Genomic DNA, 48,886 nt, shown 5'->3' with positions numbered 1-48,886 from the left:
CGCCCCGAGCCCGTCGGGGCGCACCCGCGACACGGCGTCGCTCGGCACGGAGCACGCCCGCCCGGCGCGCCTCCGGGCGGGCATGTGACGGGGGCCACGCGCAGGGCCGGGGCGCCGTGGGGGTGTGCCAGAATTCGGACCGTTCAGGGCGATGGCGGACGAGGAAGCCGGTGCGAGTCCGGCGCGGTCCCGCCACTGTGAACGGGCGGCGTCCTCACGGGTGCCGCCCGCGAAGTCAGAGACTCGCGCCATCGCCTCCTCACGCGCCCGGGGCGGATCTCCCCGAGAGAGGCTGGCCGCGTCATGGCCTTCTTCGTCACCCGCCGGCACCCGGCGCACCGCTCCCGTGGTGCGCTCCCGACGCCCGGGCGCGCCTCGTGACCGCCACGGTCACCGTCTGCCGGGGCTGCTGCTGCGGTACGGCCCGCAAGGTCCCCGGGGTCGACCACGACGAGCAGCTCGACACCCTGCGCGACCTGACCGCCGGGCACGCCAGGATCCGGGTCGTCACCGACTGCCTCGGCCCCTGCGAACGGGCGAACGTGTTCGTCGTGCAGCCGGCGCGGGCCGGGCGCGCGGCCGGGGCCCGGCCCGTGTGGCTCGGCGGCATCACCGAACCGGCGCACATCCGGGCCATCGCCGACTGGGTCAACTCCGGCGGCCCCGGTCTCAGCGAACCCGACCCCGTCCTGAAGGCCCGCCGGTTCCCGAAACCCGCGAACGCCAGCTGAGAGGCGCGGGTCCAGGCCGGGCACGCCCGACCGCTACCGGAGTCCGACGCCGCCGACGCCTGAGCGGGCACCGGTTCCCGGCCGGCCACGTGCCGTGCCGTCGGGAGGCCCGCACGCTCCGGTGCGCGCTGTCGGACGCGGGTGGTGTGGGCCCCCGGGGCCCCGTACCCGTCGAGGTCTGGTTCGAGGGGTCGAACAGGCGGGGGACCCGCAGCGCGGGCACGCTGCGGGTCCCTGGCTCACGATGTCAGCTCAGAGCGTGAGCGTCCACGTGTCGATCTTGCCGACGTCGTTGCTGGCGGCGTCCTGGACCCGGAGCTTCCAGGTCCCGGTGCGCGCCTCCGAGGACAGGTCCACGGTGAACGTCTGGTCGATGTTGTCGGCGCTGCCGCCGGCCCGGTTGTGCAGCACGTAGGCGGTGCCGTCCGGGGCGACGACGGAGACGACCAGGTCACCCTTGTAGGTGTGCACGATGTGCACCTCAACCTTGCTGGTCGCCGACGCGTTGCCGGTGCAGTTGGCGGGCGTGATCGGGCTCTCCACGGTGGCGTTGTCGACGATGGCGACGTCGGTGCCGTTGGTGCCGGAGCAGCCGGGCGGGACCCCGCCGGTCAGGGTCAGCGTCCACGTGTCGATCTTGCCGACGTCGTTGGAGGCGGTGTCCTGGACCCGGAGCTTCCAGGTGCCGTTGGCGACCTCGCCGCCGAGGTTGACGGTGTACGTCTGGTTGATGTTGTCCGCGCTGCCCCCGGTGCCGTTGTGCAGGATGTAGGCGCTGCCGTCCGGGGCGACCAGGTTGACGACCAGGTCGCCGATGTAGGTGTGCACGATGTTCACGGCGACGGTGCTGGTGGCCCCGGCGTTGCCCGAGCAGCCCGAGATCGTCACCGAGCTCTCGACGGTGGCGTTGTCGACGATGGTCACGTCGGTCGGGTTGGTCGCGGCGCACCCGGCCGGCCCGTTGACGGTCAGGGAGTACGAGGTGGTGCGGTCGGCCACCGTGCCGTCACCGGCGACCGTGACGGTGTAGGTGCCCGGGGCGGTGGCGGTCGTGGTGGCGATGCTCAGGGTCGACGAGCCGCCCGAGGTGACCGTGCCGGGGCTGAACGAGGCCGTGGCCCCCGCCGGCAGGCCGCTGGCGGACAGCGTGACGCTCTGCGCGGCCCCGTTGGTGACGGTCGTGTTCACCGTGGTCGTCGCGGTGCCGCCCGGGTCGACCGAGCCGGCCGACGGGGCGGTGGCCATCGAGTAGTCGTCGCCCTGGGGCGCGCCGACCGCGAGGGTCCACAGCGCGTGCGCGGCGGCGTCGCCGGCCCGGTTGATGACCGTGGTGTTGATGTTCGACGGGTACGTGTCGCACGCCCGGTGGTAGCAGGGGTCGTACGAGGCCCCGGCGGTGCCGCCCCACTTGGTGGCCTGCGCAGACGTCTTCGTGGCGCTGGCGCCGGCGGCGACCCCGCTGGTCTGGATGCCGCCGCTGTTGAAGGACGCGTCGTCGGAGCGGCCCGCGCCCTCGACGTTCTCCTCGGTCTGTACGCCGATGGAGTCGTAGTACGCCTTGAGGACCTGCCCGGTGGCGCTGGTGATCCGGTTGATGAAGTACCCGGCGTTGGTCGAGGCGACCATGTCGAAGTTGAAGTAGCCCTTGATCTTCGTCTTCTCCGCCGCCGGCAGGTTGGTGACGTAGAAGTCGGAGCCGTTGAGGCCCTGCTCCTCGTCGGTCCAGAACCCGAACCGGGCGTGCTTGAGCATCGTCGGGTTCGTCGCCGCGAGGGTCAGGGCGACCTCGAGGACGGTGGACGAGCCGCTGGCGTTGTCGTTGCTGCCCGGGCCGGCCGACACGCTGTCGAGGTGCGCGCCGAGCATGTACACCTGGCTGGTGTCGCCGCCCGGCCAGTCGGCGATCACGTTCGGGCCGGCGCCGCTGGTGCAACCGGAGGTGCAGGCCTGCTTGACGACGGTGAACCCGGCGGCGACGAGCTTGTCGTAGACGTAGTTCACCGAGGCGGTGTAGCCGGCCGAGGTGGAGCGCCGGTTGCCGCCGTTGTTGGTGGCGATCGTCTGGAACTGCTGCAGGTGCGCCTTGACGTTGTCGAGGGAGATGTCGGGCGCCGCGAGCGCGGCACGGACCGGGGCGGGCGCCGGGGTGGCGGCCGACGCGGAGGCGGGGACCATGACCGCGACAGCGGCGGCCAGGGCGAGGGTCGCGAAGCCGCGGAGGATCGGGGGTCTACTCACGCCGTACTCCTTGAGGGGGGAGTGGACGCGGTGAGGGTGCCCGCGTCCAGGGAAAGCCAGCATGGTCGATATCGACGGGTGTAACAACCCTTCGGCGCGGGGAAGGCACACCTGACATAACAGCGCCGGTTAAGCCAGGCTTATCTATCTCTCAATAGGACCTTTGCTTCCGATAACGATGTTTCCGGTGCTCTCCTCATTTCGCCCGAAGATCTCTACCGTCGACTCAGGTTCGTCGATGATTGGAGTTCCGATGCCCAGACGTCCCCTCGCCGCCGCGGTCGCGGCCGCTTCCCTGCTGGTGGCGACCCGGCCGGCGCCGACGTCGTGTACGCCCCCGGCGGCCCCCGCTTCGCCCGGCTGTCCGTCACCGGGGAGAAGCGCGTCTACACCGACGCGGTCACCGGCGCCCCGATCGCGTCGTTCGACGAGGTCAGCCACGACGTCGGCCGCGGCCACCACAACGGGCAGGTGGACCTGGCCACCACCGCGGGCACGCTGAAGGACCCGGGGCGCGACGGGCTGCTCTGCGGGCCGGAGACCACGAAACAGCCGTACACGAACACGACCACCACGTGGGGTACCGGCGACGCCCAGGACCTCGTGACGGCCTGCGTGGACGCCTACTACGGCGCGGCGAAGCAGTACGACATGCTGCGCGACTGGCTCGGCCGCAGCGGGATCGACGGCACCGGCAAGGCCTTCCCGCTGTACGTGGGCTGGGACGCCGCCAACGCCTACTGGTACACCGGCTCCGGGTACGCCCGGTTCGGCCACAACACGAAGAACACGAAGTGGCTCACCTCGCTCGACGTCGTCGGCCACGAACTCGGCCACGCGATCTTCCAGCACACCCCCGGCGGCTACGGAACCCCGAGCGAGAACTACCCGCTCAACGAGGCCACGGCCGACATCTTCGGCGTGCTCACCGAGTTCTACGCCGCCAACCCGAACGACCCGGGCGACTACGACATCGGCGAGGAGGTCGACTTCGCCGGCGACGGCAAGCCGATCCGGTACATGTACGACTCCGCGAAGGCCGGCCAGCGCAACTGCTACGAGGCCGGCATGCCCACCAACGACTACTACTCCGCCGGCGGCCCCCTGCGGCACTGGTTCTACCTGGCCGCCGAGGGCTCGCAGCCCACCAACGGCCGCCCGGCCAGCCCGACCTGCGACAACTCCACGGTCAAGGGCCTGAGCCTGCGCACCGCCGGGGAGATCTTCTACAACGCGCTGCTGCGCAAGACCTCCGCCTGGGACTACGCGGCGGTCCGCAGGGACACCCTCGCGGCGGCCCGCCAGCTGTTCCCGAACGGCTGCGCCGAGTTCACCGCCGTCCGCGACGCGTGGAACGCCGTCAGCGTGCCGGCCCAGCCGGGCGAGGCCACCTGCGCCGGCACCCCGAGCCCGACCGCCTCCCCGGCCGGTCGCACCTTCCGCGACGGCACCGCCCGGCCCATCGCCGACCTGGCCACCACCACCGGCTCCGTCACCACGAACCTCACCGGCGCGGCGGCCAGCCCCGTCACCCTGACCGTCACCATCGAGCACAGCTGCGCCGAGGACCTCACGGTCACCCTGCGCGGACCCGACAACAGGTCCTATCCGGTACTGGCCAGCAGGAGCGGCGCGTGCACCCGGTGGTCGGGGGCCCGCACGTTCACGGTGCCGTCGGTGACCTCGCCGGCCGGGGGCACCTGGAAACTCCTCGTCGCCGACAACTACCGGCAGGACACCGGCACCCTGACCGCGTGGACGGTGACGCTGTAGCGGGTACCCGTCGTGGGTGGGGCGCGGACCCGGCACCAGGTCCGCGCCCCCCCGACGTCTAGTAGGCGATGGTGCCGGTGATCACCTTGAAGTAGGAGTTGGGGTAGGCGAACTTCACCTTGAACGCCGAGCCGTTCGGGATGCCGGAGCCGCCCGACGGCACCTGCCAGCCGGTGCTCAGCTGCGTCGTCGGGTTGCAGTCGGTCTGGCCCTGGTAGACCCGGATCACGCACGCCTTGGCGGTGTAGCTGCTGGTGCGCCGCACGTTCACGTCGTTGCAGTGCGTGGAGCCGTAGAGCGTCCCCGTCACGGCGGAGTCACCGCTGGACTCGAGCTGGAACCCGAAGTCGTGGGTCACCGCGGTGTAACAGTCGCCGCCCGCCGAGGCCTGGGCGGTGCCGACCACGGTCAGGCTCGCCACGCCCAGGAGCGCGGCGGCGAAGATCTTCTTGATCACGTCTATCCCTTTCGGAGGGTGAACCGTTGGACGGACTCTCGCCGATCACGGTTCGCGGCCGGTATCCTGCGGGTATATCGCCAGCTCGGAACAGCTGGCCGCGCTCCGGGCGAGGTCCGGGGCCCCAACCCTGCGACCCGGAGGACGTGTGCGGTTTCGGATCCTGGGGCCACTGGAGACCGTCGACGGCGAACGGGACGCCACCCCCGGCGGACGCAACCTGCGGGTCCTGCTCGCCGTCCTGCTCACCCGGCCGAACCTGGCCGTGTCCGTCGACGCGCTGACCGAGGCGGTCTGGGCCGGCGCACCCCCGAGAACGGCGGCCAAGAACCTCCAGGTGTACGTGTACAAGCTCCGCAAGGCCCTCGGTGACGACCGGATCATCCGGCACCCGCACGGCTACGCCCTGACGGTCCGGCCCGGCGAACTCGACGCCGACGTGTTCGCGACCCTGGCCGACGAGGGCGCCACGGCCCTCGCCGCCGGGGACGTCCGGGGTGGACGGACCCGGCTCGCCGACGCGCTGGCGCTGTGGCGCGGCGAGGTCCTCGCCGACCTGGCCGACGTCGACGCCCTGCGCGAGACCGTCACCCGGCTCACCGGGCACCGGCTGAACACCCTGGAGTCCCGGATCGACGCCGACCTCCTGCTCGGCGCGCACCACGAGGTCGCCGCCGAACTGGAGTCCCTGCTGAGGGAACACCCCCTCCGCGAACGGCTGCGCGGCCAACGGATCGTCGCCCTGTACCGGTCCGCCCGGGTCGCCGACGCCCTCCGGGTCTACCAGGAGGGCCGCCAGCTCCTCGTCGACGAGCTGGGCGTCGAGCCCGGCCTCGCCCTGCAACGCATGCAGCTCGCCATCCTGCGGGGTGTGGACCCCGGACCCGAGGTCCGGACGCCCGCGCCCCGCGGCGTCCCCGCGCAGCTGCCGTCCGACATCGCGGGGTTCACCGGCCGCGCCGACCAGCTCGCGGCCCTCGACCAGCTGGTCGGCGACCGGGACGGGGGCCGCCGCCCGCACGCCATCGCCGCGATCGTCGGACCCGGCGGGGTGGGCAAGAGCGCCCTGGCCGTGCGCTGGGCCCACAGCCGGCTCGCCGACCACCCCGACGGGCAGCTGCACGTGGACCTGCGCGGCTCCGGCGCCGGGCCCGCGCTCACCCCGCTGGAGGTCCTCGGCAGGCTGCTGCGCGGGCTCGGCCAGCAGGACGCGGAGCTGGCCCCGGACCTGGACGAACGCGCCGGCCAGTACCGGTCCGCGCTCGCCGGTCGGCGGGTCCTCGTCGTCCTCGACAACGCCGCCTCCTCCGAGCAGGTGCGCCCGCTGCTGTCGGGCACCGGCCCGCAGACCACCCTGGTCACCAGCCGCCGCCGGCTCGACGGGCTCGTGGTCGCCGAGGGCGCGTACCAGCTGGAGCTCCTCCCGCTCCCCGAGGCCGACGCCGTCCGACTCGTCCGCGCCGCCACCGGGGTCGCCGACGGGCAGGACACCCGGATCGCGGCCCTCGTCGGCCTGTGCGACCGGCTGCCGCTGGCCCTGCGGATCGCCGCCGCCCGGCTGACCGGCGAGTCCCGCTGGACCCTCGCCGCGCTCGTGGCCGAACTCGGCGACGAACACCGCCGGCTGTCCGCGCTGGCCCTGCCGTCCGGCGACGCCGCCGTGCGGACCGTGTTCGCCGGCTCCTTCGCCGCCCTCACCCCCGCCGCCCGGGACCTGCTGGCCGCCATGGGCCTGCACCCCGGCCCCCAGCCCTCCCTCGACGCGTGCGCCGCGCTCGGCGACGTCCCCCGCGCCGTGGCCGCCGACCTGCTCGACGAACTGCACGCCCGGCACATGGTCGTCCGCACCGCCCCCGACCGCTACCAGCTGCACGACCTCGTCCGGCTGTACGCCCGCGAGCACGCCGCCGGGCGGTCGGCCCCGCTGGAACGGGTGCTGCGCTGGTACCTGTCCGTCGCCGACGGGGCCGACCTGACCCTCCGTCCGTACCGGACCCTGAACCTCGACCTGGCGGAGCCGCCCGTCTTCGGGTCCGACACCGAGGCGGTCGCCTGGTTCGACGGGGAGGCCGACAACCTGCTCCCCGCGGTCACGGCGGCCGAGCACACCCACCCGGAACTGTGCTGGCAACTGGCCGGCGTCCTGCACGGCTGGCTCGAACGCGGCCAGCGCCGCACCGACTGGCTGCACGTCTACCCCGTCGCGATCCGCGCCGCCCACGCCCTCGGCGACGTGTCGGCGGAGGCGTTCATGCGCCAGTCCCTGGGCGTCTGCTACTACTACCTCGGCCGCAAGGACCTGGCCATCGACCTGCTCGAACAGGTCCTCGACGCCCGGCGGCGCGGCGACGACCCCCAGCTGCTCACCACCGCCCTGATGAACCTCGGCAACCTGCGCGGCGACGCGGGCGACTACGAGGGCGGCATCGCGCTGCTCCGCGAGGCCCTGACCCTGTCGGAGTCCCTCCCCGACCACCGCTCGATCGCCGGCACCATGCTCAACTGCCTCGGCTGGGCGCACCAGACCGAACAACGCTGGCAACAGGCCGTCGACTGCTACGAACGCGCGGCGGACCTGGCCCGCGACCTCGACGACGCCCAGGCCCTGTCCTACGCGGAGGGCAACGTGGCCACCGTGTACGCCGCCCAGCGCGACCACGACCGGGCCCTGCGGTTCTGGGACCGGGCCGCCCGGTCCGGCCGCCGCGCCGCCGACCGCCGGCTGGAGGCCAACGGGCTGGCCGGGATGGGCCGGGCCCGGATCGCGATCGGGCGGCCCGAGGAGGCGCGGCGGGACCTGCGGCGGGCGCTGGCGGCGTACGAGGACATCGCGGACGCGTCGGCGGACGACGTACGCGCCCTCCTGGCCCAACTGGACCACCTGACGTAGCCCTCCGCGCGGGTTGTCGCCCGCCGCCCGCGCGGCTCAGTCCCGGGCGTCCCCGCCGCCCGCGCGCAGCCAGCCGTCGACGGCGGCGAAGTCGGCGTCCGTGAGGCCCCGGCGCGGATCGACCCGGTGCAGCAGCGCCCGCCCCGGGTGGTGCGCCGCCACCCAGGCCCGGTCGGCGGCCGTGATCTCGTCGTCCACCCAGACGAACGCGCGCCCCGCCGCGCGCCCGACCAGAGTACGGGTCTTCCAGTGCAGCCCGGCCCGCTCGTCGTCGCCGTCCGCGTCGGACGGCTCCGGCCAGGTCACCACCGGCAGTTCCGGCAGGCCGAGCCGGGGCGCGACGCACTCGTTCGCCTCGGCCATCCACGTCGTGGCCCAGACGAGTTCGCAGGGCAGCGCGGCCAGCCGGGGCCCGTGGGCGGGGTTGATCCGGGACAGCAGGGGATTGTGGTCCACGGGTCCGTAGGTCGGGTACGGCTGTGCCGCCCCGAAGGGGATGACCGGTCCGTCGACATCGAGGAAGAAGAGGGGCCGGGCCATGGCCGCACGATAGCGGACCACGGGCGGTCCGGTGAGGACGGCGCTTGACAGTACCCGTCGGCATAGCGATTATCGTTATATCGAATATCGATATGCCGGCGCCGTGTGGCCACCGGCGTCCGACCCGGAGGACCCACCGTGGAAGCCAGCCCCTCGCTCTATACCGTGATCCTCGTGGCCGCCGTCGCCTTCGCCTTCATCGCCGTGCGCGCGTCGAGACGCAGCAACGGCGGGAAGGGCTGGCTCGGCCCGATGCACGCCGTGCTCACCGCCCTGCTCGTGAGCGATGTCGTCGCGATCCTCCAGGTGGTGTTCGGGCAGGGGCAGTTCCCGCTCGGCGCGATCGACGCCGGCGAGCTGTTCCCCGGCGAACTCCTCCAACGCCGGGAGTACCACGACCTGTCCCCGGGCATGGTCACGGTGACCTCCGGCGACCCGTCGGTCCTGTGGCACGCGCTCTACGCCACCGGACACGGCCTCGCGACCGGCCTCGCCGTGATCCCGATGCTCCTCCTCGCCCGGCGGCTGGTCCGCCAGGCCCACGAGGCCGACCCGTTCACGCCGGACATGGTGCGCCGGCTGCGGATCCTGGGCTTCATGGTCCTGGGCGGCGGGGCGCTCTCGCACGCGGTGTCCTACGCCGCCAGCGTCGCCCTGATGCGTGTCGCGCTGCCGGCGGGGCTGGACCGGTTCGAGGTCCGGCCCGACGTGGGCGCCACCGCGTGGTGGGTGCTGCCGGGCCTGCTGGTGCTGGCGTTCTCCGAGATCGTGCGCCGGGGCTGCGCGCTGCGGGCCGAGCTGGACGAGGTGATCTGATGCCCCCGGAGGACGACCACCGGGTGGACGTGCACATCGACCGGCTGCTGGCCGAGCGCGGCATGACCCTCACGGAACTCGCGCACCGGATGAACATCAGCCTGCCGAACCTGTCCATCCTGAAGAACGGCCGGGCCCGGGCGGTGCGGTTCAGCACACTGACCGCGTTGTGCGAGGCCCTCGACTGCCAACCCGGAGACCTTTTCACGGTACGACCGGCCCCGGCGCCCCCGGACCGCTGACCGGTGCGCGGTCCGGTGCGCACAGCCGGCCGATCAGCTCGACGAGCAGGGCCGCCCGGTCCGGCAGCGACGCGACGTCGACCTGCTCGTCGCGCCCGTGCGGGTACGCGCCGACCGCGCCCAGCCCGCACAGCGTCGGCACCCCGAGCGCCCCGGTCAGGTTGGCGTCCGAACCCCCGCCGGAGCGCACCCCCTCGGGCACGGGCAGCCCGAGCGCCGTCGCGGCGGCCCGGAGCTCCGCGAGCAGCCCGGCGGTGGCCTCCGGCTCCAGCGGGTACCTGTTGACCCCGCCGACCACGGCCACCGCCGCCCCGGGCAGCACCGGGGTGAGGGCCCGCAGCGCGACGTCGACCCGGTCGAGTTCGGCGCGGCCCCAGGCGCGGACGTCCAACCGGACCGTGGCCGCCTCGGGCACCGTGTTGGACGTGGTCCCCGACGCGGCGACGGTCGGCGTGACCGTCGTGTCCCGCCCGGGGTCGGCGAGTTCTGTCACGGCGAGGATCTGGTGGGCCAGTTCGACGCTGGCGTTGACCCCGAGGTGCGGTTCGAGCCCGGCGTGCGCGGCCCGGCCGGTGACCTCGAGCGTGTAGCCGGCCAGGCCCTTGCGCGTACTCTTGGCGGCCCCGCTGTCGGCGCTCGGTTCGCACACCAGGACCGCCGCCGACCGGCGTGCCTGCTCCTCGATCAGGGTCCGGGAGGCGGGGGAGCCGATCTCCTCGTCGCTGGTCAGCAGCACACTGATCCGGCTCCGGTCCGGCAACGCCTCCAGGGCGGTGAGCATCAGCACGAGACCGGCCTTCATGTCGAACGAACCCGGGCCGCGCAGCACCCCGTCGACGATCGAGAACGGCAGCTCCGCCAGGGTGCCGACCGGCCACACGGTGTCGAAGTGCCCGAGCAGCAGGACCGCCGGGTCCTCCGCCGCCCACAGCAGCTGGGGCCGCCCGCCCAGGACGACGCGGTCGACCGGCCGGCCCAGGACCGGGTCGAACCACCCGACGAGCAGGTCGGCGCACCGGTCGAGCGCGTCCGGGTCGTGCGACGGGGATTCGCGCTCCACGAGCTGGCGGATCCGGTCCGTCATCCGCGCCGTGCGACTGGTGTCCACAGTGATCCCTCCGCCGAACCGGTACGCCACCACCGATCCTCGCGGGTGCCGGCACGAAGTTCAACGAGTCCGACATGGGTGATCGGTCACCGGAGGTCCGGCGCGTGGCCCGGGGCTGGGCTCGACCGGCGGTCGGACGGCGCCCGGGTCGGACGGCGCCCGGGTCGGACGGCGCCCGGGTCGGACCGCGCCCGGGTGGCGGCGCGCGGCCCGGGCGGCGTCCGTGCCGACGCCACCCGGGCCACGCGGGCTCAGCAGCCGTACCAGGGCCGCCTGCGCAGCGAACTGACCTCCCAGCCGAAGCCCGCGGTGTCCCCGTCGTACCCGGCCGTGAAGACCTGCACGTTCCCGTTGTACCCGGCGTCGGAGTACAGGCACCAGTTGCCGTCGGTGCTGTTGTTCGCCCAGTCCACGTTGTCGTTGAACACCCCGCCGGCCACCCCGCTGAGGTCGTACGCCCCGGTCTCCATGACCAGCCGGTTGCCGGCCGGGTTGAAGATGCAGAACCGCCCGCCCGGACAGTCGCTCTCCGGTGCCGCCGACGCCGGGGCGACCGTCGCCCAGAGCGCCGCCCCGACCAGGACCGCCACGGCCGCCACCGCGCGTGCTCGCTTCCCAGTACCCATCTCAAGCCTCCCCGTGGAATCCGCCAACTGCCCTCCAACGTAGGAGAAGAGCCGGGGCGCGGGGCCGTGGACCGCGAGATCAGCTATGCGCGTTGGTATGCCGCCCGGCTATGGATCAGGATGGGCGGCATGAGTGACGAGGCGCAGATGTGGATCACGGCCGTACCCGCGTTCGGGCCCGAGGACGTGGGCGTCCTGCTCGGCGTCGACATCGAGGCCGACGACCCGGGCCAGCGGATGGTCGCCGCGCTGCTCGACCGGGGCCACGAGGGCGAGGAGGGCGTGTTCTACCTGCTCCCCGACGACCTGACGGCCCACTACGACCGGCGGGGCGACCGGCTCGTGGTCCGGCTGCTGGCCTCCGTCGAGGTCATCGACCAGGTCAGGTCGGGGCGCGACGAGGCCTTCGCGTCGTCCGTGGCGGATCTGTGGCACGCGGAGCTGTTCCTCGACCGGGTCACGCTGGTCCGCCGGGAGCTGGCGTCGGACTTCGAACCCGGGGCCGGGCCGGACGGGAGGCAGGCGGTGCTGCTGGTCGACACCGCCGGCCCGGCGACGTTGCCGGCGGTGTTCGGGGCGTTCGAGGAGGGCGAGGCCGCCTTCACGGTCGTCAACGCCCTCTAGGAGCCTTCGACGGGTACGGGGTCCGCCGGGGCGACCAGGATCTCCCGAGGGCCCTGGAACGGCGCCCGCCCGTGCGCGGTGAGGATGTTGTCCACGAGCAGCAGGTCACCGACCCGCCACGCTACCCGCACCGTCACCGCGTCGTACGCGTCGAGGATGCTCTGCCACTCCGCGGCCGTCAGCTCCGTGCCGTCGCCGAGCGCCGTGTTGAACGGGATCCCGCCGGGCCCGAACGACGACAGCAGCACCTTGCGTTCGACCTCGTCGATGCTCCACTGGCTGAAGAACGCGGCGTCGTTGTACCAGCATTCCTCGCCCGTGACCGGGTGCGGGACGACGGCCGGCCGGTGCTGGGTGGTGTGCAGGGAACCGTCGGCGCGCCACGCGGCGGCCATCCGCTGGTCGGCGGCGTACGCGGCCAGGGACTCCGGGTCGGTGAACCCGAACGCGGTGCTCCACGGCAGGCCGATGTAGGGGCGGAAGTTGCGTTCGAGTCGCCAGCCGTGGGCGCGGAACCGGGCCAGCAGGTCGGCGGGGAGTGCGCCGAGCATGGCGCGGGTGTCGCCGAGGAGCGTCTCGCCGCCGGTGGTGGGCTCGGCGGCGCAGGACATCAGGAGGACGCGGGGGGCGCGTACCCCGAAGGACTGTTCGTGGTGCAGGCACATCTCGCGGTCGGCGCCCCACTCCGGCGCGGAGCTGACCCCGCCGCCCAGGTCGGTGGTGGGGGCGAACCGTTCCTGGCCGGTGGCCTCGGCCAGGCCGAGGGCGTCACGGACCAGAGCCAGATCGAGGGGGGTACGCACGTCCAGGCCCCGCACCAGCACCGCACCGGTCCGCGCCAGCGCCCCGGTGAGGGCCGGCCCGTGCTGCCGGAGCCAGGCGGCACGAGCCCCGCTGCGGTCCACTGAGGACCCCGCGAGCAGTGACCCTGTCGACCCGGAGCCGGAGGTCGGTTCCGCGCCGTCGAACCCGGTCGCCTCGAACGTCTGCACGGTCACAGCCCCGCCTCCTTGTCCACGATCGCCGCCAGCTCCCCGAGTACCGGGTGCGCCAGCAGCTGCGGCAGTGTGATCAGCCCGTCGAGTTCGGCCACCATCCGCAGCGCCGACAACGACGCCCCGCCGACCTCGAAGAAGTGCGCGTCCGCGCCGATCCGGTCGACCGGCACGTCGAGCGCGACCGCCCAGGCGGCGGCCAGGCGTTCCTCGGTGGCGGTGCGCGGGGCGGCCCCGGCGGTGGTGCCCGGGGCCGTCCCGGCGGCGGACGGGCCGGTCAGGGTCTGCGCGTGGGCGGTCAGCGCCCGCTTGTCGACCTTGCCGTTGGGGTTGAGGGGGAGCCGGTCGACGGCGACCAGCTGGTACGGGACCGAGGAGGCGGGTAGGGCCGCCCGCAGGTGGGCGCGCAGGTCGGTGTCGGTGAGGCCGTCGCCGGTCTCGTAGAAGGCGACCAGGCTCTTGCCGACGCCGGGCATGGGGGTGACGATGACGGCGGCGGCGAGTACCCGGGGATGGTCGAGGATCCGGGCCTCCACCTCGCCGAGTTCGATCCGGATCCCGTTGACCTTGACCTGTTCGTCGCGCCGGCCGTGGAACTCGACGGAGCCGGTGGGCAGCCAGCGGCCGAAGTCGCCGGTGCGGTAGATCCGCTCGCCGGGGCGGAACGGGTCCTCGCCGAACGCCAGGGCGGTGCGCTCCGGGTCGTTGACGTACCCGCGTCCGACGCACACCCCGGAGACGACGATCTCGCCCGGGGTGCCCAGGGGGACGAGGCGGTCGTCGGGGTCGAGGATGTAGAGGACGACGTTGGTGACGGGGCGGCCGACGGGGGTGAGTTCGCCGGCCGGTACCCCGGACATGATCTCGTGGTTGGTGTCGTCGGACGCCTCGGTGGCCCCGTACGCGTTGACGAGGCGGATGTCGGGGAACCGGGCGAACCAGCGGGTGACGAGGGTCCGGTTCAGGGCCTCGCCGGTCGCGCTGACGAACCGGACGCCGCCGAGGTCCACGTCGGGGGAGTCCTCGGCGATCCGGAGCAGGACGTCCAGATAGGACGGTACGACCTGCACGACGGTCGCGCCGCTGGCCGCCACCGTGGCCAGGAAGCCGCGCACGTCGAGGATCTCGTCGCGGGTGGCGATCAGGGTGCTGCCGCCCAGCATCAGGGGCGCGATCAGCTGCCACAGCGAGATGTCGAACGTCTGCTGCGCCTTCTGCACGACCCGGCTGTCGGCGTCCAGCTCGAAGTCCGCGATCTTCGCTACCAGGTGGTTGATCATGCCGTGGTGGGTGCACATCGCACCCTTGGGCCGCCCGGTGGACCCGGACGTGAAGTAGATGTACGCCAGCTGGTCGAGCCCGACCGCCACCCCCGGGTCGGTGGCGGGGTGCCCGGCGTCGAGGAGGTCGGCGATGGCCAGCGCCACGACGCCCGGCTCCGCGAGGGCTTCGGCGAGCCCGGCGTACTCCGGCGTCCCGGCCACGTCGGGTTCGGTCAGCACGATCCGGCACCCGCTCTGCTCGCGGACCGTGGTGACCCGGGGCGCCGGGTATCCAGGCTCGGTCGGCAGGTAGGCGCCGCCCGCCTTGAGGATGCCGATGATCGCGGCCAGCCAGTGCGGGGTGCGCTCGGTCGCCGTCATCACCACCTCCTCCCGCGCCAGGCCGTGCGCCAGGAGCGCGTGCGCGATCTGGTTGGCGGCGCCGTCCAGCCAGGCATAGGAGTAGGACACCCCGGAGTGCACGACCGCGACCCTTTCCGGGTGTACGGCGGCGCGCCGGGCGAACAGTTCGTGGAACCGTCCGGTGGGCAGTTCCCGGACCTCGCCGCCGCGTTCGTGCAGCTGGTGGTGCCGTTCGGCGGCCGAGAGCAGGTCGGTGTCCTCCACCGGGGCGTCCGGGGAGGCGACGAGGGCCGCGAGGGCCGTCGCGACGTAGCCGGCGATCCGTTCCGCGTGGGCCGGGTCGGCGATCCGCAGGTCGTGCCGGACCACCAGGCTGTCGCCGTCGAGGTCCACGGTGAGCGGCACGCCGGGCGCGGCCCCGAACGCGAGGTCGACGGCGCCCTCGTCACCCGACGGGGCGCGCACCTCGTCGACCAGGTGCCGCCAGGTCACCCCCCGGGTGGTGGCCGACACGGCGCCGCGGTCCCCGTACCCGATGAGGATGTCGGTTTCGGCGGCCAGCACCCCGGCGACCCGGGCCAGGGCGGCCAGTCCCAGCACGGACGCCGGCACCCCGAACCGTGCGGCGGCGGCCGACACCCCCTCGGGCGCCGGCACCCGCACCGTCCCGTGCCCGTCGGCGGGCGCGGCGGTCCAGGACGGGAGCCTGGTCAGGGCCTCGCTCATACCAGTGCCTTCTCTCGGGGGGCCGGCGCGGCGGTGTCGCGGGCGGCGAGCACCTGGGCGCCGATCAGGTCGTCGGGCAGCGAGTCGGGCATCTCGATGTCGAGCCGGGCGAGCCGCCGGACGGTCAGCCCGAGCAGCGCGTTGACCGTCATCAGGATGCCGAAGACCACGAACGCCAGTCCGATGCCCCGCCCGGGTCCGGTGCCGAGCACCTGCCCGAACGTGGACGCCAGGCTGCCGTCCGGGGCCATCAGCGGCTCCAGCAGGCCGGTGGCCGGCACCAGGACCAGGAATCCGACGGGCAGCGTGGACCAGGTCAGGGTCTGGTTGAGGGCCAGCACCCGGCCGTGGTACCGCTGCGGCATCTTGACCTGGATGACCGTCACGTAGATGCCGTTGGCGATGGCCAGGAACAGGCCGGTGCCGAACGCGCCGACCATGATCACGAGTAGGTTCCCGCTCAGGCCGGTCAGCGCCACGAACAGGCCGGACGCGGCGATCACCAGCAGGTTGCCGACCATCCGACGGGCCCGGGGGCCGCCCCAGATCGTCATGGCCAGGCTGCCGATCACGGCGCCGAGGCCCTCGGCGAACGCGGCCCGGCCGACGTCCCCGGCCGTGCCGTGCGCGAGCACCAGGGGCGGTACCAGCAGCACGGGGGCGGCGTAGAGCAGGTTGCTGAAGCCGTGCACCAGGATGGAGGCCCTGAAGCCCGGCGCGCCCCAGTACAGGCGCAGGCCGCCGAGGACCTGCTCGCCGAAGGTCTCCTTGCGGATCCGGCCCATCAGGTTCGGGAACTTGACGGCGGCGAGCACGCTGAGCGCGAAGACGTAGCTGACCACGTCGAGGATCAGGATGCCGCGCAGGCCGATCGCGGCGAGCAGGCCGGCCGCCATCAGGGGCACGAACAGCATCGCCGTGCCGTTGATCAGCTGGGCGACCCCGTTGGCGTGTCCGAGGAACCGCTTCGGGACCAGCTGCGGGATCGAGGCGGAGAACGCGATCCGCTGGAACGTGCCGGCGAAGGAGACCACCAGCACGACGGCGTACACGGCCGCGACCGGTGGATCGCCGCGCAGCAGCAGGACGGCGAAGAGGAACTCGACGGAACCGGCCGCGAGTCCGGCCGCCATCATCAGCTTCCGCCGGTCGTACCGGTCGGCCAGCGCCCCCGCGATCGGGGTGGCCAGCAGGATCGGCAGCACCACGGTCACGCCGGAGATGCCGATCGACAGCAGGGAACCGGTGGTGACATACAGCCAGATCGGGATCGCCCAGGCCGTCAACAGCGAACCCGTGACCGAGACCAGCTGGCCCAGGGAGACCATGGTGAACTTGCTCATCGTCGGCTCGACGGGCGCGCCCAGGTCGGCGGCCTGGCCGGCCCGGGACACCGCCGACAGCCACCAGCGCCGGGCCGGCGTACCCGGCTCGGACACCGGCGGGGTGAGCTGCGCGGACTCCGCCGGCAGGTCCAGGTGCGTCCGCGTGATGATCTCCACGACGTCCTCGGCCCGGTACCGCAGGAAGAAGTGCCCGGCCTCGTCCAGCACCACCACCGCGACGGTGTCGGTGAGGAACCGCCACTCGCGGTACCGCTCCTGGTAGTAGTCGGTGATCGGGTCGCGCTCGCCGACCACGGAGATGATCGGGGCCCTGAGCTTCACGGGGTCGGTGGCCATCAGGGCGGTGAAGTGCGCCTCGGCGTTCTTGCCGTCGCTGCGCATGTTGCTGATGATCCGGTCGGCCTGCACCGGGTCCAGCTCGTCCATGTCCACGCCCATGGACTTGAGCCAGTTCGTGTAGTTCCGGTTGCCGGCCAGGTCCTCCAGCCAGGTGTTGAACCTGGTCAGCAGGCCGGTCGGCTTCGCGAACGGGAACACCCCGCCGACGTAGACGGCCTCCACCTCGCGGCCGGCGGCCTCGATCAGGCGGGCCATCTCCACGATCAGCGCGCCGCCCACCCCGCAGTGGCCGTAGAGCACCAGCGGGCCGCGGACGCGTTCGAGCACCTCGTCGGCGCACCGGCGGGCCAGCTCGTCGAACGGCAGCGAGTCCTCGTCCAGGCCGACGTCGTGGCCGGGGATCGCCACGGACAGCAGCGCGTGGCCGGCGGGCAGGGCCGAGGCGACGGTCTGGTAGACCACCGCCGAGCCGCCGCCGTAGGGCACGCAGACGTACGTGCGCTCCGGGCTCGGGTTCGGCTTCGTCAGCTCGTACAGCAGCCGCCGGGGACCGGAGTCCGCCTCCCCGCTGAGCAGGGCCGCGAGCGCCCGGACCGTCGGGTTCTGGAACAGGTCCATCACGCCGACCCGGACGTCCGTGCCCTGGGTGAGCGGCCGGAGCCGGGCCGCGACCTGGGTGAGCAGCAGCGAGTGCCCGCCGAGCGCGAAGAAGTCGTCGTCGATGCCGACCCGTTCGACGCCGAGGACGTCGCACCAGATGCCGGCGACGGTGGTCTCGACCTCGGTGCGCGGCGCGACGAACTCCTTGTCGGAGACCGTGGCCACCTCGGGCAGCGGGAGCCGGGCCCGGTCGAGCTTGCCGTTGGGGGACAGCGGCAGTGCGGGCAGCCGGACGAACGCCGACGGCACCATGTAGTCGGGCAGCCGCAGCAGCAGGTCCGCGCGCAGGGCGGCGGCGTCGGGCTCGGCGTCGGTGACCAGGTACGCGACGATCCGCTTGTCGCCCGGGTGCACCTCGACCACGGCCACGGTGACGTCCCGGGTGTCGGCGCGCTCGCGGAGCACCATCTCGATCTCGCCGAGTTCGATCCGCAGGCCGCGCAGCTTGACCTGCCCGTCGGCCCGGCCGAGGAACTCGACCTGCCCGTCGGGCCGCCAGCGGGCCAGGTCGCCGGTCGCGTAGAGCCGGGTGCCGGGCGCCCCGAACGGGTCGGGGACGAACCGTTCGGCGGTCAGGGCCGGCCGGCGGTGGTAGCCGCGGGCGACCTGGACCCCGCCGATGTGCAGTTGGCCGACGGCCCCGACGGGTACCTCGCGCAGGTGCTCGTCGAGGATGTGCACCCGGGTGTTGGCGATCGGCGCGCCGATCGGTACCCGGGTCCGGCCGGCGAGAGCCCCGGGGGCGCAGTGCCAGGCGGTCACGTCGATCGCGGCCTCGGTCGGCCCGTACAGGTTGTGCAGGCTCACCCAGGGCAGCACCTCCGTGCACCGCCGGGCGAGCTCGACGGGCAGCTCCTCGCCGCTGCACACGATCCGGCGCAGGGCCGCGCACCGGGCGGCGGCGGCAGCGGGGTCCTCGGCCGCGTCGATGTCGGCGAGGAACGCGGTCAGCATCGACGGTACGAAGTGGACGGTCGTGACGCCGTGCTCGCCGACCGCCTCGCGCAGGTACGCCGGGTCGCGGTGCCCGCCCGGCGCGGCCATGGCCAGCCGCGCGCCGGTGGTCAGCGGCCAGAAGAACTCCCACACCGACACGTCGAAGCCGGCCGGGGTCTTCTGCAGCACGGTGTCGTCCGCGCCGAGCCCGAACTCCGCCTGCATCCAGTCGAGCCGGTTGAGCACGCCCCGGTGCGCGTTGACGACGCCCTTGGGCCGCCCGGTCGAGCCGGAGGTGTAGATCAGGTACGCGGCCGCGTCCGTGGGCACGACGACGTCCACGGCGTGCTCGGGCCCGTCGGTCTCCTCGTCGAGCCGCAGGTGGGTGACGCCGTCGCCGGCCACCCGGGCGGCGAGCGCGTCCCCGGCGAGCAGCAGTCCGCAGCCGGAGTCGGCGAGCATGTACCGCAGCCGGTCGTCCGGGTACTCCGGATCCAGCGGCAGGTACGCCGCCCCCGCCTTGAGGATGCCGAGCAGGCCGACGACGAGCCGCGCGCTGCGGTCCGCGCCGATCCCGACCAGGGTCTCCGGACCGGCTCCCAGGGCGACGAGCCGGTGCGCGACCCGGTTGGACGCCCGGTCCAGTTCCGCGTAGGTCAGGGATCCGCCCGCGTCGGTCACGGCCACCGCGTCGGGGGCGCGCCGGGCCTGCTCGGCGAACCGCGCCGGCAGCGAGGAGTCCGGCAGGGCCGGTACCTCCGTGGCGTTCCAGCCGCGCAGCAGGTCGCGCTCGCCCGCGTCGAGGAGTGCCAGCTCGGAGACCGGCGCGTCGGGCCGGGCCACCAAGTCGGCGAGCAGCGTGCCGAACGACCCGGCGAGCCGGGCCACCGTGTCGGCGCCGAACAGCGCGGTGTTGTAGACGAACCGGCACTGCAGGCCGCCGCCCTCGACCGGGTACGCGTGCAGCTCCAGGTCGAACCGGGTCGCGGGCAGCTCGACCGGCCGCCAGGACAGGTCGGGGGAGTCCGGGTCGGTCGGCGGGGTGTAGTTCTGGAGCACCAGCATGGCCTGGAACAGTGCCGAGCGGCTCACGTCGCGGACCAGGTGCAGCTCGCTGATGACCTGCTCGAACGGCACGTCCTGGTGCGCGAGCGCGTCGAGGACCCCGTCGCGGGTCCGGTCCAGCAGCGCGCCCACCGTGGGGTCGCCGCTGAGGTCCGCGCGCAGCGGCAGCATGTTGACGAACATGCCCACCACGTCGTCGAGGTCGGGGCGCGACCGGCCGGCCACGGGGGAGCCGATCGCGAAGTCGTGCTGACCGGAGTACCGGCCGAGCAGGGTCTGGTACCCGGCGAGCAGGGCCATGAACAGGGTCGCCCGGTGCGCCTGGCCCAACTCGGTCAGCGCCGTGACCAACGGGCCCTCGAGGCGGAAGTGGTGCGAGGCCCCGTCGAAGGACTGGGTCGGCGGCCGGGGCGCGTCGGTCGGCAGCTCCAGCGCGGGCACGGCGGCGAGTTGCTGCAGCCAGTAGTCGAGGTGGCGGCGGACCCCGGGCCCGGCCATCTGCTCGCGCTGCCAGGCCGCGAAGTCGCCGTAGCCGACCGGGGTGCGCCGGGTGGTGGGGACGCCGGACCGGAGCCCCTCGTAGGTACCCGACAGGTCGGCCAGCAGGGTGTCGTTGGACCAGCCGTCGGTGACGATGTGGTGCAGGTCGACCAGCAGCAGGTACTTCTCGCCCCCGGCCACCCGCCACACCGCGGCACGCATCAGCGGCCCGGTGGCCAGGTCGAACGGCCGCAGCGCGGCGAGCGCCATCTCGGCCTCGGCGGTGGCCACGTCGGCCACGTCGTGCACCGGCAGCTCCACGTCCGACGGCGGGTCCACGACCACGGTCGGCCTGCCGTCGGAGGTCGCGGGGAACCGCATCCGCAGGCTCTCGTGCCGGGCCCGGACCTGGGTCAGCGCGGCGGCGAGCAGCACCAGGTCCAGGTCGGACCCGAACCGCACCAGCAGCGGGGACCCGTAGGCCGCCGTGCCGGGCGCGAACTGCTCCATGAACCAGACCCGCTCCTGCGCGTACGACAGCGGCGGGGCGTCCCCGTCCGGCCGGCGCGGGATGCCCGACTCGGTCGGCGCGGCCCGGCGGCGCAGCCGGGCCTCCATCGCGGCCCGTTTCGGATCGGCCACGCTCTCCACGGCGGTCATGGCGTCCCCTCGGGTGCGTTCTCGGTGTCGTCCAGTTCCTGCAGCAGCACCTTCTCGACCTGCGCGGCGACTCCGGCCACGGTGGTGTCGACGAAGAACGCCTGGATCGGCAGGTCGATCTCGATCGCGGCGCTGATCCGCGCGATCACCCGCAGGGCGAGCAGCGAGTGCCCGCCGAGCGTGAAGAAGTTGTCCAGCGCGCTGATCCGGGGCACGCCCAGGACCTCGGACCAGACCTCGGCGACCAGTTCCTCGGCGGCGGTGCGGGGCGCGACGAACTCGGCCGCCACCTCGACGGCCTCCGCGCTCTCCGGCGCGGGAGCGGGCGCGACACCAGCATCGAATGTGGACAGTCGCGCCGTCGGGTCGGCGAGGACGGCGGACAGCACCCGCAGGTACCCGTCGACCATGGTCCGCGCGTCGGACTCGGTGAACACGTCCGTGCTGTACTCCAGCCGGCCCCGGTCCACGCAGATCTCCAGCAGCAGGTCGTCCTCCGCCGCCGTCGCCCGACCGCTGAAGCCCAGGTCGACGTAGTTGAAGCCGAGCTGGTAGACCGGCGGCACCCCGGGGAGGCGGTGCGCGCCGACCAGCTCGACCAGCTTCTGGAACGGCATGTCCTGGTGGTCCCAGACGCTGAGCTGCCGGTCGCGGACCCGCGACACCAGCTCCGTGAACGTCGGGTCGCCGGACACGTCGATCCGGGACACCGCCAGGTTGACGAACATGCCGATCAGCGCCCGGGTCTCGGGCATCTCCCGGCCCGCGACCAGCACGCCGACGACCACGTCGGTCGCGCGGGACAGCTGGTGCACCAGCGCCGCGTACCCGGCCAGCATCACCATGAACGGGGTCGCCCCGCACCGCTGCGCCAGCCCCGGCACGCCCTCGACGATGTCGTCGGTGAGCCCGAACCGGATCTCCGACCCGGCGTAGCTGCGCTCGGCCGGGCGGACCCGGCTCGCGGGCAGGGTGTGCACGGCGGGCAGGCCGGCGAGTTCCCGGCTCCAGAACGCGTTGAGTTCGGCGAGCCGGCCGGCCGCCATCCCGTCGCGCTGCCACACCGCGTGGTCGGCGTACTGGACCGCCAGCTCCGGCAGCACCGGCGCGCGGCCCTCGACCGCCGCCGCGCACAGCTCGAGCAGCTCGGCCTTCAGGTTCCGGATGGCCTCGAGGTCGAACAGCGTGTGGTGCGCGACGACCAGGAACACCCAGTCGGCGGCCCCGCGCCGGGCGAGCGTGCCCCGCCACAGCGGCGGGTCCACGAGGGACAGTTCCGCGCCGTCCATGCCGGCGAGCAGCGCCCGGATCCGGGCGTCGGCCTCGGCGGCCGGGAGCGCGGACAGGTCGAGCTGGTCCACGGGCAGGGCGATGTCCGGGTGCACGACCTGCATCAGGACGCCGTCGTCGATCCGGAACGAGGTGCGCATCGTCTCGTGCCGCTCGCACACCGCGCGCAGCACGTCGCCGAGCTGCTCGTACGACAAAGCGTAGGGCAGCTCGATCTCGCCGACCACGTGGTACAGCGGCACGTCCCGCGCGAGCTGGCTGGCGAACCAGACCCGCTCCTGCGCGTAGGACGCCGGCACCACGAAGACGTCAGTCACCGTCTCGGTCATCACGCACCCGCCATCGTCCGGCGCAGGCTGAGCGGACGCAGGTCGGTCCACTCCGCCTCGATCCGGGCCAGGCACTCCTCCCGGGTACCGGTGAACCCGGTCGCGTGCCAGCCGGCCGGCAGTTCCCTGCCCTCGGCCCACACGGAGTACTGCTCCTCGTCGTTGCGGACGACCGCGTAACGTGTCCCGCTCATCACTGCCCCCTCGCCGTTGTGGTGGTCGTGTTCTGGCCGGCGCGCGGCCTCGGTAGCCTCGGGATGCTCGTCTCGGCCGCCGGCGCCGCCGCCTGGGGCGCGTCGCGCAGGCCCTGGACGACGAGTGCCATCCCGGCCACGGTCGCCGTCTCGAACAGGCTGCGCATCGGCAGCTTGACGCCGACCGTCTTGCGGATCTGCGAGATGAGCTGCACCGCGACCAGGGAGTTCCCGCCGAGTTCGAAGAAGTCGTCGTCCGCGCCGACCGCGTCGATGCCGAGGACGTCGCGCCAGACCCCGGCCAGGGTGGTCTCCAGTTCGGTGCGCGGCGCGACGTACCCCTCGCGGTGGGTCGTGTCGAGCGCCACCGGTTCCAGGTCGCCGGCCACGGCCTCCTGGGTGAGGCCCGCGACGCCCGCGAAGACCTGGGCCAGCGGCTGTGCGGTGATCACCACCTGCCGACCGAGGTCCCGGCCGAGCAGCCTGCGGAACGCCTCGGTCCCGTCGGCCAGGCCGATCCCGGTCGCGGTGGAGGCCACCGGACCGGGGCGGTGGCCGGCGGCGTGCGCGCCCTGGCGCACGGTGTCGGTCATCGCCGCGGTGTCGATCCGGCGCAGCACGAAGTCGCTGATCGCCACGAGTTCGCGGCCGTCGGCGTCGTACAGCGACAGGTCGGCGGACACGATCTCCCCGCCGCCGCCGGGCCGGTACCGCAGGTGGCTGTAGAGCCCGGCCGGCAGGGCCGCGCGGACCACCAGCCGGCCGTAGCCCATCGGCAGGTACTGGCCCTCGGCCGTCAACCCGAACGAGGTGGCCTCGTCCAGCAGGGCCGGGTGCAGCACCCACCGGGCCAGGTCGGCCGCCGCCGCCCCGGGCAGCTCCAGCACCGCGAACTGCTCGTCCTGGCCCACCTCGACCCGGCGCAGGCTCCGCCAGTGCGCGCCGAACGTGAGCAGCCCGGAGCCGGAACGCTCGCCCCCGGCGCCGATGTCGTGCGCGGCGAGCTGGCAGCGGGCCCGGACGGCCGCGAGGTCCACGACCGGGGCCGGACCGGGATCGACCCAGCCGGCGGTCCCGCGCACGTGGGTCTCGCTGGCGCCGGCGCTCACGCTGGTCACCTCGAAGTCCCAGCCGTCGTCGCCGTCGGTGAACGCGACCCGCACCTCGGCCCCGCTGCCGTCGGCGACCGCCATCGGCCGGACGAAGACGACGTCGCGCAGCTCGACGGCCTGGCCGGGCTCGCCGGGGCGGGCCGCCGCGAAGGCCGCGCGGACGTTCTCCAGGTGGCCGGTGCCCGGCATCACCGGTACCCCGGAGATGCGGTGTTCGTCGAGCACCCAGTGCGTGTCGGGCGCGACCACGCCGCCGCACCACGGCAGCGCCGCGCCGTCGGAGGCGTGCCGGGCGGTGATCACCGGGTGGTCGACCATGGCGACCCGGTCGCCGCGTTGCAGGGCCCGGAACCCGGCGGGCGCGGCCACCTCGGCGGCCATCCCGACCTCGAGCCAGCCGCCCCAGTTGAGCGCGGTGACCCGGGCGTCCCAGCCGTGCGCGCCCCGGGCGTAGGAGTCCAGGAAGCTGTTGGCCGCGCAGTAGTCGACCTGACCGAAGCCGCCGGTCACCGCCGTGACGGAGGAGAACAGGGCGACGAAGTCCAGGGTCAGGTCGCCGAACGCGCCGTGCAGGGCGAGTGTGCCCCGCACCTTGGGGGCCAGCACCGCCTCCGCTGCGGCCCGCTCCTTGACCTCGGCCATGCCCCCGCCGGGGACGCCGGCCGCGTGCACGATCCCGTCGAGCCGCCCGTACGCGGCCAGGGTCTTCTCCCGCACCGCCCGCAGGTCGGCCACGTCGGTCACGTCGGCGGCGAGCACCAGCACCTCCGCGCCGGCCTGCCGCATCCGGCGCACCGCCGCGATGGCCCGGCCGGACCGGTCGGAGACGCCGTGCACGGCCAGGTGCCGGTCCCACTCCTCCTCCGGGGGCAGCGGCGAGCGGGCCAGCAGCACCAGCCGGGCCCGGACCCGCTGGGCGAGGTCCTCGGCGAGGGTGATGCCGAGGCCGCCGAGCCCGCCGGTGACCAGGTAGACGCCCTCCTCGCGGAGTCCGGTGCCGCCGGCCGGCACGGTGACCGGCCGGTAGTCCGGGGTCCAGCGGTGCCCGCCGCGCAGCGCGACCGCCCCGGCCAGCTCGCGGAGCAGTTCGGCCACCAGGTCGGCCGGCCGGGTGGATCCGGCGATGTCGAGGTGGCGCACCGTCACGGCCGGGTACTCCAGCGGCACGACCTTCGCGATGCCCGCCACGGTGGCGTGCTCCGGCCGGGTGGCGTCCTCGCCGGTCACGTCCTGCGTTCCGGTGGTCACGATGTCCAGGTGCGCGGTGAGCTGGGCGGCGGCCACGGACTGCACCAGGTGCAGCAGGCTGAAGAAGCCCAGGTCCTGGGCCCGCCAGGCGCTGTCGGGGTCCCCGCCGGACGGCTCGCCGGCCAGTGCCCAGGCGTGCACCACCCGGGACGGGAGGCCGCCGGAACCGGCGAGGTCGGCGAGCAGCAGGTCGTAGTCGTGCGGCTCGGCCGGGCGGAGCGCGTACCCGTCGGACTCGTGGGTGAAGGTGTCTCCCGGGCGGACCCGGACGACGTCCACCCCGGCGGCGCGCAGCCCGTCCGCGACGGTGGTGCCCTCGTCGAACACCAGGCACCGTTCGAACACCGCACCCGGCTCCGTCGGTGGTTCCTGCCGCCACACCGGGACCGTGAACCACTCGTCCACGGGGCGCGGACCGGACGCCGCGGTCGCGGTCGCGGTGAGGTCGGCCACGGTCGGCTCGATCCAGTGCCGCTTGCGCTCGTACGGGTACGGCACCAGCGGCACCCGCCGGCCGCGGTCCCCGAACGTCTCCCCGTCCAGCGCGACCCCGCACGCCCACAGCTGGCCGGCCGTCGCGTACAGCGTCTCCAGGTCGCTCTTCGGCTCCCCGGGCGCGGGCAGGCTCGCCAGCGGCGCGACGGCGCCCCGGGCCAGGTGCATCCGGGCGAGCCCGGCCAGCTGGCGGCCCGGCCCGCACTCCACGAGCAGCCAGTCCCCGTCGGACAGCAGCCGCTGGACGCAGTCGCCGAACCGGACGGCTTCGCGCAGGTGCCGGGCCCAGTACGACGGGTCGGTCGCGTCCCCGGGGCTGATCCAGTCCCCGGTCAGGTTGGACAGGAACGCGCCCTGCGGGGCCCGGCGCTCCACGGCCTCCACCAGCTGGTGGAACTCGGCCAGGATCGGCTCCATCATGGGCGAGTGGAAGGCGTGCGAGGTACGCAGCGCCTTGTGCCCGACCCCGTCGGCGTCGAGCCGGGCCGCGAACTCCTCGACCAGCGGCGTCGGGCCGGCCACCACGCAGGCCGCCGGCCCGTTGACCGTGGCCACGGACAGCCCCTCGGGCAGCCGGCCGACCAGCTCGGCCTCGTCGAGGCGCACCGCGAGCATCGCGCCGGCCGGCATCGACTGCATCAGCCGGCCCCGCGCGGCGACCAGGCGCAGCGCGTCGGCGAGGTGGAACACCCCGGCGAGCGTCGCGGCCACGTACTCGCCGATCGAGTGGCCGATCATGCCGGCCGGGGTCACGCCCCACGACGCCCAGAGCCGGGCCAGCGAGTACTCCACGACGAACAGCGCCGGCTGGGTCACCTCGGTCTCGTTCAGCCGCGCGGCGTCCCCGTCCCCGGACAGCAGCAGGTCCCGCAGTTCACGGCCGAGATCCCCGCCGAGGACCTGGAGGCACTCGTCCACGGAGCGGCGGAACACCGGCTCGGTCCGGTACAGCTGCGCGCCCATCCCCACGTACTGCGCGCCCTGGCCGGAGAACAGGAACGCCACCCGGTGCGCCTGCACCGGCCCGGTCGTGGTCAGCCGGCGCTTGCGGTCCCCGAGTGCCTTCGCCGCGTCGGCGGTGTCGGCGGCGGTCACGGCGAGCCGGTGCGGCAGGTCGCGGCGGCCGACCCGCAGGGTGTGCGCCACGTCGGCCAGGTCCAGCTCCGGGTGCGCCGCCAGGTGCTCGGCGAGCCGCTCGGTGAGCGTCGTGAGCGCGGTGGCGGTCCGCGCCGACACCTGCACCAGCTGGGTCGGCCGGGCGGACCGGTCGCGCTCCTCGGCCGCGGGGGCCTCCTCCAGGACCGCGTGCGCGTTGGTCCCGCCGATCCCGAACGAGCTGACCCCGGCCCGGCGCGGGCCGTCCGGCTGCCACCGGGCGAGCGCCGCGTTGACGTAGAACGGGCTGGTGTCCAGGGCGAGCTTCGGGTTGGGCCGCTCGAAGTGCAGGCTCGGCGGGATCATGCCGTGCTCGATGGACAGCACCGTCTTGATGATCCCGGCGATGCCGGCGACCGGACCCAGGTGGCCGATGTTCGTCTTCACCGAGCCCAGCCCGCACCAGCCGATGTCGTCGGTGTCCTGGGAGAACACGCTCGACAGGGCGCTGACCTCGATCGGGTCGCCCAGCGCGGTGGCCGTGCCGTGCGCCTCGACGTAGGTGATGGTGCGCGGGTCCACGCCCGCGACCCCGAGCGCCTGGGCGACGACGACGGCCTGGCCCTCCATGCTGGGCGCGGAGAAGCTGACCTTGTGCGCGCCGTCGTTGTTGACCGCGCTGCCCCGCACGACGGCCCGGATGTGGTCGCCGTCGGCCAGCGCGTCGGACAGCCGCTTGAGGAGGACCGCGCCGCCGCCGCTGCCCCACAGGGTGCCGGTGGCCGAGGCGTCGAACGTCCGGGTCCGGCCGTCGGCGGAGATGATGCCGCCCTCGGAGTGCTGGAAGCCGATCCCGTGCGGCAGTTCGATGGACGCGCCGCCGGTCAGCGCCATGTCGCACTCGCCGTTGCGCAGCGCCTCGGAGGCGATGTGGAACGCGACCAGGGTGGTCGAGCACGCCGTGTGCAGGGTCAGGCTCGGGCCGCGCAGGCCCAGGTTGTGCGACACGTGGGTGGCGAGGTAGTCGGGGTGGGTGCCGGTCAGGATCGACAGGCTGCCGGCCGAGCCCATCACGGCCGGGTTGCGGCGGATGTTGCGCCACTGGTACTCGTCGGCGCCGACGCCGCCGTACACGCCGATCTCGCCCGGGTAGCGGGCCGGGTCGTAGCCGGCGTCCTCCAGCGCGGCGTGCGCGAGCTCCAGGAACAGCCGGTGCTGCGGGTCACGCAGTTCCGCCTCGCGCCGGGAGATCCCGAACAGCTGGGCGTCGAAGCTCTCCATCTCGTCGAGGACCAGGGCGGCGGGCACGAAGCCGGGGTCGCTGACCTCGTCCTCGGGCGCGCCCATGGCCCGCTGCTCGTCGAGGGTGTAGTCCCGGGTGGAGTCGACGCCCTCCACGAGGTTGCGCCAGAACTGCGCGAGGGAGCCGGCCCCGGGGAGGCGGCAGGCCATCCCGATCACGGCGATGGGTTCCACTACTGCTTCGTCGTCGTTCATGCGTCACGGCCCTTCTCGTCCGCGGCCGCTCGGACCGTGGTTGTGCGGCGGGTACGGTCACGGCGCGCGGCCACACGGTGTGCGGCGCGGTCGAGTCCCGGGGTGCGGGTGGTGCCGTCCAGGTGGGCGCCCAGCGCCCGGATGTTGGGGTGCCGGAACAGGTCGAGGATGTCCACGTCGCGTTCCAGCAGCGCGGACAGCCGGGCCTGCACGGCGGCGATGGCCAGCGAGTGGCCGCCGATCTCGAAGAAGTTGTCGCCGGTACCGACCCGGGGCAGCCCCAGCACCTCGCACCACGTACCGGCGATCAGCCGTTCGGTGTCCGTGGCCGGGGTGTCGGCCCCGCCGCCCGTGGGCCGGGTGCTGGGCCGGGGGAGCGCGGCGCGGTCCACCTTGCCGTTCGGGGTGAGCGGCAGGGCGGGCAGCAGGGTCAGGGTGGCCGGGACCGCGTGCCCGGGCAGCAGGGTGCCCAGGTGGGCGCGCAGGCCCTCGACGGTCAGGCCCGCGGCGGGCACCGCGTACCCGCGCAGGACCGTCTCGCCCTGGTCGGTCTCGGCGAACACGGTGGCGGTGCGCACGTCCGGGTGGGCCAGCAGGGCGGCCTCGACCTCGCCGAGTTCGAGCCGGAAGCCCCGGATCTTGACCTGGTCGTCGCCGCGCCCGGCGAGCAGCACGTCGCCGTCGGGCAGGTAGCGGCCCAGGTCCCCGGTGCGGTACTCCGCCCCGTCGGCCGAGAACCGGTCCCGGCTCCGGGCGACGTCCAGGACGCCGTCGGTCGCGTAGCCCTCGGCGAGGTACCGGCTGCGGATCACGACCTCGCCGAGTTCCCCGACGCCGGCCGGTTGCCCGGCGGGGCCGAGGACCAGCAGCTGCGCGCCGTCGACGCCCCGGCCGACCGGTACCGGTCCGGTGGCCGGGTGGTCCGTGCCGACCGGGTGGTGCGCCTGGGCCTGCGGGGTCTCCGTGGTGCCGTACAGGTTCACGATCCGCGCGCCGGGGGCGAACCGGCGCAGCCGGGCCACGTCGGCGTACCCGAGCTGGTCGCCGCCGCACGCCACGAGGCGCAGCGCCGGGGCCGACCCGCCGGGGACGGCCGCCAGGACCCGGGCCAGCGGCGGGGTCAGGTGCGCCACGGTGACGCCCTCGGCCGCGAGCCACCCGGCGAGGCGCACCGGGTCGCGGGGCAGGTCCCCGGGCGGCACGTGCAGGGTGGCGCCCAGCGCCAGCGGCACGAACACGTCGCGGAGCAGCGGGTCGTGCGCCACCCCGGCGAGGAGCGCGAACCGGTCGTCGGGACCCAGACCGAACTGCGACGGGTACCAGTCGAGGAAGTGCGCCAGGGGCCGCTCGCCGGCCAGGACGGCCTTCGGTTCGCCGGTGGTGCCGGAGGTGAAGGAGAGGTAGCCGCGTCCGGAGGCGGTGTCCTCCGTGGCCGCGGGCACCCCGGCGGGCACGGTCAGCACCGGCAGCCCGCCCAGCTCGGCCGGCACGGCCGCCCCCGGGCACACCAGCAGCGCCCCGCACCCGGCCGCCCGGACCTGGGCGGCCAGCCGGGCCGGCGGCAGGGTGGCGTCGAGCACGGCCCACCGGGCGCCGCTGGCCAGTACCCCGAGCAGGAGTCCTGGAAGTTCGACGTGTCTGCGGGCCAGCACGCCGACCGCCCGCCCGGCCCCGATCCCGGCGCCCGCGACGGCGGCGGTGGTCCGGTGGCGCAGGTCGACGAGCTGGCCGTAGGTGAGGGTGCCGCCCTCGCCGGTGACCGCGGTCGCGTCCGGTCGCGCGGCGGCGACGGCCTCGATCCGCTCGACCACCCCGGGGCCGTCCCAGTCCCCGAGGGGCTCGGCGGGGTCGGGCAGGACCGATCCGGGGGTACGCAGCGACGCCGCCCCCACCGCTGCCCCCGGCGCGCCGACCAGGTCCCCGACCAGCCGGGTGTACCCGTCGAGCAGCGCCCCGATCCGCTCCGGGCGGTACAGGTCGGGGTTGTACACGGCCTGCAGGTCCCAGCCGTCGGCGTTCTCCGACAGGTACAGGGTCAGGTCGAACAGCGAGCCGGGCAGCCCGGCGGGCACCGGCTCGGCGGCGATCCCGGGCAGCTCCAGCCGGGGCTGGGCGAAGTTGTACATGTTGAACAGGACCTGCACGAGCGGGTTGCGGGTCAGGTCGCGCTCGACGCCCAGCGTGGTGACGACCCGTTCGAGGGGGGTCGCCGACCGGGCCAGCGCGGCGGTCAGGGCCTCGGCGCAGGTCCGCACGTGCTCGGCGAAGTCGGCGGTGTCGTCCACGGCGAGCCGGAGCGGCACGGTGTCGACACAGAAGCCGATCATCGGTTCGAAGGCCGGGTGGCCACGGTCGGCGACCGGTACCCCGATGATCAGGTCCTTCTGCCCGGTGAGGCGGCGCAGCAGCTGGGCGAAGCCGGCCAGCAGCACCACGTACGGGGTGGTGCCGAGCCGGGCGGCCAGGTCCCGGACCGCCCCGGCGGCGTCGAGGCCGGCCCGCGCGCTCGCGCCCCGGAACGTCTGCACGGCCGGCCGGGGCTTGTCGCGGGGCAGGTCGAGGACCGTGGGCGCGCCGCGCAGCCGGTCCGTCCACCAGGCGAGTTCGTCGTCGGAGCGTTCGCGTTCGGCCTGCCAGGCCACGTAGTCGGCGAAGGTGGCCGGCAACGCGGGGAGGCCGGGGGAGGTTCCGGCGAGCTCGGCGGCGTACGCGGTGGCCAGGTCCCGGTACAGCAGGTCCTGGGACCAGCCGTCGAACACCGTGTGGTGCACGGTGAGCGCGAGCAGGTACTCGTCGGCGGCGAGCCGGAGCAGCCGGACCCGCCACAGCGCGTCCCCGGCCAGGTCGAACCGCCGCTGGGCCTGCCGTTGCAGCCACCGTTCGGGGTCCTGGTCCTCGTCGACCGGCACGGTCACGGGGAGCCCCGCGGGGTCCACCACGACATAGGGCGCCCCGGCCGTGTCGGGGAACCGCCAGCGCAGCACCTCGTGCCGGGCGGCGACGGCACCCAGGGCCCGGCCCAACGCGGCGGGGTCCACCGGCCCGCGCAGCCGCTCGGCGAACGCGATGTTGTACGCGGGGGTGTCCCCGGCGAGCCTCTCCACGAACCACACCCGGCGCTGGGCGCCCGACATGGCCGGCACCTGGCCGGGTCGCACCGGCAGCTCCACGTGCCCGGCGGCCTTCTCGGCCCGGTCCGCGAGCCCGCCGAGGGTGCGGCCGAGGAAGACGTCCTCCACGGTGACGGCCCGGCCCGGGTCGGCGCGGACCGCCTCGACCAGGCGCATCGCCAGCAGCGAGTGCCCGCCGTGGGCGAAGAAGTCGTCGTCGAGGCCGGGGGAGGAGACGCCGAGGACCCGGGACCAGGCACGGGAGACGGCGTGTTCGAGGGGGGTGGCGGGGGCGCGGCGTCCGGCGTCCGGAGCGGCCTGGTGCAGCCCCCGCAGCGAGGCCATGTCCACCTTGCCGGAACTGTTCAACGGCAGCGCCCCGAGCCGCACCACCCGGGTGGGCACCATGTACCCCGGCAGCAGGTCGGCGCAGTACTCCCGCAGCGCGCCCAGATCCGGCGCGCCGTCCGGCGTCAGGTACGCCACCAGCTCCGGCAGCCCCGATACCCCGACCGCCACATCGGTGACCGCCTGCGCGACGTCGGCGTGCCCGCGCAGCACGGCCTCGATCTCGCCGAGTTCGACCCGCTGGCCGGCGACCTTGACCTGCCGGTCGAGGCGTCCCAGGTGGACGATGCCGTGTTCGGGGGTGCGGACCACCCGGTCACCGGTCCGGTACAGCCGGGCCCCGGGGACGTCCCCGAACGGGTCGGGCACGAACTTCTCCGCGGTCAGCCCGGGGCGGCCGAGGTAGCCGCGCACCACGTGCGGGCCGCCGATGACCAGCTCGCCGGGTACGCCGTCGGCGCAGGGCACCAGATCCTCGTCGAGCACGTACGCGGCGCACTCGGGCAGCGGGTACCCGATCGGTGGGGTGGTCTCCCACACCCCGGTCACCTCGGTGCCGACGACGATGCAGGAACACTCGGTCGGCCCGTACCAGTTGAAGAACCGCCTGCCGGGCGGAGCGGACCACCGGGCCACCTGGTCGGGCCCGGGGGACTCGCCGGCCGTCAGGGCGTCGCGCAGGTCGGGCAGCCGCTCCGGGTGCAGCAGCGGCAGCAGGGCCGGGGGCAGCACGCCCCAGGTCACCCGGTGCTCCTCCAGGAACCGCTGCAACCGGGTCGCGTCGATCCGGTCCGCCTCGGGCACGAACGCGATGGAGCCGCCGCGCGACAGCGGCGGGTAGAAGTCGAGCACGGAGACGTCGAAGCCGAGCGCGGCGAACCCGACGCTGCGGCAGTCGGCGTCCAGGGCGAATTTCTCCGCCGTCGAGGTGGCGAACCGCACGGCGTTGCGGTGCTCGACCACGACGCCCTTCGGCTGCCCGCTGGACCCCGAGGTGTACATGACGTAGGCCGCGTTGTCGGGGCCCGCCGGGCAGGCCGGCACCTCGGCGAGCGCGTCGGGCACCCGCAGCAGCGTCAGCCCGCTGTCGGCGAGCGCGGCGGCCCCGGCGTCGTCGACCACCGCGACGGTCACGCCCGCGTCGGAGATCATCAGGGCGCGCCGCTCCGCCGGGTGCGCCGGATCGAGCGGCACGTACGCCCCGCCCGCGAGCTGCACGCCGAGGACGGCGCTGAGCACGCCGGGTACCCGCCGGCCGCACACGCCGACCCGGACCTCGGGGCCGACGCCGTGTTCCCGCAGGACCGCGGCGAGCGCGGCGGCCCGCCCGACCAGTTCCCGGTAGGTCACGACCGCGTCCCACTGCCGGACGGCCACCGCGTCGGGGGTCCGGGCCGCCTGGTCGGTGACCAGGTCGCACAGCAGGCCGGTCACAGGAACCGCCCGGTGGCGGCGGGCTCCGGGTCGCACACCTGGACCCGGATCTCGGAGAAGTACCGCTGGCCGGCGGCGTCGGGTACCCACGCCTCGCCGGGGGTGGGCAGCATCTCGGTGATCGTCACCCGCACGTCGTCGCCGTCGCTGAGCCGGGCGGCGCGGAGCATCGAGCAGAAGATGGTCGCGTACACCGGGCTGCCCAGGTCCACGTAGCACGGCTTGGTCTCGGTGGCGATGGAGACGAACACGGTCTCCGGCAGCCCGGCCGCGGCCCGCCAGCGCCGGACGGCCAGGAACTGGGCCTGTTCGCCCTTCACGTCGGCCAGGCCGGTGCCGCCGATCGTGGTCCGCCAGGTCTCGCGGGCCAGCACCATCCGGTCCACGGTGATCCGGGGCGTGTGCCCGGTGGCCGCGACCAGCTTGAACGCGCCCTGGGTGTGGATGCCGATCAGCTCGGCGAACATCTCGATCAGCGGCCAGCTCTCGCCCCGGCCGTGCACGACCAGCTCGCCGTCCTCGTCGGACACGGTCAGCGCCGTGACGGGGATCAGCCGGTCGGGGTCCGCGCCCGGGCCGGGCAGGATGCCCAGCTGGAAGTCGGTGTCGTTGTCCAGGCCGCCGGCCAGCCGGGCCGTGTAGCGGGGCCAGTCCAGCGGGTACAGCGGCAGCACCCGGCCGGGGCCGACGTCGGCGAGGGTGGCGGCGCGCAGCTCCTCGACCTCGTCCGAGCCGACCAGGAACAGGCCGGCGTCCAGGGTCGCCCACGCGGCGTGCAGCTCGCCCAGGACCAGGCTGAACTCGCCCCGGGCCAGGGCCTCGACGCTGGTGGCGCACAGGTGCAGGTCGGGGCTGTGCACCCGGGCGGCGGCCCAGGCGGGGCGGTCGGCGGGGAACACCTCGGCGACCGGTCCGGCCAGGTCCGCGCTGGTCAGGGCCACGGTCCGGGTGTCGTCGCCGAACCGGTCCAGCCGGAACAGCTCCGACCAGCGCCGGGTGAACTCCGCGGCGACATCGTCCACGGGGCGCTCGCCCCGGCCGAAGAAGATGCCCTGCGCCAGGTACCAGAGCTGGCCGAACGGCACGTCCGGGGTGCCCAGGTCGCGGGCCAGCTCGTCGTAGAAGTCGCGCAGCACGGCCAGGTACGCCTCCGCCGTCGCCACGGTCAGCCAGCGCGCGGCCTGCAACAGCACCCCGAACGGGCCGGCCATCGCCTCCAGCACGGCCCCGCCGATCCCGGCCTCCAGGTCGCGCACGCACTCCTCGACCACGAGGGTCCGGCCGGCGTACATCTGCCCGGCCCGGCGCTCGGCCTCCTGGCCGGTCAGCTCGACGAAGATCTCATTCAGCGCGGCCAGCGCCGCCTGCACCGCGTGCGGGTCGCCGCCGGCCGCCTCGATGGCGTCGCGGCCGGCCCGCAGCCGGGCCAGCCCGTCCAGTGCATTGTCCCGCAGGTCCGGTTCGCCGATCCCCGCGAGGCGTTCGGCCAGCACGTCCTCGGCGTTCATCCGCATCGGCAGGTCGACGTCCCACCGCACCAGGCCGCGCTCCGCGAGCAGACCGAGCAGGATCAGAGCGTCTTCCGGGGTACGCAACGGCGAGCCCTCCGCCGCGACGGCCGCCCGGGCCACCTCGATCGCGGGCCGCCACCCGTCGCACGCCGCCAGCAGCACCGCCTCGGCGGGGGACAGCGGCAGCGGCGCCTGGGCGACCCGGACCAGCTGGCGCCCGTCCAGCGTCAACTGGGGCGAGACGGACGGCGCCAGCCACCGCCGGGCGCGCGGGTCGGCGGTGACGGCCTCGGCGAACGCGGACAGGGCCCAGTGCTCGAAGAACACCCGGCGCGCGCGGACCAGCCCGGGGCCGGGGGTCGCGGTCACGTTCGGGCCCTGCGGGTCGAGGTCGATCCACGAGGTCGGGCCGAAGAAGCCGACGGTCTCGTTCTTGGAGCAGTACCGCTGCCAGTACTGGGCGACCATCTCCTCGCGCTGGCGGCGCTTGGAGTTGCGCGGCGCGACCGGGCCCTGGTTCGCGATGCCGTCGAGGGCGTACAGGGCGTTGCGGTTCTGCCAGGTCACCGCCTCGCGGAACAGCGGGTCGGTGGCGATGGCCCAGATCTCGGCGCTGACCTGGGCGGCGGCGGACTCGTACGCCTTGGCGTACCCGTCGGCGTCGAGCAGGCCGTCGAGGTGCGCGTCGGCGGCCTGGGCCAGGTCGGCGGCGGTGAGCCGGTTGAGGCCGTCGGCGGGGAAGCCGGTGGTGCGCAGCAGCGCCTGCCGCCAGACGGTCCAGTCGGTGCCGGGCAGGGGGACGTGGTGCGGGGCGGGACCGGGGCGAGGGGGAGCGGCCCGGCGGGTCGGGGACTTCGCCGCCGAGCCGTCGACCGCCCCGAGCAGGTCCGCGCTGATCAGCTCGACGACCCGGGCCATGTCCGCGTTGAGGAAGAAGTGGTCGCCGGGCAGGGTGTGCAGCCGGAACCCCGCACCGGTGTGCCGGTCCCAGCCGGCCATCAGCTCCGGCGGGACCGAGCGGTCGGCACCGCCGGCGAACCCGACGACGGGCACCGCCAACGGCTCCTCGTCCTCGTACCGGTACCCGTCGATCCAGGCGAAGTCGGCACGCAGGACGGGGAGCAGCATCTCGCGCAGTTCGGGCACGTCGAGCACGCCGACGGGGGTGCCGCCGAGCTCCTCCAGCCCCCGGACGAACGCGTCGTCGGGCAGGTCGGCGATCCGCGCGATCGGCTCGACGAGGTCCGGCGGCCGGGACGCGCCCACGTAGAACCGCTCCGGGAGGCGCGCGCCGGTCCGGCGCAGGCACCGGATGACCTCGAAGCCGAGCCGGGCGCCCATGCTGTGCCCGTAGATCGCGTACGGCCGGTCGGCGCGGCCCGCGATGGCTGCGGCGACCAGCTCGGGGGCGAACTCCGCGGGCTCGGCGAGCCGGCTCTCGCGCCCCGGCAGCTGGACGGGCTGCACGTCGACGGCGGCGGGGAACGCCCCGCGCCAGGCCCGGAACGCCCCCGCCCCGCCCCCCGCGTACGGCAGGCAGAACAGCAGCACGTCGGCGTCGGGGCGGGTGGCCGCGACGAAGGTTCCGCCGGCGTTCCCGGTGGGGGACACGGTCATCGCGTGCTCCCCGGGACGTGACAGGACGGTGACGAAATACGGCCGGATCCGGCCGTGGACTGCCTAGGGCGCATGGGTGAGCATTCCAAATTGTCACTCGGGGGAATCCGGTAGACGGGTCGCGACATCGACCGGAAAGGGCGGGTGGCAGGAAGGCTATTTGAGTCGAGTCGATTGTGGAATGGCCCGGGTGGCCTGAGACGTCTCAGGCGAAGTGTGGATAGCGCAGTGTGAGAACGGATCGATCACGTATAGCTCCGGTCAAAATCGACGCATCCGTCGGGTGACGTAAACGGCCTAATAGGAGTAACACTGGCGAGTTATGAAGATCGATCACTACGTTCGGTCATCGCGTCTGTCATATAGATGACACTAGAAATGGTGTTGTTCCCGCCTTTGCCCAGCATCGATGTCTTCGACGGGCACGATGGGTGACCGAAGCCTCGCCTGATGGGGGAATTGCGCAGGCCGTGCGGCGCGTCGTCCATTCCGGATACGGGTGGAATGCAGACACGCCCAAATACGCATTTAGATCGGTAGTGGTACCCGGTGCGGCCGGGAAGCGCGCGAGTATCCGCGCCGGGGGCTTCCGTTGAAACGGATTCCCGGTCCTATGATCACAGTGGACTCCCTCCCCCATGGCCGCGCACGGGAAGGTTGACCGACCGCCTCCGCACGCCCGCCCGTCGGCGTCGCGAAAGGCGGCGATACCCGCGCCACAGGGAGGCTGAGCTCGCGATGATCTACCAGAGTGCCCACGACATCGTCTTCGAGGACGTCTTTCTCGACATGGGTGGACTGGTCCCCGACGTGCGCCTGCTCGTGAAACTCGAAGGGCTCAACCCGGCCGGCTCCATCAAGCTCAAACCGGCCGTCGCCCTCGTGGAGAGCCTGGAGGCCCGGGGGCTCCGGCCGGGACAGCGCCTGATCGAGTCCTCGTCCGGCAATCTGGGCATCGCGCTCAGCGCGGTGTGCGCCGCGAAGGGCTACGAACTCACCGTCGTCACCGACCCCAACGCCACCCCCGCCGCGGTGCGCACCATGAAGGCGCTCGGCGCGCGGGTCGTGGTGATCTCCGAACGGGACGGCAACGGCGGGTACCTGGCCAGCCGGATCGCCCACATCATGGCCGCCATCGCCCGGGACCCGGACCTGATGTGGCCCAACCAGTACGCCAACCCGGCCAACTGCGCGGCCCACCACCAGCGCACCGCCCGGGGCATCCACCGCGAGGTGCCGCACGCCGACGTCCTCGTCATCGGGGTGGGCACCACGGGCACCCTGATGGGCTGCCTGTCCTACTACCGCGAGCACAGCCCGGCGACCCGGGTGGTGGCCGTGGACGCCGAGGGCTCCGTCCTGTTCGGCGGCCCGAGCGGGAAGCGGCACATCCCGGGCCTCGGGGTCAGCCGGGTCCCGGAACTGTTCGTCGACACCGGCGGCTTCGAGAAGGTCGTCGTGCCGGAGACGGAGACGATCGAGATGTGCCGGCTGGTGGCGCGCCGGCACGGCCTGCTCGTCGGCGGCTCGACCGGTACCGTGCTGGCCGGGGTGCGCCGGATCGCCCCGACCCTCCCGGTCGGCGCCACGGTGGTCGCGGTGTCCCCGGACCTCGGTGAGCGCTACCTGGACTCGGTCTACTCGGACTCCTGGGTGGCCGAGCGCTACCCGGACGCCAACGTCGTACCCAAGGAAAGGTGGGCCATTGTCTGAGTTCCATGTGGTGCCGGGGGTCGTCGCCGACGACATCCTCGCCGCCGCCCAGGACCGGTTCGTGCGCGTGGTCGCGGAGGCGTACCTGCTGCACGACGCCGGGCGCACCATCAACCCGGACAGCTACTTCCTCCGGTTCCCCGACAAGCCGGACAGCCGGATCATCGCCCTGCCCGCCTACCTGGGCGGCGAGGTCGACACGGCCGGCATCAAGTGGATCAGCAGCTTCCCCGGCAACCACGACCGGGGGATCCCGCGCGCCTCGGCGGTCCTGATCCTCAACGACTACGCCACCGGCCGGCCGACCGCCTGCCTGGAGGCCGCCGGGATCAGCGCCGCCCGCACCGCCGCCTCCGCCGCCATCGCGGCCGCCGCGCTCGGCGGCACCTGGCCGCCCGACGGCACCCCCGCGGCCCCCCGGAGCGTCGCCTTCGTCGGTACCGGCCCGATCGCGGACACCATCGCCCGGTACCTGCGCCAGGTCGGCGTCCCGCTCGACGACGTGGTCTGCCACGACCTGGAGGAGTCCCGCGCGGCCCGGTTCGCCGCCGGCCTCGGCGGGGCGGCCCGGACCGGCACCCTGGCCGACGCGCTCGACCGCGACCTCGTCGTGTTCGCCACCACCGCAGGCACGCCCTACGTCCCGGCGGACACCCCGCTGCGACCGGGCCAACTCGTCCTCAACGTGTCCCTGCGCGACCTCGCGCCCGAACTGCTCCTGCGGGCCAACAACATCGTGGACGACGTCGACCACTGCCTGAAGGCGCAGACGTCCCCGCACCTGGCCGAGCAGCTGACCGGCTCCCGGGACTTCGTGACCGGCACCCTCGGCGGCGTACTGCGCGGCGAGGTGGAGCTCGACCCGGCGCTGCCGACGATCTTCTCGCCGTTCGGGCTCGGGGTGCTCGACCTCGCGGTGGGCAGCGTCGTCCTGGCGGAGGCGCGGGCGGCCGGCCGGGCGATCGACATCCCGGGCTTCTTCCCGGGCTGACCCGAGGGTGCCCGCCGGTTCCCGGGCTGACCCGAGGGTGCCCGCCGGGCGGCACGACACCGGCCGGCCCGACGGCCGTGACCGGCGCGGCGGTCGGGGCGCCCCCGTCGGACCGGGAGCCACCGACCGCGGTCAGTGCTTCGGATCGGTGTGCCCGGCGACCGGCGGCTGCCCGTCGTCCCGGCGCAGCTGCCCGTCCCGTTTGGCCTGTTCGTCCTGGGCGTGCCGTTCCGCTTCCTCCCGTTCGCGCTCCGCCTCGGCGTCCGGCCCGATACCCAGCGGATCGTTCCCGGACGGCTCGGGGGCCGTTCCCGTGGTGCCCGGCTGCGTCATCGCGATCCCCCCTCGGTCCGTCGGCCACCCTCGGCGGCCGGTGGGGGATCTACCCCGAACGGCCGCGGATCATGCGCGCGCCCGTAGAGTGGCGGGGGTGCTGTCCAGGTTGTTCGCCATGACCGAGGTCCAGCTCCGCACCGTCGAGGTCGCCGACCTCGAACACTTCTTCCGCTTCGAGTCCGAGCCCGAGGCCAGCCGCCGCGCCCGCTTCCCGTCCCGCGGGCGCGCGGCGTTCATGACCCACTGGGAGACCCGGATCCTCGGCGACCCTTCGGTGGTCTCCCGCACGGTCCTCGCCGACGGCGCCGTCGCCGGGAATCTGGGCGCCTGGCAGCAGGACGGCCGGTGGCAGGTCGGCTACTGGCTCGGCCAGCGGTTCTGGGGCAGGGGCGTCGGCACCCGGGCGCTGCTCCTGTTCGTCGAGGAGGTCACCGTCCGCCCGCTGTACGCGGACGCGGCCGTCACGAACACCGGCTCGATCCGGCTCCTCGAGAAGTGCGGCTTCACCCGCGCCGAGGACGTCGAGGAGGGGTACGCGACCTACGTGCTCACCGCCTGACCAGCCCACGGGTAGGGTGCGGGCGTGCTGCATCTTCGTATCATCGCGCCGGCGGCCAGCACGCCGGCGGTCCTCGACGTCCTCCGCAACAGCCCGGCCGTGACGCACCTGATCGTCCTCGACGGGGCCGCCCGGGTCCCGGAGGGCGACGTGCTGCTGTGCGACGTCGTCCGGGAGGGCAGCAGTGCCGTCCTGGAGGAGCTGCGCGATCTCGGCATCGAGCACTCCGGCTCCATCGCGATCGAGAACGTGGACGTGTCGCTGTCCGCGTCCGCGGAACGCGCCGCCGAGGCCGCCCCGGGGCTGAGCGCCGACGCCGTGGTCTGGGAGGAGGTCGAGCAGCGGACGGACGAGGAGACCCGGCTGTCGTTCACCTACCTGGCGTTCTTCGTCGTCGCCACGATCATCGCCGCCATCGGGGTACTCCTGGACCAGCCCATCCTCATCGTCGGCGCGATGGTCGTCGGGCCGGAGTTCGGCCCCCTGGCGGCCCTGTGCGTCGGCCTGGTCCGGGGCCGGCTCGGCGTCGTCGGCCGGTCCGCGTCCGCCCTGGTGGTCGGGTTCGCGGTCTCGATGGTCGCCACGGTGTTCGCCACCTGGGGCATGACGGCGCTCGGCCTGGTGAACCGGTCGATGCTGCTCGCCGACCGTCCCTTGACGGACTTCATCTGGCGGCCGGACGCGCTGTCGTGGATCGTCGGTTTCCTCGCCGGGATCGCGGGCATGCTGTCGCTGACCTCGGCCAAGTCGGGGGCGCTCGTCGGCGTGCTGATCTCGGTCACCACGGTCCCGGCGGCGGCCAACGCGGCCGTGGCCCTCGCGTACGGGGTCGGGCACGAGGCGGTCGGGTCGGCCGTGCAGCTCCTGATCAACCTGGCCGCGATCGTCACGGCGGGGGTGCTGACCCTCGGGGTGCAGCGGCTCTGGTGGCGGCACCGCAACGCGCACCCCGCGCGCCGGAACCCGTTCCGGCGCCCGGCCCGCTGACGCCCCAGGCCCGTCGGCCCCGGCCCGATCCGCCCCGGGACCCGTCGCTCAGGACGACGCCCGCACCGTCAACCGGGTCGGCAGTGTCAGCTCCCGGGGCCCGTCGCCCACCCCGTTGATCCGGTCCACGAGCAGCGCGACCATCTCCCGGCCCATCGCCTCCACCGGCTGGTGCACGCTGGTCAGCGCCGGATCGGTGTGCCGGGCGATGGCCGAGTCGTCGAAGCCGACGACCGCGACGTCCTCGGGCACCCGGCGACCGGACTCCTTGAGGACCCGCAGCGCGCCGGCCGCCATCGGGTCGGAGGCCGCGAACACGGCGTCGAGGTCGGGGGCCCGGTCGAGGAGCCGGCGCATGGCCGCCGCGCCGCTGTCCTCGGAGAAGTCGCCGTACTCGATCAGGTCGCCGCCGGCCACCTCCCGGAAGCCCTCGACCCGGGCGACGCCCACGGCCATGTCCTGCGGCCCGCCGATGGTGGCCAGCCGGCGGCGGCCCCGGCCGGCGAGGTGCTCGGCGGCCAGCCGCGCCCCGCCGAGGTTGTCGGCGTCCACCCAGTGGTCGGACCGTTCCCGGGTGGGCCGCCCGGCCCGTACGGTCGGGACGCCCCTGGCCTCCAGTTGGACCGGCAGCGGGTCGTCGCCGTGCAGGGACAGCAGGAGCGCGCCGTCGACGTGCTGGCGGGTCAGGTAGTGGTCGAGCCGGCCGCGTTCCTCGGCGGACTGCGCGATGGTGAGCAGCAGCTGGAACCGGGTGCCGGCGAGCGCCGCGCTGACCCCCTGCACGATCCGGCCGAAGAACGGCTCGGCGAAGAACCGTTCCCCGGATTCGGACACGACGAGGGCGATCGAGTCGGTGCGCCGGGTGACGAGCGAGCGGGCGGCCCGGTTGGGCACGTAGCCGAGCTCGACGATGGCGCGTTCGACGGCCTCCTTGGCCTGCGGGCTGACGTGCGCCTCGCCGTTGACGACCCGCGACACCGTGCCGCGGCCGACCCCGGCGAGCGCCGCCACCTGCTCCAGCGTCGGCCGGCCTGTGTGGTTCCCCGTCATCGCGCACCCCCTCGTGCCCCAGTCTGCCTGGCCCGGGCTCCCGGGCCGCCGCCGGACCCTGCCGTCGCGGCGGCCCGCGGTCCGTCACGGCGCGGCGTCGGCGCCCCGTGCCCGCCGGGCGGCGGCGATCAGGTCGCGGTACCAGGCGCCGCTGGACTTCACCGTGCGCCGCTGGGTGGCGTAGTCGACGTGCACGAGACCGAACCGGCGCGAGTACCCCCAGGACCATTCGAAGTTGTCGAACAGCGACCAGGCGAAGTACCCCCGCAGCGGCACGCCCTTCTGCACCGCCTCGGCGCACGCCCGCAGGTGCGCGTCGAGGTAGCCGACCCGCTCGGGGTCGCGCACGGTCCCGTCCGGGGCGACCGCGTCGTGGAAGGCGGCCCCGTTCTCGGTGACGAACAACGGCAGCGACGGGTACTCCGTGTGCACGCGGTGCAGCACCTCCACCAGCCCGGGCGCGTCGACCTCCCAGCCCATCGCGGTCGTCGGCAGCCCCCGCTGCGTGAACAGCACGTGCTCGCTCCCGGGCCACGGCGAGCCGACGTCGAGCCCGGGCGCCCCGTGCCCGTCGCCCCGGGCCGGCCCGGCACCGTCGCGCTGGTCCGGGTCGGCCGCCCGCCCGACGTCCGGGCCGGCCACATCGTCGCGATCGCGGCCGGCCGCCCCGCCCACGACGTTGCGGGTGTAGTAGTTGACGCCCAGGAAGTCCAGGGGAGCGGAGATGGTCGCCAGGTCCCCGTCGTGGACGTGCGCGAAGTCGGTGACCCCGGCCAGGTCCGCGACGACATCGGCCGGGTACCCGCCGAGCAGCACCGGGTCGAGGAAGAACCGGTTCTGGAGTCCGTCGATCCGCCGTACCGCGTCCTCGTCGCCGGGCCCGGCGGGGCTCATCGCGTACAGGTTCAGGGTGATGCCCACCTCGGTCCCGCCCGCCGGCGCCGCGCGCAGCCTCTCCACCGCCAGCCCGTGCCCCAGCATCAGATGGTGCGCCGCCCGGACCGCCGCGGCCCCGTCGCGCCGGCCGGGCGCGTGCACGCCGGACCCGTAGCCGAGGAACGCCGAGCACCACGGTTCGTTGAGCGTGGTCCACCGGGTCACCCGGTCGCCGAGCGCGGCGTGCACGACCTCGGCGTAGTCGGCGAACCGGTACGCGGTGTCCCGGGCCGGCCAGCCGCCCGCGTCCTCCAGCGCCTGGGGCAGGTCCCAGTGGTACAGGGTCAGCCACGGCTCGATCCCGGCCCCGAGCAGCGCGTCCACCAGCCGGGAGTAGAGGTCCAGCCCGGCCTGGTTCACGGCTCCCCGGCCCTCGGGCTGGATCCGGCTCCAGGCGACGGAGAACCGGTACGCGTCGAGCCCCAGCCCGGCCATCACGGCCACGTCGGCGTCGAGGTGCCGGACGTGGTCGATGGCCACGTCCCCGGTGTCGCCGCCGAGGATCCGGCCGGGCGTGTGCGAGAACGTGTCCCAGATGGACGGTCCCCGGCCGTCGGCGTGCACGGCCCCCTCGATCTGGTAGGCGGCGGTGGCGGCGCCGAGGACGAAGTCGGCGGGCAGGCCCAGGGTCTCTGTCATTGCTTCACGGCACCTTCCATGATTCCGCCGATGATCTGGCGGCCGAACACGACGAAGACGAGGAGCAGGGGGACGGTGGCGATGGCGGTGCCGGCGAACACCTGCGAGTAGTCGGTGTAGTACGCGGTGGCCAGCGCCTTGAGGGACATCTGCACCGTGGGCGTGTCGGGGTCGAGCACGACGAACGACCAGAGGAACTCGTTCCACGTCTGCATGAACTGGAGGAGGAACAGCACGGCGGCGGCGGGGCGCAGTGCGGGCAGTACCACGTTCCAGTAGATCCGGATCGTGGAGCAGCCGTCGACCCGCGCGGCCTCGATGAGCTGGTCGGGGACCGCCGCGTCGGCGTACTGGCGCATCATGAACACCCCGAACCCGGTGACCAGGAACGGCACGATCACCGCCTGGAGGGTGCCCTGCCAGCCGAGCTCGACCATCAGCATGTACAGCGGGATCAGTCCGAGCTGGGTGGGCACCATCATGGTGGCGACGATGACCATCAGCAGCGCGTCGCGTCCCCGGAACCGCAGTTTGGCGAACGCGAACCCGGCGAGCGTGGAGAACAGCACGACGGAGAACGCGACGACGAGCGAGACGATCAGCGAGTTGGCCAGGCCGTACAGGAACAGGGCGTCGTCGTTGGCGAGCAGCCGGGACGCGTTGTCCGCCAGGTGCCCGCCCGGCAGCAGCGGCGGGGGCACGTCGTTGATGGCGTCGTTGCTGCGGCTGGCGACGATGAACGTCCAGTAGATCGGGAACGCGCTGAGCACCACGGCGAGGACCAGCGCGAGGTACGTGAGCGGACTGGCCTGCCACAGCCGGGTGGCCGCCCCGACCCCGCGCCGGCCATCGACCCGGGCCGGCTTCTCGTTCCCCACCCAGCGGCTCATCGCGACCCCCGGCGGACGAGCCCGAAGTTGACGAGCGACGCGACCAGGATCAGCAGGAACAGCACCCAGGCCATGGCCGATCCGTACCCGTAGTCGAAGTCGCGGCTGAACGCCCGTTCGTAGATGTACATGGACAGGGTCTGGAACTGCCGCAGGCTGCCGCCCTCGATCCGCCCGGAGGCCAGCAGCAGCGGCTCGGCGAACAGCTGCATCCCGCCGATGGTGGCGATGATGGCCGTGAACAGGATCGTGGGCCGCAGCAGCGGGACCGTGATCCGCCAGAACTGCTTCCACGCGGAGGCGCCCTCGATCGCCGCCGCCTCGTACAGGTCGGCCGGGATGGTCTGCATCGCCGCGAGGTAGATCAGCGCGTTCCAGCCGGTCCACCGCCAGTCGACCATGACGGCGATCGCGGACCAGGAGGACCACTTCTCCGCGGTCCAGTTGACCGGGTCGACGCCGACCAGGCCCAGTACCCAGTTGGCGAGTCCGAAGTTGTTCGCGAACAGCAGCGAGAACACGATCCCCACGGCCGCCACGGACGTGATGTTCGGCAGCAGGATGCCCAACCGGACGGCGGTGCGGGCGCGCATCCGCTTGTGCAGGGCGTTGGCGATGCCCAGGGCCAGCAGGAGCTGCGGCACGGTGGACAGCACGAACATGCCCACGGTGTTGCCGGTGGCGTTCCAGAAGTGCGGGTCGGCGAACAGCGCCCCGTAGTTGTCGAGGCCGACGAAGGTGTGCCCGCCCAGCAGGTTCCAGTCGTGCAGGGACACCCAGGCGGTGTAGAGCAGGGGGAACAGTCCGAAGACCGCGAACAGCAGGAAGAACGGGGCGACGTACAGGTATGGCGACAGGGTGGTGTCGAGTCGGGAGAGGCGCTGCCTCATGGTGCGTTCCTTTCGGGGTGGAGGGTGGCACCCCCTCGGATGCCACCCGGTCTCTCGGGTCAGCCCACCCGGGTGCGCGCCTCGGCGTTCGCGGCCTTCCACGCCTCCTCGGACGAGCTCTTCCCCTGCTCCACCGCCTGCAACTGCGGCATGAACACGCTCTCCCAGATCTCCTGGTGCTTGGCCCCGAGGAACACGGGCCGCATGGTCCGCACGCTGTCGGCGAAGATCCGCCCGGTGGGCGCGTTGCCGAAGTACTCGTTGCGGGAGTCGCGGAACGCCGGGTCCTCCAGCGCCTGCGGGGACGAGGGCATCGCGCCGACCTCCTTGTACGCGGCCAGCTGCCCGTCCTTGCCGGTCAGGTACTTCGCCAGCTCGTACGCCTCCTTCGGGTGCTTGGACTGCTTGGGCACGGCGAAGTACGAGCCGCCCCAGTTGCCGGTGCCGCCGGGGATCGTGGCCACGTCCCACTTGCCGGCGCCCTCGTCGCCCGCGTTGGCCTTGATCACGCCGGTCATCCACGCCGGACAGGGCATGGTCGCGAACGCCGCCTTCTTGAACCCTGCCTCCCAGTCCTTGCTCCACGTGGTCAACTTGGCGGTCAGGCCGTCGCTGATCAGGGAGTTCGCGTAGTCCCAGGTCCGGCGCACGTTCGGGTTGCTGTCGGCGATCAGCTTGTTGTCCTGGCCGAAGAAGATCGTGTCGCCGCCCTGCATCGCGTACGGCTGCACGACGCCCGTGGCGCTGTCCGTCCACGCGGCCCCGGTGTTCTTCGCCTTGAACGCGTTGCCCGCCGCCCGGTACGCGTCCCAGGTCGGCCACAGCTTGGCCACCTCGGCCCGGTCGGTGGGCATGCCGGCCCTGGCGAGCAGGTCGGTGCGGTAGCACATCGCCAGGCCGCCGACGTCGGTGCCGAGCCCGACGAGCTTCTTCCCGTCGGGGGTCAGCCCGCGCTGGTACTTCCAGGACAGGTAGTTGTCCTTCAGGGCGCCGCCGCCGTGGTCGAGCAGGTTGGCGAAGTTGTCGGGCTGCTGCAGGTAGCCGAGCAGCACGCCCTCCTCGAGCATCACCACGTCGCCCGCGCCCTTGCCCGCGCCGAGCCACTGGACGAGTTTGGGCTGGAAGTCGCGCAGCTCGCCGAGCTTCTGGTGGTCCACGACGATGTCCGGGTGCGCGGCCTGGAACGCGGCGACGGCCTGGTCGATGCCGGGCTTGCCGAAGGTCTGGATGACGAGCTTGGTCTTGCCGTCGGCGGTGGCCTCGTCCTTCCTGCTGCACGCCGCGGTCATGCCCAGGGCGGTGACCGCGACGAGCGCGAGCACCGCCGCTCTGCGCGACGGCCCGTTGCGGAGGCTCATGGAAACCCTCATCTCACGTGTTCGGGGGGAGAGCGCGCCTGTTGCTGGGAGCGCTCCCAAGATGGTGCGCCGACGATGGACCCTTGTCAATCACCCGCTCGCCAAACCCGCAGAAACCACCGTTTAGTACGCTCGACCAGCGCCGATTCTTCTCGATGTTCATCGATGCCTCCTTGTTCCGGGAGCGCTCCCATGCAATGATGGCGATCACTTCCCGCAATGTCCCGGAAACACGCCTGGCGCCCCCGTTTGGGAGCGCTCCCAATCCCCTCGGGAGTACCTGATGAGACCTCGATCCCTCCGCAGACCCGTCGCCGTCGCGGCGGCCCTCGCACTCAGCACGGCCGGTGCCGTCGCGGCCCTGACCAGCCCCTCGCTCGCCGCGGCCCAGGGCTGCGCCGTCGCCTACTCGGTCACGAACCAGTGGCCGGGCGGCTTCGGCGGCACCGTCGCCGTCACCAACCTCGGCGACCCCGTGGCGACCTGGCGGCTGGAGTTCGACTTCCCGGTCGAGGGCCAGGCCGTCACCCAGCTGTGGAACGGCGTCGTCACCCAGTCCGGCCGGCACGTCACTGTCACGAACGCCGGCTGGAACGGCCCGCTCGGCACGAACGCCACCGCCACCCCCGGCTTCAACGGGGCGTGGACCACGGCGAACCCGGCACCGACGGCGTTCACCCTCAACGGGGTGCCGTGCGACGGCGCGACCCCCACGCCGGGCCCCACGGCGACCCCCACGCCGACTGCGTCCCCGAGCCCGAGCCCGTCCCCGACCGCCGGCCCGGGCCCGGACCCCGGCCACGTCGACAACGCCTTCGCCGGCGCCACCGGCTACGTCAACCCCGACTGGCGCGCCAAGGCCCTCGCCGAACCCGGCGGCGGCCGGATCGCGAACACCCCCACCGGCGTGTGGCTGGACCGGATCGCCGCCATCGCGGGCACCCCGAACGCCATGGGCCTCCGCGCGCACCTGGAAGCCGCCCTCACCCAGGACGCGGCCAACGGCGCGGCCCCGCTGACCATCGAGTTCGTCATCTACAACCTGCCGAACCGGGACTGCTCGGCGCTCGCCTCCAACGGCGAACTCCTGATCGCGCAGAACGGCCTGCACCGCTACCGGACCGAGTACGTCGACCCGATCGCCGCGATCCTGGCCGAGCCCCGGTACCGGAACCTGCGGATCGTCACCGTCATCGAGATCGACTCGCTGCCGAACCTGGTCACGAACCTCACCGTGCCGGCCTGCCAGGAGGCCCAGTCCAGCGGCGCGTACGTCCAGGGGGTCCGCTACGCCCTCGACAAGCTGCACGCGATCGGCAACGTGTACACCTACGTGGACGCCGCGCACCACGGCTGGCTCGGCTGGGACACCAACTTCGGCCCGGCCGCGAACCTGTTCGCCTCGACGGTCGCGGGGACGGCGGCCGGCTTCGCCAGCGTCGACGGCTTCATCACCAACACGGCGAACTACTCCGCCCTCACCGAGCCGCACTTCGCCATCACCACGACCGTCAACGGCGCCACGGTGCGCCAGTCGAGATGGGTGGACTGGAACTTCTACGTCGACGAGCAGTCCTACGCCACCGCGTTCCGGGCGAAACTCGTCTCGGTCGGCTTCCGGCCCGGGATCGGCATGCTGATCGACACGTCCCGCAACGGCTGGGGCGGCGCGGCCCGGCCGGCGGGTCCGAGCACGTCGGCGGTGCTGGACACGTTCGTGAACGACTCGCGGACGGATCGGCGGATCCACGCCGGCAACTGGTGCAACCAGTCCGGGGCCGGCCTGGGCGAGCGGCCGAGGGCCAACCCCGCGCCGGGGATCGACGCCTACGTCTGGATCAAGCCGCCGGGGGAGTCCGACGGGTCGAGCACCGCGATCCCGAACAACGAGGGCAAGGGCTTCGACCGGATGTGCGACCCGACCTACACCGGCAACGAGCGCAACGGGCACAGCATGTCGGGCGCGCTGCCGGACTCCCCGCTCGCGGGCGCCTGGTTCTCCGCGCAGTTCCAGCAGCTGATGGCCAACGCGCACCCGGCACTGTAGAGAAAGGACACCCCCTCATGTGGTACTCCACGACACGGCTCCTCCGGGCCGGCGCGCTCGCCGGGACCCTGGTGCTGGGCGCCGCACTCCTGACCCAGGCCGCCCAGGCCGCCCCGGCCGCCGCGCGCCCCGCCCCGGTCCGGGTTCCGGGGGCGACACCGGCCCCGGGTCCGGCGCTGCCCCAGGGCCTGGCACCGGATCCGCGGCTCCCGGGTCTGCCCCTGGACCCGGCGGCCCCGGCTGGGACCGCGGGGCCGGCTTCCACCCCGGCGGTCTCCGCTCCCGGCTACTGGCACACCTCCGGACGGACGGTCCTCGACGCCGCCGGCCAAC

31 protein-coding genes and 1 riboswitch (1 of these 32 only partly in view) are annotated in these 48,886 nt (G+C 73.7%); of the genes, 12 read left to right on the top strand and 19 right to left on the bottom strand.

Going from position 1 to position 48,886, the window contains the following annotated elements:
• The first annotated feature begins 124 nt into the window (after positions 1 to 124).
• A riboswitch (cobalamin riboswitch) is annotated at positions 125 to 247 on the top strand.
• Between the two features lie 130 nt (positions 248 to 377).
• Positions 378 to 731, top strand: coding sequence for a hypothetical protein (locus tag PT931_RS09445; RefSeq protein ID WP_456245322.1), 354 nt, complete (start codon positions 378 to 380; stop codon positions 729 to 731).
• Between the two features lie 252 nt (positions 732 to 983).
• Here the strand turns inward: PT931_RS09445 and PT931_RS09440 are convergent, their stop codons facing one another.
• A complete protein-coding gene (locus PT931_RS09440) occupies positions 984 to 2,969 on the bottom strand; it encodes a proprotein convertase P-domain-containing protein (protein ID WP_456245321.1) in 1,986 nt (661 codons plus the stop codon).
• A 327-nt stretch (positions 2,970 to 3,296) separates the two neighbouring features.
• On the opposite strand from PT931_RS09440, the gene PT931_RS09435 reads away from it, so the two are divergent.
• Positions 3,297 to 4,742 (top strand): M4 family metallopeptidase, encoded by a 1,446-nt coding sequence (locus PT931_RS09435; protein WP_456245320.1) that lies wholly within the window; start codon positions 3,297 to 3,299, stop codon positions 4,740 to 4,742.
• 58 nt (positions 4,743 to 4,800) lie between these two features.
• Here PT931_RS09435 and PT931_RS09430 read toward each other — a convergent pair whose 3' ends face one another.
• Positions 4,801 to 5,199 carry a hypothetical protein gene (locus PT931_RS09430; RefSeq protein ID WP_456245319.1) on the bottom strand — a complete coding sequence of 133 codons (399 nt, stop codon included), beginning with the start codon at positions 5,197 to 5,199 and terminating at the stop codon, positions 4,801 to 4,803.
• 148 nt (positions 5,200 to 5,347) lie between these two features.
• On the opposite strand from PT931_RS09430, the gene PT931_RS09425 reads away from it, so the two are divergent.
• Positions 5,348 to 8,089: a BTAD domain-containing putative transcriptional regulator gene (locus PT931_RS09425; RefSeq protein ID WP_456245318.1), complete on the top strand. Its 2,742-nt coding sequence runs from the start codon at positions 5,348 to 5,350 to the stop codon at positions 8,087 to 8,089.
• A 36-nt stretch (positions 8,090 to 8,125) separates the two neighbouring features.
• On the opposite strand, the gene PT931_RS09420 is transcribed toward PT931_RS09425, so the two are convergent.
• Positions 8,126 to 8,629, bottom strand: coding sequence for an HAD domain-containing protein (locus tag PT931_RS09420; protein ID WP_456245317.1), 504 nt, complete (start codon positions 8,627 to 8,629; stop codon positions 8,126 to 8,128).
• A gap of 138 nt (positions 8,630 to 8,767) precedes the next feature.
• Here PT931_RS09420 and PT931_RS09415 point away from each other — a divergent pair, with 138 nt between their 5' ends.
• Positions 8,768 to 9,445, top strand: coding sequence for a DUF2975 domain-containing protein (locus tag PT931_RS09415; RefSeq protein ID WP_456245316.1), 678 nt, complete (start codon positions 8,768 to 8,770; stop codon positions 9,443 to 9,445).
• Positions 9,445 to 9,687, top strand: a complete 243-nt coding sequence (locus PT931_RS09410) for a helix-turn-helix domain-containing protein (RefSeq protein ID WP_456245315.1) — start codon at positions 9,445 to 9,447, stop codon at positions 9,685 to 9,687. The genes PT931_RS09415 and PT931_RS09410 overlap by 1 nt, the downstream gene beginning before the upstream one ends.
• Here the strand turns inward: PT931_RS09410 and PT931_RS09405 are convergent.
• Positions 9,650 to 10,795 carry a M20 family metallopeptidase gene (locus PT931_RS09405; RefSeq protein WP_456245314.1) on the bottom strand — a complete coding sequence of 382 codons (1,146 nt, stop codon included), beginning with the start codon at positions 10,793 to 10,795 and terminating at the stop codon, positions 9,650 to 9,652. The two genes, PT931_RS09410 and PT931_RS09405, sit on opposite strands and share 38 nt — an antisense overlap.
• 251 nt (positions 10,796 to 11,046) lie before the next feature.
• Positions 11,047 to 11,421 (bottom strand): peptidase inhibitor family I36 protein, encoded by a 375-nt coding sequence (locus PT931_RS09400; protein WP_456245313.1) that lies wholly within the window; start codon positions 11,419 to 11,421, stop codon positions 11,047 to 11,049.
• 129 nt (positions 11,422 to 11,550) lie between these two features.
• Between PT931_RS09400 and PT931_RS09395 the strand changes: the two genes are divergently transcribed.
• Entirely contained in the window at positions 11,551 to 12,045 is a 495-nt protein-coding gene (locus PT931_RS09395) for a hypothetical protein (RefSeq protein WP_456245312.1), read from the top strand.
• Here the strand turns inward: PT931_RS09395 and PT931_RS09390 are convergent.
• From PT931_RS09390 to PT931_RS09355, 8 genes are read right to left on the bottom strand one after another with little or no spacing between them, the layout of a single operon-like run.
• Complete coding sequence (locus tag PT931_RS09390; RefSeq protein ID WP_456245311.1) at positions 12,042 to 13,043, bottom strand: TauD/TfdA family dioxygenase; 1,002 nt, start codon at positions 13,041 to 13,043, stop codon at positions 12,042 to 12,044. The two genes, PT931_RS09395 and PT931_RS09390, sit on opposite strands and share 4 nt — an antisense overlap.
• Positions 13,040 to 15,391 carry a non-ribosomal peptide synthetase gene (locus PT931_RS09385; protein ID WP_456245310.1) on the bottom strand — a complete coding sequence of 784 codons (2,352 nt, stop codon included), beginning with the start codon at positions 15,389 to 15,391 and terminating at the stop codon, positions 13,040 to 13,042. Before PT931_RS09385 ends, PT931_RS09390 begins: the two co-directional genes overlap by 4 nt.
• Positions 15,388 to 20,877: an amino acid adenylation domain-containing protein gene (locus tag PT931_RS09380; RefSeq protein WP_456245309.1), complete on the bottom strand. Its 5,490-nt coding sequence runs from the start codon at positions 20,875 to 20,877 to the stop codon at positions 15,388 to 15,390. Before PT931_RS09380 ends, PT931_RS09385 begins: the two co-directional genes overlap by 4 nt.
• Complete coding sequence (locus PT931_RS09375; RefSeq protein WP_456245308.1) at positions 20,874 to 22,496, bottom strand: condensation domain-containing protein; 1,623 nt, start codon at positions 22,494 to 22,496, stop codon at positions 20,874 to 20,876. Before PT931_RS09375 ends, PT931_RS09380 begins: the two co-directional genes overlap by 4 nt.
• A complete protein-coding gene (locus PT931_RS09370; RefSeq protein WP_456245307.1) occupies positions 22,496 to 22,690 on the bottom strand; it encodes an MbtH family protein in 195 nt (64 codons plus the stop codon). Before PT931_RS09370 ends, PT931_RS09375 begins: the two co-directional genes overlap by 1 nt.
• Positions 22,690 to 28,137, bottom strand: coding sequence for an SDR family NAD(P)-dependent oxidoreductase (locus PT931_RS09365; protein WP_456245306.1), 5,448 nt, complete (start codon positions 28,135 to 28,137; stop codon positions 22,690 to 22,692). The genes PT931_RS09370 and PT931_RS09365 overlap by 1 nt, the downstream gene beginning before the upstream one ends.
• Positions 28,134 to 33,029: an amino acid adenylation domain-containing protein gene (locus tag PT931_RS09360; RefSeq protein WP_456245305.1), complete on the bottom strand. Its 4,896-nt coding sequence runs from the start codon at positions 33,027 to 33,029 to the stop codon at positions 28,134 to 28,136. Before PT931_RS09360 ends, PT931_RS09365 begins: the two co-directional genes overlap by 4 nt.
• Positions 33,026 to 36,157, bottom strand: coding sequence for a thioesterase domain-containing protein (locus PT931_RS09355; RefSeq protein WP_456245304.1), 3,132 nt, complete (start codon positions 36,155 to 36,157; stop codon positions 33,026 to 33,028). Before PT931_RS09355 ends, PT931_RS09360 begins: the two co-directional genes overlap by 4 nt.
• A 738-nt stretch (positions 36,158 to 36,895) precedes the next feature.
• Between PT931_RS09355 and sbnA the strand changes: the two genes are divergently transcribed.
• Together sbnA and sbnB are read left to right on the top strand one after the other, a co-directional pair.
• The gene (sbnA, locus tag PT931_RS09350; RefSeq protein WP_456245303.1) at positions 36,896 to 37,870 is read left to right on the top strand and encodes a 2,3-diaminopropionate biosynthesis protein SbnA; all 975 of its coding nucleotides are present in this window, start codon (positions 36,896 to 36,898) and stop codon (positions 37,868 to 37,870) included.
• Positions 37,863 to 38,861 carry a 2,3-diaminopropionate biosynthesis protein SbnB gene (sbnB, locus tag PT931_RS09345; RefSeq protein ID WP_456245302.1) on the top strand — a complete coding sequence of 333 codons (999 nt, stop codon included), beginning with the start codon at positions 37,863 to 37,865 and terminating at the stop codon, positions 38,859 to 38,861. Before sbnA ends, sbnB begins: the two co-directional genes overlap by 8 nt.
• Positions 38,862 to 38,993: 132 nt before the next feature.
• Here the strand turns inward: sbnB and PT931_RS09340 are convergent, their stop codons facing one another.
• On the bottom strand, positions 38,994 to 39,194 hold the full coding sequence (locus PT931_RS09340) for a hypothetical protein (RefSeq protein WP_456245301.1): 201 nt from the start codon (positions 39,192 to 39,194) through the stop codon (positions 38,994 to 38,996).
• A 97-nt stretch (positions 39,195 to 39,291) separates the two neighbouring features.
• Between PT931_RS09340 and PT931_RS09335 the strand changes: the two genes are divergently transcribed.
• Both PT931_RS09335 and PT931_RS09330 read left to right on the top strand, forming a co-directional pair.
• Positions 39,292 to 39,756: a GNAT family N-acetyltransferase gene (locus tag PT931_RS09335; protein ID WP_456245300.1), complete on the top strand. Its 465-nt coding sequence runs from the start codon at positions 39,292 to 39,294 to the stop codon at positions 39,754 to 39,756.
• A 24-nt stretch (positions 39,757 to 39,780) separates the two neighbouring features.
• Positions 39,781 to 40,743 carry a DUF389 domain-containing protein gene (locus PT931_RS09330; RefSeq protein WP_456245299.1) on the top strand — a complete coding sequence of 321 codons (963 nt, stop codon included), beginning with the start codon at positions 39,781 to 39,783 and terminating at the stop codon, positions 40,741 to 40,743.
• A gap of 48 nt (positions 40,744 to 40,791) precedes the next feature.
• On the opposite strand, the gene PT931_RS09325 is transcribed toward PT931_RS09330, so the two are convergent.
• The 5 genes from PT931_RS09325 to PT931_RS09305 form a co-directional block, all read right to left on the bottom strand.
• On the bottom strand, positions 40,792 to 41,793 hold the full coding sequence (locus PT931_RS09325) for a LacI family DNA-binding transcriptional regulator (RefSeq protein WP_456245298.1): 1,002 nt from the start codon (positions 41,791 to 41,793) through the stop codon (positions 40,792 to 40,794).
• Positions 41,794 to 41,877: 84 nt separating this feature from the next.
• Positions 41,878 to 43,368 (bottom strand): glycoside hydrolase family 1 protein, encoded by a 1,491-nt coding sequence (locus tag PT931_RS09320; RefSeq protein WP_456245297.1) that lies wholly within the window; start codon positions 43,366 to 43,368, stop codon positions 41,878 to 41,880.
• Entirely contained in the window at positions 43,365 to 44,258 is an 894-nt protein-coding gene (locus tag PT931_RS09315; protein ID WP_456245296.1) for a carbohydrate ABC transporter permease, read from the bottom strand. The genes PT931_RS09320 and PT931_RS09315 overlap by 4 nt, the downstream gene beginning before the upstream one ends.
• Positions 44,255 to 45,148 (bottom strand): carbohydrate ABC transporter permease, encoded by an 894-nt coding sequence (locus tag PT931_RS09310; RefSeq protein ID WP_456245295.1) that lies wholly within the window; start codon positions 45,146 to 45,148, stop codon positions 44,255 to 44,257. The genes PT931_RS09315 and PT931_RS09310 overlap by 4 nt, the downstream gene beginning before the upstream one ends.
• A 59-nt stretch (positions 45,149 to 45,207) precedes the next feature.
• On the bottom strand, positions 45,208 to 46,506 hold the full coding sequence (locus tag PT931_RS09305) for an ABC transporter substrate-binding protein (RefSeq protein ID WP_456245294.1): 1,299 nt from the start codon (positions 46,504 to 46,506) through the stop codon (positions 45,208 to 45,210).
• 283 nt (positions 46,507 to 46,789) lie between these two features.
• Between PT931_RS09305 and PT931_RS09300 the strand changes: the two genes are divergently transcribed.
• Together PT931_RS09300 and PT931_RS09295 are read left to right on the top strand one after the other, a co-directional pair.
• Positions 46,790 to 48,553, top strand: coding sequence for a glycoside hydrolase family 6 protein (locus tag PT931_RS09300; protein ID WP_456245293.1), 1,764 nt, complete (start codon positions 46,790 to 46,792; stop codon positions 48,551 to 48,553).
• 17 nt (positions 48,554 to 48,570) lie between these two features.
• Positions 48,571 to 48,886: the 5' end (the start) of a cellulase family glycosylhydrolase gene (locus PT931_RS09295; RefSeq protein WP_456245292.1), read on the top strand. 1,316 nt of this gene lie beyond the right edge of the window; the window shows 316 of its 1,632 coding nt (coding positions 1–316); the start codon lies at positions 48,571 to 48,573; its stop codon lies beyond the right edge, outside the window.

This window comes from Longispora urticae (assembly GCF_053902585.1).
This window is presented reverse-complemented; position numbering and strand designations above follow the sequence as displayed.

Coding starts and splice junctions, on each gene's coding strand:
- PT931_RS09385 (WP_456245310.1), bottom strand. CDS start 15,391: ATGAGCGAGGCCCTGACCAGGCTCCCGTCCTGGACCGCCGCGCCCGCC.
- PT931_RS09420 (WP_456245317.1), bottom strand. CDS start 8,629: ATGGCCCGGCCCCTCTTCTTCCTCGATGTCGACGGACCGGTCATCCCC.
- PT931_RS09300 (WP_456245293.1), top strand. CDS start 46,790: ATGAGACCTCGATCCCTCCGCAGACCCGTCGCCGTCGCGGCGGCCCTC.
- PT931_RS09305 (WP_456245294.1), bottom strand. CDS start 46,506: ATGAGCCTCCGCAACGGGCCGTCGCGCAGAGCGGCGGTGCTCGCGCTC.
- PT931_RS09395 (WP_456245312.1), top strand. CDS start 11,551: ATGAGTGACGAGGCGCAGATGTGGATCACGGCCGTACCCGCGTTCGGG.
- PT931_RS09320 (WP_456245297.1), bottom strand. CDS start 43,368: ATGACAGAGACCCTGGGCCTGCCCGCCGACTTCGTCCTCGGCGCCGCC.
- sbnA (WP_456245303.1), top strand. CDS start 36,896: ATGATCTACCAGAGTGCCCACGACATCGTCTTCGAGGACGTCTTTCTC.
- PT931_RS09355 (WP_456245304.1), bottom strand. CDS start 36,157: ATGACCGTGTCCCCCACCGGGAACGCCGGCGGAACCTTCGTCGCGGCC.
- PT931_RS09375 (WP_456245308.1), bottom strand. CDS start 22,496: ATGACCGAGACGGTGACTGACGTCTTCGTGGTGCCGGCGTCCTACGCG.
- PT931_RS09340 (WP_456245301.1), bottom strand. CDS start 39,194: ATGACGCAGCCGGGCACCACGGGAACGGCCCCCGAGCCGTCCGGGAAC.
- PT931_RS09310 (WP_456245295.1), bottom strand. CDS start 45,148: ATGAGGCAGCGCCTCTCCCGACTCGACACCACCCTGTCGCCATACCTG.
- PT931_RS09325 (WP_456245298.1), bottom strand. CDS start 41,793: ATGACGGGGAACCACACAGGCCGGCCGACGCTGGAGCAGGTGGCGGCG.
- PT931_RS09380 (WP_456245309.1), bottom strand. CDS start 20,877: ATGACCGCCGTGGAGAGCGTGGCCGATCCGAAACGGGCCGCGATGGAG.
- PT931_RS09410 (WP_456245315.1), top strand. CDS start 9,445: ATGCCCCCGGAGGACGACCACCGGGTGGACGTGCACATCGACCGGCTG.
- PT931_RS09370 (WP_456245307.1), bottom strand. CDS start 22,690: ATGAGCGGGACACGTTACGCGGTCGTCCGCAACGACGAGGAGCAGTAC.
- PT931_RS09315 (WP_456245296.1), bottom strand. CDS start 44,258: ATGAGCCGCTGGGTGGGGAACGAGAAGCCGGCCCGGGTCGATGGCCGG.
- PT931_RS09400 (WP_456245313.1), bottom strand. CDS start 11,421: ATGGGTACTGGGAAGCGAGCACGCGCGGTGGCGGCCGTGGCGGTCCTG.
- PT931_RS09365 (WP_456245306.1), bottom strand. CDS start 28,137: ATGAACGACGACGAAGCAGTAGTGGAACCCATCGCCGTGATCGGGATG.